Annotated in this window: 49 protein-coding genes, 2 tRNA genes and 1 riboswitch (1 of these 52 running past the window's edge); of the genes, 3 read left to right on the forward strand and 48 right to left on the reverse strand. The window is 27.7% G+C overall.

The window, feature by feature from the left end; genetic code table 11:
• Nucleotides 1-22 precede the first annotated feature (22 nt).
• The 7 genes from BN899_RS16820 to hcp form a co-directional block, all read right to left on the reverse strand.
• Complete coding sequence (locus BN899_RS16820; protein WP_042277879.1) at nt 23-520, reverse strand: PaaI family thioesterase; 498 nt, start codon at nt 518-520, stop codon at nt 23-25.
• Nucleotides 521-617: 97 nt separating this feature from the next.
• Nucleotides 618-1,334: a phosphatase gene (locus BN899_RS16825; RefSeq protein ID WP_042277881.1), complete on the reverse strand. Its 717-nt coding sequence runs from the start codon at nt 1,332-1,334 to the stop codon at nt 618-620.
• A 73-nt stretch (nt 1,335-1,407) separates the two neighbouring features.
• Nucleotides 1,408-2,703, reverse strand: a complete 1,296-nt coding sequence (locus BN899_RS16830; protein ID WP_242824223.1) for a 30S ribosomal protein S1 — start codon at nt 2,701-2,703, stop codon at nt 1,408-1,410.
• Between the two features lie 102 nt (nt 2,704-2,805).
• The gene (gene sfsA / locus BN899_RS16835) at nt 2,806-3,501 is read right to left on the reverse strand and encodes a DNA/RNA nuclease SfsA (protein WP_042277885.1); all 696 of its coding nucleotides are present in this window, start codon (nt 3,499-3,501) and stop codon (nt 2,806-2,808) included.
• A 245-nt stretch (nt 3,502-3,746) separates the two neighbouring features.
• Nucleotides 3,747-3,821, reverse strand: a tRNA-Thr gene (locus BN899_RS16840).
• 8 nt (nt 3,822-3,829) lie between these two features.
• Nucleotides 3,830-3,903 (reverse strand) — tRNA-Cys (locus BN899_RS16845).
• A gap of 203 nt (nt 3,904-4,106) precedes the next feature.
• Nucleotides 4,107-5,825: a hydroxylamine reductase gene (gene hcp / locus BN899_RS16850; protein WP_042277887.1), complete on the reverse strand. Its 1,719-nt coding sequence runs from the start codon at nt 5,823-5,825 to the stop codon at nt 4,107-4,109.
• A 122-nt stretch (nt 5,826-5,947) separates the two neighbouring features.
• Between hcp and BN899_RS16855 the strand changes: the two genes are divergently transcribed.
• Complete coding sequence (locus BN899_RS16855) at nt 5,948-6,592, forward strand: Crp/Fnr family transcriptional regulator (RefSeq protein ID WP_042277889.1); 645 nt, start codon at nt 5,948-5,950, stop codon at nt 6,590-6,592.
• 35 nt (nt 6,593-6,627) lie between these two features.
• Here the strand turns inward: BN899_RS16855 and BN899_RS16860 are convergent, their stop codons facing one another.
• The 13 genes from BN899_RS16860 to BN899_RS16915 all read right to left on the reverse strand — a co-directional run bounded on the left by BN899_RS16860 (nt 6,628) and on the right by BN899_RS16915 (nt 21,378).
• The gene (locus tag BN899_RS16860; protein ID WP_042277891.1) at nt 6,628-7,302 is read right to left on the reverse strand and encodes a copper homeostasis protein CutC; all 675 of its coding nucleotides are present in this window, start codon (nt 7,300-7,302) and stop codon (nt 6,628-6,630) included.
• 89 nt (nt 7,303-7,391) lie between these two features.
• Nucleotides 7,392-8,261, reverse strand: a complete 870-nt coding sequence (locus BN899_RS16865) for a cation diffusion facilitator family transporter (protein ID WP_147568600.1) — start codon at nt 8,259-8,261, stop codon at nt 7,392-7,394.
• 189 nt (nt 8,262-8,450) lie between these two features.
• Nucleotides 8,451-9,548: a DNA polymerase IV gene (dinB, locus tag BN899_RS16870; protein WP_042277896.1), complete on the reverse strand. Its 1,098-nt coding sequence runs from the start codon at nt 9,546-9,548 to the stop codon at nt 8,451-8,453.
• A 256-nt stretch (nt 9,549-9,804) separates the two neighbouring features.
• Entirely contained in the window at nt 9,805-11,313 is a 1,509-nt protein-coding gene (locus tag BN899_RS16875; protein WP_042277898.1) for a DUF1846 domain-containing protein, read from the reverse strand.
• Between the two features lie 335 nt (nt 11,314-11,648).
• Nucleotides 11,649-11,834, reverse strand: a complete 186-nt coding sequence (locus BN899_RS16880; RefSeq protein ID WP_042277900.1) for a hypothetical protein — start codon at nt 11,832-11,834, stop codon at nt 11,649-11,651.
• Nucleotides 11,835-11,944: 110 nt separating this feature from the next.
• Nucleotides 11,945-13,510 carry an ABC transporter permease gene (locus BN899_RS19975; protein WP_242824224.1) on the reverse strand — a complete coding sequence of 522 codons (1,566 nt, stop codon included), beginning with the start codon at nt 13,508-13,510 and terminating at the stop codon, nt 11,945-11,947.
• A gap of 278 nt (nt 13,511-13,788) precedes the next feature.
• Nucleotides 13,789-15,189 (reverse strand): ABC transporter permease, encoded by a 1,401-nt coding sequence (locus BN899_RS19980; protein ID WP_242824225.1) that lies wholly within the window; start codon nt 15,187-15,189, stop codon nt 13,789-13,791.
• Nucleotides 15,190-15,191: 2 nt separating this feature from the next.
• Nucleotides 15,192-15,851 (reverse strand): ABC transporter ATP-binding protein, encoded by a 660-nt coding sequence (locus tag BN899_RS16890; protein WP_173399950.1) that lies wholly within the window; start codon nt 15,849-15,851, stop codon nt 15,192-15,194.
• 177 nt (nt 15,852-16,028) lie between these two features.
• On the reverse strand, nt 16,029-17,690 hold the full coding sequence (locus BN899_RS16895; RefSeq protein ID WP_042277904.1) for a ribonuclease J: 1,662 nt from the start codon (nt 17,688-17,690) through the stop codon (nt 16,029-16,031).
• Nucleotides 17,691-17,922: 232 nt separating this feature from the next.
• Nucleotides 17,923-18,945, reverse strand: a complete 1,023-nt coding sequence (locus BN899_RS16900; protein WP_042277907.1) for a BMP family lipoprotein — start codon at nt 18,943-18,945, stop codon at nt 17,923-17,925.
• A 216-nt stretch (nt 18,946-19,161) separates the two neighbouring features.
• Nucleotides 19,162-20,349, reverse strand: coding sequence for a M20 metallopeptidase family protein (locus tag BN899_RS16905; RefSeq protein WP_042277908.1), 1,188 nt, complete (start codon nt 20,347-20,349; stop codon nt 19,162-19,164).
• A gap of 275 nt (nt 20,350-20,624) precedes the next feature.
• Nucleotides 20,625-20,996, reverse strand: a complete 372-nt coding sequence (locus BN899_RS16910) for a NifB/NifX family molybdenum-iron cluster-binding protein (RefSeq protein ID WP_042277910.1) — start codon at nt 20,994-20,996, stop codon at nt 20,625-20,627.
• Between the two features lies 1 nt (nt 20,997).
• Nucleotides 20,998-21,378, reverse strand: a complete 381-nt coding sequence (locus BN899_RS16915; RefSeq protein WP_042277912.1) for an ArsR/SmtB family transcription factor — start codon at nt 21,376-21,378, stop codon at nt 20,998-21,000.
• 264 nt (nt 21,379-21,642) lie between these two features.
• On the opposite strand from BN899_RS16915, the gene BN899_RS16920 reads away from it, so the two are divergent.
• Nucleotides 21,643-22,785, forward strand: coding sequence for a zinc dependent phospholipase C family protein (locus BN899_RS16920; RefSeq protein WP_052356895.1), 1,143 nt, complete (start codon nt 21,643-21,645; stop codon nt 22,783-22,785).
• Between the two features lie 61 nt (nt 22,786-22,846).
• Here the strand turns inward: BN899_RS16920 and BN899_RS16925 are convergent, their stop codons facing one another.
• The 26 genes from BN899_RS16925 to BN899_RS17035 all read right to left on the reverse strand — a co-directional run bounded on the left by BN899_RS16925 (nt 22,847) and on the right by BN899_RS17035 (nt 52,481).
• Nucleotides 22,847-23,716, reverse strand: a complete 870-nt coding sequence (locus BN899_RS16925; RefSeq protein WP_042277916.1) for a hypothetical protein — start codon at nt 23,714-23,716, stop codon at nt 22,847-22,849.
• A gap of 58 nt (nt 23,717-23,774) precedes the next feature.
• A complete protein-coding gene (locus BN899_RS16930; protein ID WP_042277918.1) occupies nt 23,775-24,887 on the reverse strand; it encodes a YkvI family membrane protein in 1,113 nt (370 codons plus the stop codon).
• Between the two features lie 151 nt (nt 24,888-25,038).
• The gene (locus BN899_RS16935; protein ID WP_042277920.1) at nt 25,039-26,343 is read right to left on the reverse strand and encodes an MATE family efflux transporter; all 1,305 of its coding nucleotides are present in this window, start codon (nt 26,341-26,343) and stop codon (nt 25,039-25,041) included.
• A gap of 87 nt (nt 26,344-26,430) precedes the next feature.
• Complete coding sequence (locus BN899_RS16940; protein ID WP_042277922.1) at nt 26,431-27,240, reverse strand: MerR family transcriptional regulator; 810 nt, start codon at nt 27,238-27,240, stop codon at nt 26,431-26,433.
• Between the two features lie 142 nt (nt 27,241-27,382).
• Complete coding sequence (locus tag BN899_RS16945) at nt 27,383-28,687, reverse strand: dicarboxylate/amino acid:cation symporter (RefSeq protein WP_081712306.1); 1,305 nt, start codon at nt 28,685-28,687, stop codon at nt 27,383-27,385.
• 255 nt (nt 28,688-28,942) lie between these two features.
• Nucleotides 28,943-29,368, reverse strand: coding sequence for a single-stranded DNA-binding protein (locus tag BN899_RS16950; RefSeq protein WP_052356896.1), 426 nt, complete (start codon nt 29,366-29,368; stop codon nt 28,943-28,945).
• Between the two features lie 151 nt (nt 29,369-29,519).
• Entirely contained in the window at nt 29,520-29,846 is a 327-nt protein-coding gene (locus BN899_RS20875) for an alpha-glucosidase C-terminal domain-containing protein (RefSeq protein ID WP_334291376.1), read from the reverse strand.
• Nucleotides 29,810-31,372 (reverse strand): glycoside hydrolase family 13 protein, encoded by a 1,563-nt coding sequence (locus BN899_RS16955; protein ID WP_042277959.1) that lies wholly within the window; start codon nt 31,370-31,372, stop codon nt 29,810-29,812. Before BN899_RS16955 ends, BN899_RS20875 begins: the two co-directional genes overlap by 37 nt.
• The gene (locus BN899_RS16960; RefSeq protein WP_081712308.1) at nt 31,350-33,800 is read right to left on the reverse strand and encodes a glycogen/starch/alpha-glucan phosphorylase; all 2,451 of its coding nucleotides are present in this window, start codon (nt 33,798-33,800) and stop codon (nt 31,350-31,352) included. The genes BN899_RS16955 and BN899_RS16960 overlap by 23 nt, the downstream gene beginning before the upstream one ends.
• Nucleotides 33,801-33,815: 15 nt before the next feature.
• Nucleotides 33,816-35,258, reverse strand: a complete 1,443-nt coding sequence (gene glgA, locus BN899_RS16965; protein ID WP_042277928.1) for a glycogen synthase GlgA — start codon at nt 35,256-35,258, stop codon at nt 33,816-33,818.
• Between the two features lie 15 nt (nt 35,259-35,273).
• On the reverse strand, nt 35,274-36,401 hold the full coding sequence (glgD, locus tag BN899_RS16970; protein WP_042277930.1) for a glucose-1-phosphate adenylyltransferase subunit GlgD: 1,128 nt from the start codon (nt 36,399-36,401) through the stop codon (nt 35,274-35,276).
• A gap of 1 nt (nt 36,402) precedes the next feature.
• The gene (locus BN899_RS16975; RefSeq protein WP_147568599.1) at nt 36,403-37,557 is read right to left on the reverse strand and encodes a glucose-1-phosphate adenylyltransferase; all 1,155 of its coding nucleotides are present in this window, start codon (nt 37,555-37,557) and stop codon (nt 36,403-36,405) included.
• Between the two features lie 56 nt (nt 37,558-37,613).
• The gene (gene glgB, locus BN899_RS16980) at nt 37,614-39,170 is read right to left on the reverse strand and encodes a 1,4-alpha-glucan branching protein GlgB (RefSeq protein WP_242824226.1); all 1,557 of its coding nucleotides are present in this window, start codon (nt 39,168-39,170) and stop codon (nt 37,614-37,616) included.
• A complete protein-coding gene (locus tag BN899_RS20690) occupies nt 39,167-39,631 on the reverse strand; it encodes a GlgB N-terminal domain-containing protein (RefSeq protein ID WP_242824227.1) in 465 nt (154 codons plus the stop codon). The genes glgB and BN899_RS20690 overlap by 4 nt, the downstream gene beginning before the upstream one ends.
• Before the next feature lie 278 nt (nt 39,632-39,909).
• Nucleotides 39,910-40,908, reverse strand: a complete 999-nt coding sequence (locus BN899_RS16985; protein WP_042277932.1) for an SPFH domain-containing protein — start codon at nt 40,906-40,908, stop codon at nt 39,910-39,912.
• A 30-nt stretch (nt 40,909-40,938) separates the two neighbouring features.
• Nucleotides 40,939-41,355: an NfeD family protein gene (locus BN899_RS16990; protein ID WP_042277934.1), complete on the reverse strand. Its 417-nt coding sequence runs from the start codon at nt 41,353-41,355 to the stop codon at nt 40,939-40,941.
• Between the two features lie 301 nt (nt 41,356-41,656).
• On the reverse strand, nt 41,657-42,694 hold the full coding sequence (locus tag BN899_RS16995) for a sulfate/molybdate ABC transporter ATP-binding protein (RefSeq protein ID WP_042277936.1): 1,038 nt from the start codon (nt 42,692-42,694) through the stop codon (nt 41,657-41,659).
• Nucleotides 42,695-43,372 carry a molybdate ABC transporter permease subunit gene (modB, locus tag BN899_RS17000; protein WP_042277938.1) on the reverse strand — a complete coding sequence of 226 codons (678 nt, stop codon included), beginning with the start codon at nt 43,370-43,372 and terminating at the stop codon, nt 42,695-42,697.
• A gap of 29 nt (nt 43,373-43,401) precedes the next feature.
• On the reverse strand, nt 43,402-44,160 hold the full coding sequence (gene modA / locus BN899_RS17005) for a molybdate ABC transporter substrate-binding protein (protein ID WP_042277940.1): 759 nt from the start codon (nt 44,158-44,160) through the stop codon (nt 43,402-43,404).
• A gap of 110 nt (nt 44,161-44,270) precedes the next feature.
• Nucleotides 44,271-44,807, reverse strand: coding sequence for an ABC transporter ATP-binding protein (locus BN899_RS17010; RefSeq protein WP_330362593.1), 537 nt, complete (start codon nt 44,805-44,807; stop codon nt 44,271-44,273).
• The gene (locus BN899_RS20695; RefSeq protein ID WP_330362594.1) at nt 44,785-45,039 is read right to left on the reverse strand and encodes an ABC transporter ATP-binding protein; all 255 of its coding nucleotides are present in this window, start codon (nt 45,037-45,039) and stop codon (nt 44,785-44,787) included. The genes BN899_RS17010 and BN899_RS20695 overlap by 23 nt, the downstream gene beginning before the upstream one ends.
• A complete protein-coding gene (locus tag BN899_RS17015) occupies nt 45,039-46,130 on the reverse strand; it encodes a FecCD family ABC transporter permease (protein WP_173399949.1) in 1,092 nt (363 codons plus the stop codon). Before BN899_RS17015 ends, BN899_RS20695 begins: the two co-directional genes overlap by 1 nt.
• Before the next feature lie 10 nt (nt 46,131-46,140).
• Nucleotides 46,141-47,166: an ABC transporter substrate-binding protein gene (locus BN899_RS17020; RefSeq protein ID WP_042277944.1), complete on the reverse strand. Its 1,026-nt coding sequence runs from the start codon at nt 47,164-47,166 to the stop codon at nt 46,141-46,143.
• 138 nt (nt 47,167-47,304) lie between these two features.
• Nucleotides 47,305-47,486, reverse strand: a riboswitch (cobalamin riboswitch).
• Nucleotides 47,487-47,815: 329 nt separating this feature from the next.
• Entirely contained in the window at nt 47,816-48,685 is an 870-nt protein-coding gene (locus BN899_RS17025; RefSeq protein WP_042277946.1) for a YitT family protein, read from the reverse strand.
• A 254-nt stretch (nt 48,686-48,939) separates the two neighbouring features.
• A complete protein-coding gene (locus tag BN899_RS17030; RefSeq protein WP_042277948.1) occupies nt 48,940-52,131 on the reverse strand; it encodes a sensor histidine kinase in 3,192 nt (1,063 codons plus the stop codon).
• Nucleotides 52,132-52,271: 140 nt separating this feature from the next.
• Nucleotides 52,272-52,481, reverse strand: coding sequence for a NifU family protein (locus BN899_RS17035; protein WP_042277950.1), 210 nt, complete (start codon nt 52,479-52,481; stop codon nt 52,272-52,274).
• A 234-nt stretch (nt 52,482-52,715) separates the two neighbouring features.
• On the opposite strand from BN899_RS17035, the gene BN899_RS19145 reads away from it, so the two are divergent.
• Nucleotides 52,716-52,889: a hypothetical protein gene (locus BN899_RS19145; protein WP_154658908.1), complete on the forward strand. Its 174-nt coding sequence runs from the start codon at nt 52,716-52,718 to the stop codon at nt 52,887-52,889.
• Between the two features lie 45 nt (nt 52,890-52,934).
• Here the strand turns inward: BN899_RS19145 and murJ are convergent, their stop codons facing one another.
• Nucleotides 52,935-54,500, reverse strand: coding sequence for a murein biosynthesis integral membrane protein MurJ (gene murJ / locus BN899_RS17040; RefSeq protein WP_042277952.1), 1,566 nt, complete (start codon nt 54,498-54,500; stop codon nt 52,935-52,937).
• Between the two features lie 202 nt (nt 54,501-54,702).
• On the reverse strand, nt 54,703-57,671 hold the 3' portion of the coding sequence (nifJ, locus tag BN899_RS17045) for a pyruvate:ferredoxin (flavodoxin) oxidoreductase (protein ID WP_042277954.1). Its footprint extends 562 nt past the window's final position; only the last 2,969 of its 3,531 coding nucleotides appear in the window; the start codon falls outside the window, past its right edge; it ends in the stop codon at nt 54,703-54,705.

The raw sequence follows: 57,671 nt of genomic DNA on the forward strand, positions 1-57,671 counted from the left end.
AATATATTGGTATCTCATTTTTTTATATTTCTATGTATTCTAAATCAGGTTTTTCTTCAAACCATTCATCATCATTAAAACTATCATCTGCTATTTTTTCTATTGGCATCTTCATATACTTGCCTGTTGCAGTTACTGCAACTTCTCCATTTGGGAGAATTATCTCTCCGCTACCTTCAAATAACTTTCTATTTTCTTTAGTTATTCTACCAACTATTTTTATTTCAGTATCTGTTGGAACTGGCTTTTTATATTTAAGTTCTAATGATACAGTAACGCCCCAAATAGTATCATCGCTTATACTTACTGCTCTTCCTATAGTTTCATCAAGTAATGCTGCTGACATACCTCCATGTACTCTACCAGGATAACTTTGATGCCAATCTTTTGTATTACATATCGCTACTAGTTCATTATTTTCTAATTCATAAAAAGATGTTTTAAGCCCAAGTTCATTTTCTACACCACATACTATACATCTTTTACTATTATTTTGTTTTTTAACTACTTTATATTTCAACGTTAGTACTCCCTATATATTTTAAAGTTATTTAATATTAATGATAAACTTTACATTAACTATAAAAGGCGATAAGTTTAAATTTATCACTTTTTAATTAAAAATTAATTCCGAAAAATTCTACTATCTCTTCATCATTGTAATTTATAACTAATTCATTTGGAAAATCTAAATCAGATATAATTTTTTGTGAATAAGGAAATTTCCCTACATCATAAGATATATGTGCATCACTTCCAAGCACGATTCTTACACCATATTTTTTACAAAGTCCAAGCATAATAGTTATATTTTCCCATGCACCTTGTCTAAAAGTATTTGGTTTTAATGATGAATTATTAATTTCTAGTAAAATATTTTTTTCTTTAGCTTTTTTTACTATAATTTCATAATCAACTTTATATCTATTATCATCTAAATGGCCTATTATTTTAATCTTTGGATGGTCCATTACTTTTAGTATCGTATTAGTATTTTCTTCTTTCGATCCTGCTACTAAGCATGGATTATGTAAACTAGCTATCATATAATCTATATGAGTTAATAAATCTTCTTCAACATCTGTGTTTCCATTATAATCGATAATATTTGCCTCAATACCCCTAAGTATTTTAACTCCATCTACTTCTCTCGGTATAACATGCATATTGTGAAAATAAAACGGATGAGGTCCCCCTGGCATAGTAGGTGCATGTTCTGAAAGTCCTAAATATTTTAATCCTACTTTTTTAGCCTCTGCTATATTCTCTTGTACTGTGCTATAAGCATGACCGCTAACTATAGTATGTGTATGTAAATCAATTAAAGCTTTCATATATATATCTCCTCTAAATTATCATTTTAAAAATAAGCCATATTTTTAAAACATGGCTTACTTATATTTACTATTAAAATTTTAAATCTTTAAATTTATCTTTGAATAAATCCCCAAGACTTCCTAAAGAATCCTCTACTTCTAAGTATTCACTTATATCTTCTTCAGGCTCTCTTGTAACTTCCTTTATTGATACTACCATTCTCTTATTCTTTGGCTTAAAGTCAATTACCATAACGTTAACTTCATCTGAAACATTAACAATATTAGTAACTTTCATAACCCTTTCTTCACTTAATTCAGATATAGGTAAGAATGCTTCTACACCTTCTCTTATTTGTACAAAGGCACCTTTTTCAATTATTCTAACTACTGTACCTGTAACTATATCATCTAATTGCACTTCTTCTTTTATTAAATCCCATGGATCATTATTTATGTCTTTTAAAGCTAATGCAATCTTTTTAGTTTCAGCATCAACATCTAATACATAAACTTCTACTTCTTGTCCTTCGCTTAACATATCTTCTACTGACTCAACTCTTGTCCAAGATAAGTTATTTAGATGAACTAAACCTTCAAGACCACCGATATCAACAAACGCTCCATAAGGCATTAGTTTTGTAACTTTACCTTCTCTTTTTTGTCCTACTTCTAAAGAATTAAATAATGCTTCTTTCTCAGCTTTAACTTTAGCTCTGTAAGCTTCTCTATCTGCCTTAGCTTTCGCTTTTGCTTCTTCTTTTTCAGCTTGTATTCTAACTCTTCTTTCTTCTCTTTCTATATCTATACGTTCTTGTAATACTTCTCTATGAGAAGCTACTAGCCTATTTTTCTTAGTATCCATTTCTTTTATGTAAACTTCTAAATTAAGACCTACATAGCTAGATGTATCATTAACAAATTTTGTATCTAATTGAGATATTGGTATGAATAATGATTGTGTATTATATGTAGCAAATACACCTCTTTCAATGTTCTTTTCTACATTTACAGTTATTATTCTATGTTCTTTGTAAGCCTTTTCTAAACTTTCTAAATCTGCTCTTTTATCTAATTGTAATTTAGATAAATGTATTACTCCATCTTTATGATAAACTTTGCTTATTATAGCAATTATTTCATCTCCTACGTTATATACGTCACTAGCATATTGCCCTTTTAAAAGGTTTAATTCTTCAGTTGATATAACTCCGTCAAATCCGTAGTTTAATTCTAAAACAACACCTTCATTAGTTATTTTAGATATTTTTCCAGTTATAGTTTGTCCAACTTTAACGTTGCTAAATTCTTGTTCTTGTTGGTCTAATAATTCTTGCATAGATAAGTTATTCGTCATGACTTTCAATCCTTTCATTCTAATTATCATACATATAAGTATTATACCATTAATATTTCAAATACTTAAATTTTTCTTGTAATATTTTATATCATTACTATGACTTAAATCAAACTTTTTATCCTTTATATTTTATAATATAACTTTTACATCGTCCTTTATAATTATTGAATCTGGATTTACTGTACAATCGTATGCTAATACATCTACACCCTTCGTATTTGCTATCTTTAAAGCATCTGCTAATTCTATATGCATTTTTTTATTAGGTGTAAAATAAAGTACATCCTCCATTTGAACTACAAATATAACATAGCATTTATATCCTCCTTCGCTTGCTTTTATAAGTTCGTTGATATGTTTTACTCCTCTTTCTGTTTTAGCGTCCGGAAACATTACTACATTTTCTTCTTCTAAAGTAGCTCCTTTTATTTCTATAAATACTTTCTTATTTTCAGTTTCTAGGTATATATCAAATCTTGAATTTCCATATGTTTTTTCTGCTTTTATTAATTTAATTTCTTCCTCTAAATTTGGTAATATTATTGATTTATTAACTAATGCTTCATATACTACTTTGTTAGGAGCTTGAGAGTCCATATTTATTAATCTATCCCCTTTTTGTACTGCTATTAATGAGTATTTTGTTTTTCTATTTGGGTTGTCACTTTCCTCTAGGTATACCGTACAATTTGGAGTAAGTAGTTCTCTACATCTTCCAGTATTTTTAACATGTACTTTTTCTGTATTACCGCATACATTACAATAGGCTATAAATCTATTGGGCCTTTCTATAAATTCTGCTTTTATTGTATTGTTATATTTCATTTTAACTCCTTTAGTTTATCTTTATATTACTATGTTATTCCATATATATTTTTAAATTTATACCTGTTTTATATGATAATCAATCTACAAATTACTAATATTTAAAATGCCTCTTCTTTTATAATATACTCTATTTTTTTCTGCATATAAGCGTTTAAGATTAAAATTATATTTACTTAATGTAATTTTTTATTTTTTAATATATAAAAATAACCTTAATCAATATTGATTAAGGTTATTATAATTGGAGCTGGTGATAGGAATCGAACCTACAACCTGCTGATTACAAGTCAGCTGCTCTACCGTTGAGCCACACCAGCAAATTTATTGGAGGCGACACCCAGATTCGAACTGGGGATCAAGGAGTTGCAGTCCACTGCCTTACCACTTGGCTATGTCGCCTTGTTTACTACACTATAATTATATGATTTTTACCATCATTTGGCAACCATTAATTTAAAATATTTTTTTATATTAAGTAGCTTTTATATTATCTTTAAATCTATATAATTTTATTCATGTATTTGCAAACTATTTTATTTTTATTTATATAATTGAATATAAAAATAGTAGGATAATATATATTATCCTACTATTTACTTATATTATTCTAAGAACATTTTTATATCATCTTCTACAGTGCTTATTCCACCTATTCCGAAGTTTTCAACTAATACTTTAGCTACATTTGGAGATAAAAATGCTGGTAATGTTGGCCCTAAATGTATATTTTTAACTCCTAAGTATAGTAATGATAATAATACTATTACAGCTTTTTGCTCATACCATGCTATATTAAATGCTATTGGAAGCTCGTTTATATCTTGTAATTCAAATACTTCTTTAAGCTTTAATGCTATAAGAGCTAATGAGTATGAATCATTACATTGTCCTGCATCTAATACTCTAGGTATACCATTTATGTCACCTAAAGGTAATTTATTATATTTGTATTTAGCACATCCTGCAGTAAGTATTACTGTATCTTTTGGTAATGCTTTTGCAAAATCAGTGTAGTAGTTTCTTGATTTAGCTCTTCCATCACAACCTGCCATAACAAAGAATTTCTTTATAGCACCAGTTTTAACTGCATCTACAACTTGGTCAGCTAATGCAAATACTTGGTTATGAGCAAATCCACCTATTATTTCTCCTGTTTCTATTTCTGTAGGCGCTTGGCATTTTTTAGCTTGCTCTATTATAGCAGAGAAATCTTTATTATCTTCACTTTCACCTTTTATATGTTTAACTCCTACAAATCCAGCAGCTCCTGTAGTATATATTCTATCTTTGTAGCTATCTTTTGGAGGAACTATACAGTTTGTAGTCATTAATATTGGTCCATTGAAGCTTTCAAACTCTTCTTTTTGTTTCCACCATGCATTTCCGTAGTTTCCTGCAAAATGAGTATATTTCTTAAATGCTGGATAGTAATGCGCTGGTAACATTTCAGAGTGAGTATATACGTCTACTCCAGTTCCTTCTGTTTGTTTTAATAATAATTCTAAATCTTTTAAGTCATGTCCTGATACTAATATACCTGGGTTATTTCTAACACCTATGTTAACCTTAGTTATTTCTGGGTTTCCATAAGTTCCTGTGTTAGCTGAATCAAGTAAAGCCATACCATCCACTCCAACTTTACCTGTTTCTAAAGTTAAAGCTATTAATTCATCTATAGTTAGGTTATCATCTAGAGTCTTAGCTAAAGTACTTTGCATGAATGCATTTATTGCTTCATCATCATATCCTAAAGCATTTGCATGTTTCATATAAGCTGACATACCTTTTAATCCGTATATTATAAGTTCTCTTAAACTTCTTACATCTTCATCTTTAGTAGCTAAAACTCCTACTTTTGTTGATTTTTCATCTAATATTGAATCTATTGAAACTGATTCACCGCTTCCTAATACTGCATTCTTTAATTTAGCTAAAACCCCTACTTTAACATCCATCTCAGCATTTGAAGATGCATTCCATAAAGCAGCTTCTGATAAGTTTTCTTTATTATTTAATTTAGCTAATAATTCTTCTTTAGTAGATAATGTCATCTTAACTCTTTCGTAGAATATTGCATCATCAAAGTTTGCATTTGTTATAGTTGTAAATAAGTTTATTGTTATTAAATGATTTACTTCATGATTAATTAATTTACCTTCTGATCTAAGTCTTGTAGTAACCTCTGATAATCCTTTTGTTGTATATATTAATAGGTCTTGCATTCTAGCTAAATCTGGTGATTTTCCACATACTCCAAATTTAGTACATCCTGTGCAACCTGCTGTTTCTTGACATTGAAAACAAAACATTTTATTTTCCATATTTTCATCCTCCATTTTTTAATGTGTATTTCATATACTTATTATAGTTTTAAATGCTATATATTTTCCGTAACCTATGTTACAATATCAAAATATAATAAATTTTTTTAATAGGTGATTTTATGTTTAAAAATAAAACCAGAAATGAAATAATGGATTTTTTTAAAGATTATAACTGTAAAATAGTTAAATTTTCAAAAAATGATATAATCGCTTTAGAAAGTTCTCCATGTGAAAAAGTCGGACTAGTTTTAGAAGGCAATGTTGATATTAAAAGAATTTTAACAAGCAATACTGTAATTCATTTATCTTCATTTGGACCTGGGCGTTTATTCGGAGAAGTAATTGCTTTTTCAGATACAAATAGATACCCTGCTACCGTTATCTCTGCTAGTAATAGCGAGGTTATGTTTATTGGTAAAAATGATTTTATAAAGTTTTGTACTCACCATCCTGATTTTTTAAGTATGTTCTTAAATGAATTAACTAATAAAATAATTACTCTTAACAAATCAATAGCTGGTTTATCTTTTAGTAGTATTCGCCAGAAACTAAGTAATTTTTTACTTACTGAATATAATATTCAAAATAGCTTATTTATTGAACTAAATATGACTAAGCAAAAGTTATCTGAAATATTAGGAGTACCTAGGCCATCATTATCTAGAGAACTTATTAATATGAAAAATTCAGGTCTTATTGACTATTCTAAAGATTTTATTAAAATACTAGATAAAGATGCACTAGAAGACATATTAATGGAATAAGAGGCATATATATGCCTCTTATTTTATTTTCTATATTAGATTTTTATTATTTTTACTAGTTCTTTTAATTTAACTTCATCTATTTTTCCGAATGGATTTTTATCGACTCTTACAGCCGTACCGAAGTGATAATCTTTAGCATTAGTTTTTTCTTTAATTTCATTAATATTGTTAAAGTTTAACCCTCCACCTAAAAGTATATTTATATTATTTGATTTATATATCATCTCTTTTATTATATCTATATTATTAAGTATGTTTCCTTTTCCTCCAGATGTTAATATATTTGTTATTTGGCTATGATTATTTAATGTATCTATGCTTTTTATACAATCAGTATCATCTATTGCCTTATGAAAGGTTACATCCAAATTCCCACACTCTCTTAGTAATAATTTTAAGTTATTTTCATCTATATTATTATAGTTATCTAATAAACCTAGTACAACTCCATTTGCACCAATATTTTTAACTATATCAATATCTTTTAACATTATATTAATATCTTCATTACTATAAACAAAGCTATTTGCATGATGTCTTATCATAATATTCACAGGTATCTCTACGCTATTTACAACTGCTTCTATAAGCCCAAAACTAGGTGTTACTCCACCTTCTGTCAATGCACTTACAAGTTCTATTCTATCTGCCCCACAATACTCTATCATCTTAGCATCTTCTACTGTCATCCCTATTATCTCTAACATATTTCCTCCTAATACATCTTCTTTTGTATTTATCTAGATTATATATTATAATATATTAATATATCTATAGAGTTTATATATTAAATAATTTAATTTTTTTTGTAAAAAGGCTCTATGTGAAGTATAACTTGAGCACTTTCATTTATTCTTTCTTGTATTTTCCCTTCTATTTCATGAGATAGTATATGAGATTGTTCTACACTTATATCAGGTTCTATCATTACGTGCATATCTATATGAATATCATTTTCGCTTCCCCTACTTCTTATGTTATGGATTCCTTTTACTTCACTGAATTCTTCTACAATATTTTTTATATATTCTTCTTCTACTATCGCTTGGTCTACTAGTACTCCTGTTGAAGATTTAAATATTTCATATGCTGAATAAATTATAATTCCTGAAACTATTAAAGATGCTACTGGGTCAATCCATGCTGGTAATCCTAACTTAACTCCTATCAAAGTAAATAAAACTCCTACGGATACTAATATATCACTTCTTGTATGCAATGAATCAGATACTAATATATAGCTATTTAACTTTTTACCTACCTTATTTTCATAAGTACATACAAATATATTTATTAAAAGTGTTAAAATTAACACTAGCAAACTTTCTGTTGTTATATATGGTTTTACTACATTTTGAAATCTTGAAAATGCATCAAAAATAATTTTACCTGCCATAGTAACAAGCATCGCCCCTATAAATAAACTTGCCATTACTTCAAATTTTTTATGACCATATGGGTGTTCTTTATCATTTGGTTTTGATGCAATGCTTATTCCTATTATTCCAACTATATTAGATGCTCCATCTGAGAATGAGTGAAAACCATCAGCTGTCATACTCGTACTTCTAATAGATATTCCTATAATAATTTTTAATAAAGATACTGCAAAGTTAGCAAATAAAATAATCCATAAAACTTGCTTTACTTTTTTATAATTATTAATTACCATAAGTTTCCCCCCTAAAAATAATATCCACTTTCCTATAATAATAGATTTCATTTGCATATTATCTAAAAAATCCATGGAAGAGTTTTAAATTAAAACTATCCCATGGATTTAATTCCACTGCCATAAAAGCCCGGCTAAATAATAAATACTGCCTGTTTAGTAAAAGTGATTATATTTTTTATATTAATTTTTTATACTATCTATATATTCAAATATTGTTATATTTGTGCATTCATCTTTTTTATCAATTAAATTTGATACAGTCACTCCTAAAAGCCTTATTTGCTTATCACTAACTTCTATATTATTGAACAAATTATATACATTTGTTCTGATATCTTCATGATTAGATACTGGGTGTTCCAGACTTAAGCTTCTTGTTATTTGAGTAAAATCACTATACTTTATCTTTATAGTTATAGTTTTTCCAAGCTTATCACAATAGTCTAATCTGTGTGAAACTTCTTCACAAATTTCACTTAGTATATCTACAACTTCTTCTTCATCAATACTTAAATTACTTCCTAGTGTAGTTTCTGCCCCTACTGATTTTCTTTCTCTATGAGGCTCTACTGGCCTGTGGTCAATCCCTCTTGCAAACTGATAAAATATATAACCTCTATTTTTAAATATATTTTCTAATTGATTTAAATCCAGTTTCCTTAAATCATATCCATTATTTACACCTAAATTTCTAAGTGTCTTTTCAGTTACTTTTCCTACTCCAAAAAATTTATTTACAGGTAGATTATCAAGAAAATCTTGTTTATTTTCTGGAGTTATTACTGTTAGTCCATTAGGTTTTTTATAGTCAGATGCCAATTTAGCCAAAAACTTATTATATGAAACTCCTGCTGAAGATGTTAATCCAACTTCTTTTAAAATATCCTCTTTTATTCTTTTTGCAATCTCTGTAGCATATTTTATATCTAATTTATTATTTGTAACATCTAAATAAGCTTCATCCAATGAAAGTGGCTCTACTAAATCTGTATATCTATAAAATATTTCTCGTATTTGAGCTGATACTTGCTTGTATACATGAAATCTTGGCCTTACAAAGTAAGCATAAGGACATCTTTTATACGCTATTTTAGCTGGCATAGCTGAATGGATTCCATAACTTCTAGCTTCATATGAACATGTTGCAACTACACCTCTGCTTTGAGGATTTCCTCCAACTATTACAGGTTTCCCCTTAAGTTCTTTATTATCTCTTTGTTCAACAGATGCATAAAATGCGTCCATATCTATATGTATTATCTTTCTATTTTCCTCCATAATTATCACCTTATTATATATTTTTTACCAGTTTTAAAAAAATAACTTGCAAAATTTTCAAAAAACCTTTAAAATAGGTATTCCAAGGAACTAAGTTATCTTACGTACTTGTTAACCGTATATTTATATTTATTTTTAAGATTATATAATTTTATATAAGAAAGACCATACTACATCCGTTGTAATATGGTCTTATATTTTCTATTTTTTAGCAACGTACGAAGTCGTTGGCGATATTAGCTAAGCTAATTTTTGATTAATTAGCATAGTAAAGATTTCTTGATGGATATTCTGGATCACTTGTAACATCTATTCCAAGTTCTCTAAATGTTTGTTCATCATTCTTACTTAATATAGTTGTTGAATGAGCTTGTGCTCCTTTTAACATAGGTAATGTTTCAAGAACTGCATGAGCTGTTGGATTTGTAACTGCACATATACTTAATGTAGTTAAAACTTCTTCACAACTTAACTCTGGCGTTCTACTTGCTAATGTTTTAGTTTTTAAATTTACAATTGGTTCAACGACCGCTGGTGATAATAAATGTATATCATCAGATATATTTGCTAAGTATTTTATAGCATTTAATATAACTGCTGCTGTTGCATTCATTAAGTTTGAACCTTTACCTGTAAGTATTGTTCCATCATTTAATTCTAATGCTACTACTGGGCAAGTATTATCCTTACTAGCAGTTTCTTTTAACTTAGCGCTGTATTCTCTAGCAGGCTTAACTACATTTCTATCTTCTGGCTTTAATCCTACTTCACTCATTATTAATTGAATAGTATCAAAAGCACCTTTATCAAATTGACCTTTTTTGTATTCACAAGCAGTCTTAAAGTATCTTCTTATTATTTCTTGTCTAGAAGCTTCTTTAACTACTTCATCATCTATTATACCAAATCCTACTCTATTAACACCCATATCTGTTGGTGATTGGAATATTGATTCTTTTCCTGTTATTTTTTCTATTATTTTCTTAAGAACTGGGAATAATTCTAAATCTCTATTATAGTTTACTGACATTTCACCATATTTTTCTAAATGGAATGAATCTATCATGTTAACATCTTTTAAATCAACAGTTGCAGCTTCATAAGCTATGTTTACTGGATGCTTAAGTGGTAAATTCCATACTGGGAAAGTTTCAAACTTTGAGTACCCAACACTATTTCCTCTTTTATTTTCATGATATAACTGACTTAAACAAGTTCCAAGCTTTCCACTGTTTGGCCCTGGAGCTGTCATTACAACTATAGGCTTAGTAGTTTCTATATATGGATTAGCTCCATATCCTTCATCACTTACTATTGTATCAACATCACTTGGATATCCTTTAGTTGGAGCATGTTTATAAACTTTTATACCCATTCTCTCTAATTTATTTATAAATACTGTTGTAGCAGGTTGTCCTTCAAATCTAGTGATTACTACACTATTTACATCTAATTCATAAGCTCTTAAATCATCTATTAATCTTAGAACTTCCATGTCATAAGTTATTCCGTAATCTCCTCTTATTTTATTTCGTTCTATATCTCCTGCATAAACACATATAACAATTTCAACTGACTCTTTCATATGTTGTAAAACTTTTATTTTTGCATTTTCATCAAATCCTGGTAAAATTCTTTTCGCATGTAAGTCACCTATTAGTTTTCCACCGAATTCTAGATATAACTTGTCAAAGTTATTAACTCTTTCTAATATGTACTTAGATTGTTCTTCTAAATACTTCTTATGATCAAATCCTATTTTCATATTTCCACCTCACTAAATTATTTTGTTTTGTTAACCGTATATTTATATTTATTTTATTGGTTTAAAGTTAAAATTCCTATAATTTACTTAACACTCTACCGGTATTTTTTTCAATTATTTTTTCACTTTAAGACTCTATTATACATTTAAGCTAGTTATATTTCAAGACGATTTTGACTAAAAATCCGATATATTCATATGTAAAAACGCCTACAAACCAGGTCTATCACTAAAGTTTATTAATCGTAAGTTTTATTTATTTATAAATCATATAAAATCTAATTTCCTTATATAAAAAAGTAGACTGCTATTATGCAGTCTACTTCCTTTAATTATTAACAACAACCGTCGTCAAATATACCACCCATTCCACAAACTATTAATAATAATATTAAGAATGGTATCCAATCACATATATCAAATTCTGCCCATGTATCTTGGAATACTAAGAATAAGAAGAATAATACTATTATCCATATACCTCCTGCACAATCACATCCGCCAAATAATCTGTCTAACATTTTGCTACCCCCTGTTGTATTTAATTCTTTGGAGTTTTACTCCTGATTTATACTATGAGAGTTTTTTGATTTTTGACATTACTTTTTTAAAATATAAAAAATTTATAGTTTTAATCTACAGATTTTAATGACTCTACCATTTCTACATTCTTTAGTTTATAGTACATTGCAAGGTTAACTATCAATCCTAGCATAATTGTAAGCAGACCTGCAATTATATAACTACTACTTTCTATAATTCTACCAAACATCATACTTTCTATTTCTACAGTTACCATTATAAATTGGTGTAATAATTTTCCTATTCCTAATCCAACTATAGTACCGATTACAGTAAGTATTATATTTTCTCTATAAATATATGCTGAAACTTCATTATCATAAAATCCTAAAACTTTTATAGTTGCAATTTCTCTTATTCTCTCTGAAATATTTACATTTGTAAGATTATATAATACAACAAATGCTAATGCTCCTGCTGATACAGTCATTATTAAAACTACATAGTTTAGGTTTTTTATTGTATCTTCAAAATTTTCCTTAAGACCAGTATTAAAACTTACTCCATTTACACCAGGTTCACCTATAAGTCTTTTTGAAATACTATCTTCTACTGACTTTGATTTATTATTTAAAATTCCAAGCACTCTATTATAATCTATATCTCTTTTAAATACTTCTTTATAGTATTCTTTAGACATATAAGCATAATGTGATATGTAATTTTCAGTTATACCTGATACTTTAACTTCGGCTTTTTTATCTTTACTATTTAAAAGTTTTATACTATCCCCTGCTTTTATATTTAAATCTCTAGCTACTTTTTCACTTAGTACAATTCCTTTATTGTCTAGTTCTATTGGCTTTTGTGATTTTCTATCTTTAAGTCCTACAAAATTTTTAAATTCATCAGTATTTTTAGGTATGACTATATTTATAGATTTTTCTTCTTTACCTAAAGATATTTTACCATTTTGATTGTTTACAAATTGATAATCTGATATAGCATTTTCTTCTTTTATATATTTTTCTATATCTGTTAATTCGCTATTTTTTATATTATTATCTAATATTACACTCATATCATATTTAAATATGCTTCCATACTGGCCATCTACTATCATTTGTATAGAATCCTGTATTCCAAGACCTGTTAGTATTAAAGCACTGCATCCTGAAATACCAAGGACTGTCATTAAAAATCTCTTTTTATATCTAAATATATTTCTTATAGTTACTTTACCTATAAACCCTATTTTATTCCATATAAACGGAATTTTTTCTAACATTATTCTCTTTCCATTTTTAGGTGCTCTTGGTCTCATTAAAACTGATGGTGTTTCTCTAAGTTCTTTGAAACATGCTGAGTATGCAGCTACAGTAGTTATAAGTACTGCCGTTAAAGTTACTCCTACTGCTAATTTTACATCAAATACTAAATCTACAGGTGGCAATGTGTACATTATTCCATAAGAGTTAAATACTATTATAGGAAATACCGTATATCCTATCATCAGTCCTAAAATACTACCTAAAAGACTTGCAATTAATGCATATAATATATATTTTTTAGCTATTTGTCCTGTTGTATACCCTAAGCCCTTTAGCGTACCTATATTTATTCTTTGTTCATCTACCATTCTAGTCATAGTAGTTAAGCATACTAATGCTGCCACTGAAAAGAAAAATACCGGAAATATCTTTGCTAGAGCGTCTATACTATTCGCACATCCTGCATATTCTGCGTAAGAATAATGACTATTTCTATCTAGAATGTACCACTGAGGCTTTTCTATTTTTTTATTTCATCTTCTGAATCTTTTATCTTTTTCTCAGCCTTTGCTAATTCATCATTTGCTTTTATTTTAGATTCATTTAATTTTCTTTTGCTTCTTCTATCTTTTGCTTTTGTTTTTTTAATTCATCTTCAGCTTTATCAAATTCTAGTTTTGATTTAGATTCCATACTTATAAGTTTTCTTTTTCATTAGATAATTTTCTTTATTATTATCTAATGTAACTTTAGTACTTGAAAGTTTATTTTCTATACCTTTAAACTGTTGCTTTTTATTTTCTAATTCATTTATTCCACTTTTATATGAACTGCTTAAATTCTGTAATACTAAATTATTTTTATTTAATTCTTGAGTAAAATTATTTTTTTCTTCTTCACTTAAGTTTTCTTGATTTAATTTTTCCTCTAATGATGAATTTACATTGTTTAAATAATTTATTTGATTATTTAATTCTTCTAACTTATTCTGTGCATCTATGAAACCTTGTTGAGCTAAATTTTTGTTGTCGCTAAATTCCTTTAAATGATTTTCATATTGCTTGTATCCATCTTTAAGCTCTTTTTCTCCTAAACTTATTTGTTTCTTTCCATTTGATATTTGTAGAGCTACTTCATTCTTTTTATTTTTTAACTGATTTTCTCCACTTTCTATTTGTTTACTATATGTATTTATATCATTTTCAGCTTTTTTTAATTCATTGTTTACTTCATTTTTTTTATCTTCAAATTCTTTTTTACCTTTTTGAAGTTCTTCATTTGCTACATTAATTACTTCATTGTATCTTTTATCTATTCTAAATTTTGATATATTATCTAATTTATCAGTTACATTATTTACCTTATCAAAGTACTTATCGCTGTAAGAGTCTTCTTCTTTAGCACCATCTACTGTTAAAAAGGCTTCTGTATATGCATCCATCTTAAAATCTTCTTGTGGAATCATTACTACTTTGTTTATAGTTCCACTTCCTATACTACTACTTCCTTTTTCATAAGAAAGATAATACGGTGTTTCAATATATCCAACTACTGTATATTCTGATTTTTTTAGACTATCACTAAGATTTTCATCAGTTCCTGAACTTAAATTTATCTTTGTTCCTAGAGGTATTTTTAATTTTTCTATCTTACTTCTTTCTATTACACATTCTCCAGATTTTTGTGGCAATCTTCCTTCAACAAGTTTTACTCTATTTATATAATCATCATTATTATTTTTTATATTATTTAATTCTAATGAGTGTACTTTTAAAACTTGTTGATTAGATTTATACTCTGTCAAAACATCAATAGAGTATGTAGGAAAAATTCCTTTAACACCTTTAATCTTTTTTATCTCAGATACATCATCATCAGTAAGCCCTAATGTAGATATAAGTTTTATATCCATAAGATTATAATCATCATAATACTTATCTGATGTATTTTTCATAACTGTTGGAGAAACTTTTATTCCTGAGAAGAATGCAACTCCCAATGCTACTATAAATAATATGGATAAAAATCTACCTTTAGATTTTTTTATATCCATTATAATGTCTTTATTTAAAATACTTTTCATTACTACCACTCAATCCTTTCTACTTCAACCGGATTTTCATTAATAGTAACGCTTTCTATCTTACCATTTTTAACTTTTATTACTTTATCACCCATAGGAGTTAAAGCTAAATTATGTGTAATTATTATAACTGTCATCCCCATCTTTCTACATGTATCTTGTAGTAATTTAAGAATTGATTTTCCTGTATTATAGTCTAGTGCTCCTGTTGGCTCATCACATAATAATAATTTTGGATTTTTAGCAAGTGCCCTTGCTATTGCAACTCTTTGCTGTTCTCCTCCAGATAATTGAGCTGGAAAATTTACTTTTCTATTTTCTAGACCAACAGCCTTCATAATTTCATCTATATCAAGTGGATCTTTACAAATCTGCGTTGCTAGTTCAACGTTTTCACGTGCAGTTAAATTTTGAACTAAATTATAAAATTGAAAAACAAATCCTATATCAAATCTTCTATATGTTATTAAATCTTTATTTGAAAAATTATTTATTTTTTTACTATTTACTATTACTTCTCCACTACTAGAACTATCCATTCCACCTAAAATATTTAAAATTGTACTTTTACCAGCACCACTAGCACCCGCAACTACTACAAACTCACCTTTATCTATAGAAAAATCTACTCCACTTAATGCGCTTATTTCAACTTCTCCCATTTTATATATCTTCTTAACATTTTTAAATTCAATAAATTTGCTCACTTGTTCCCCTCTATTCTTATTTAAATTTAATTTAGTATATTATATCATAAGTAAATCATTCTATTTCTTTTCTGATTATTTTATTAGAAAAATATTAAAGGAGATAATTTTTATAATTATCTCCCTTAATATTTATACTTCCATTATTATAGTAAATACACTTGGTCTTCTTTTTGTTTTATCATATAGAAGATGTTCTACTGATTTTTTTACATGAATTTTTAATACTTGCCACTCTAAAATCTGTTTTTCTAAACATTCTTCTATTTCACTTTTAGCTACTTCTTTTATTTTATTTATTAAATCTTCTGACTCTCTTGCATATATAAAACCTCTAGTTATTATATCTGGACCAGAAACTATACTATAATCTTGTCTATTTATAGCTACAACAATAGTAACCATACCATCTCTTGCTAAATCTCTTCTATCTCTTAGTACAATATTCCCTACATCTCCGACTCCAAGTCCATCTACAAATACTACGCCTGTGTGAACTTTTTTAGCTTTATTTGCCCCTTCTTTTGATATTTCAAGAACTTGTCCTGTTTCTAATGTAAACACATTTGAGGGTTTCATTCCTAGCTTTATAGCTAAATCACTATGATGTTTTAGATGTCTATATTCACCATGAACAGGCATAAAATATTTTGGCTTAACTAATGTATGAATTAATTTTAATTCTTCTTGATAAGCATGTCCTGATACATGTATTTCTTCTAAGTCTTCATATATAACCTCTACACCTTTTCTAAATAATTGATTTATAACTCTAGACACCAATTTATCATTTCCAGGTATTGGGGATGCTGATATAATAAATAAATCATCTCTTTCTATTAATATTTTTCTATGAGATCCATATGCTATTCTAGAAAGTCCAGCCATAGGTTCTCCTTGACTTCCCGTTGTTATTATAGTTATATTTTCATGTGGATAATTATTGATTTCATCTATATCTATTATATTTTCTGGTGGTATATGAAGGTATCCTAAATCTATAGCAACTTGAGATATATTTTCCATACTTCTTCCGCTAAAAGCTACTTTTCTATTATGTGTAACTGAAGCATTTGCAATTTGCTGCATTCTATGAATATTTGATGCAAAAGTAGCGACTATAACTCTACCTTTTGCATTTGAAAATAATCTAGTCAAAGCTTCACCTATAGTTTTTTCTGATAGCGAATGGCCTTTTCTTTCAACATTCGTACTATCTGCCATTAACAGTAGTACTCCTTTTTTACCTAAAGTAGCCATTCTACTTAAATCAGTAACTCTTCCATCTATTGGTGTATAATCTATCTTAAAATCTCCTGTATGTAATATAACACCTATTGGAGTATGTATAGCTAAGGCGCATGCATCTGCAATACTATGAGTTACTTTTATAAATTCAATTTTTAAGTTTTCTAATTTAATTTTTTCTCCTGATTTTACAGATTTCAAATCACATATATCTAAGATATTATGTTCTTTTAATTTATTTTCTACTAGACCTAATGTAAGCTTTGTTCCATATACAGGCATATTTATTTGCTTTAATATATATGGAATTGCACCTATATGATCTTCGTGACCATGTGTTAAAAATAAACCTTTTATTTTATCTTTTTTATCCAGTAAATATTTTACATCAGGTATTACTAAATCTACTCCATACATATCTTCATCTGGAAATGATATTCCACAATCAATTACTATAATTTCATCATCATATTCTATAGCAGTAATATTTTTTCCTATTTCTCCAAGGCCTCCTAGAGGAATTATCCTTAGCTTACTATTTTCCATATAAATACCTCTCCTTTATGATTATTTTATTTATATAAACTATTATCATATTTCAAATTTAAATAGATCTTTGTTATCTATTTTATTTATAACTAATCATTATTAGTTTTCTCTAAATACGTATAATAATTCCATTTTTAATATAATCTTTTGAGAAATTTTTATATTTAAATAAAAAAAGCTATAGACACTCCAATTGAGTATCTTATAGCTTTCTTTTGTTATGTTTATATTATTTTACAAGAGCATCATACTCGGCTTTAGTTTTAGGAGCTTTTAATTCTCCTGCTTTGAATTTAGCAGCTTGCTCGTTTACGAAATCTATTATATCTTGAGGAACTAAGTTTTTAGTAGTTTCAGGTATTCCAACTGCATTTTCATCAAGTCCGTATACAGTAGTCTTTCCACCTTCGAATTTTCCTTCTTTTATATCTTTAGCTAATTCAAATACTCCTACATCAACTCTTTTTATAGCTGAAGATAATACATTCTTTGGCGCTAAATTACTTTGATCTCTATCAACACCTATAGCAAATTTATTATTTTCTTTAGCTGCTTCTATTGCACCTGTTCCAACATCTCCACCTGCTATAAATAATATATCTGCATCTTTTGAGTACATTTGATTAGCTATTGCTTTACCTTTTGCTTGATCTGTAAATGAGTTAGCATATTGTGTTTGTATTTCTGCATTTGGGTTAGCAGCTTTTACTCCTGCCATAAATCCATATTGGAAAGTTTCTATAACTGGTAATTCTATACCACCTATAAATCCTACATTATTAGTTTTTGTCATCTTACCTGCTACTAATCCTACTAAGTATGCAGATTGTTCAGCATTAAATTGTATAGTTTCTACATTTTCAGGTATTGTTTTGTAAGTTTCATCTACTAGAGCAAATTTTTGTTCTGGATATAATTTAGCACCTTCTTCTATAGCTCCTGATAACTTCATTCCAACTCCTAGTATTAAATCTACACCTTCATCTGCTAAAGTTTCTATATTACTAGCATAATCAGAATCTTGTTTAGACTCTAAGTATTTTACTTTTATTCCTAATTCTTTTTCTGCTTTTTTAAGACCTTCCCATGCACTTTGGTTAAATGATTGGTCGTTTACACCAGCTACGTCTGTTACCATACCTATCGTTATTTGATTATCATCTTTTTCTTTAGTTTTTCCTGAACATCCAACTAACATAGATGCTGATAATATTGTTGTCATTGCTAATACAGCTAATTTTTTTAATTTCATATCTTGACCTCCTGATGTTTTTCTAAAAAAAAATCCTTTTATCATCATGATAAAAGGATAGTTAGCTTTTTCTATATTTTAACTATTCAAATATCTTTTTAGTCTCTCTGGACCAAATTAAAGTTTATTTTTGTAATTTGTTATAATTTTTCTTTAAGTATTATCACATTTTATGTCGGATTTGTCAATGATTATTATTTTATTTTAATTATTATTTTATTTGTTATTAAAATATAATACATTAGCTACATGCATCATAACACCAATTGGTAAACACTCTTCATCAATATTAAATTTTGATGTATGCAATTGTTCTATTATACCTTTTTCCTTGTTTCTACACCCTAAGTTAAAGAACACTCCTTCACACTCTCTAGTGTAAAAAGAAAAATCTTCTCCCCCTAAAGATGGCTTTTCCTTCATACTAAACTTATTTTTTCCTAGCAATTTTTCACTATTTTTCTTTACTACGTCCACTAAAAATTTATTATTTATAACTGCTGGATATCCGTACTCATCTATATCTAATTCTCCACTACACCCAAAAGCTAATGAAACATTTTCTATTATTGTCTTTATTTTATTTAGCATAAAGTTTCTAGTTTCTTGATTTAATGTCCTTAATGTTGCCTTCATATTTATCTCATCACATATAATGTTTTGTGCTTCTCCTCCATATATTTTTCCTATTGTTAACACAGCCGAATTAAGCGGAGATATATTCCTACTTATTATACTTTGTAATGCTGTTATTACATGAGCTGATGCTACTAATGCATCAGCTCCATTTTCTGGGTATGCACCATGTGCTTTCTTTCCTTTTATAGAAATCTTTAATGTATCAGTGCTTGCATTTAATGTATCATATTTAGTTTCTATAGTTCCTGTATTCACGGTTGGCATTACATGAAGACCAAATATATAATCAACTTTTGGATTTTCTAGACACTTATCTTTTATCAAAAATCTAGCTCCACCTATAGTTTCTTCTGCAGGTTGGAATAAAAATTTAACATTAACATTTAATTTATCTTTTATTGAATAAAGTATTTTACATGCACCTAGTAATATAGATGTATGAGCATCATGTCCACATGCATGCATCACTCCTTCATTTATTGATTTGTATGAAGAATCTATTTCTTCTTTTATTGGAAGTGCATCTATATCTGCTCTTATTGCTATTGTTTGTTTTGCATTTTTATTAATTATATATGCTATTACTCCATTATGATTTTTAAAATCTATATAATCTATTCCTATATTCTTTAGATATTTTATTATTTTTCTCTTAGTTTCATATTCTTTTTCTGACAACTCTGGTGTCTTATGAAGGTCTCTTCTTATATCAATAAGCCATGGTTTTATATTTTCACACTCTTTAATTAATTTATCTTTATCCATAGTAGTCTCTCCTTATATTATTTTAGTTAAAAGTAATATAATATTTATGCATAGCTAGCTTTTATATTACAATTTATACAATAAAAGTAGCTGTCTCAAAATAGAATAAAAGATTGCACAACAAAAAATGAACTCTAGTTACTAAAGTTCATTTTTTATTAATAATTAGCAAGAGTCTGTAAATTTTGGAATGCAAAATATAGAAATATGGATATTTTGATAATTCCAATTTAAATCCTTATATCATCTAAAATACTCTTCATACCTTATGTATTTTAGTGATGTGAACATCCATCATGGTTGCATGAATGATTTGCTGGGAATTCATTAAGCTTATTGTCTTTTAACATTTGTAAATTTGTAGCTACATCACCTTCACAAGCTCTATAAACTTTTACTCCCATAGAGTTTAATTTCATTATAGCCCCTTGACCTATTCCTCCAACTATAACTGCATCTACAGTTTCACCTGATAAAGCTTTTATTGGTTGACACTTTCCATGCTCATGTCCTAAGTCCCCATTTCCTATTGATCTAACTTCATTGTTGTTTAAATTACATATAACAAACATTGGAGCTGATCCAAAGTGATTAAATGGTACACTTTCCATTCCTTTATTTTCTTTTACTGGCACACATACTTTCATCTTAGTTTTCCTCCTCTAATCTTTTTTTGCAACATTTTTTCATCGATTTACAATTTGTCTTGCAATCTAATATGTTAAATTCTTGTATTTCAAACTTTTCTTTATAACTCTCTAGGTCTTCATTAATTAAAGAACCTAAAAAATCCTTAGACTTTTGAAATAACTTTTTGTTTATATGATATATAACATAATAACCTTCTTTATATCCAGTTATTAGATTATTCTGCTTTAGAATTTTTATATGTTGAGAAACTGCAGCTTCTGAAATATTAACATGCTTTGCTATTCCTTTTGCACATACGTCTTTGTGGGCTAAAAGTAAAAGAATTTTCACTCTAGTTTCATCTCCCATTGCTTTAAATACGTTTACTATGTCTTTCATATTCACCTCTTAATTAGTTAAGTAATCACTTAATTAAAGTGTAGTCCTATTATTTTTATATGTCAATGATAGTTTTATAAATTTAAGTCCATAATATGACTATTTTAGTCCAATAGTATTATTTTTTTTTAATAAATGATAATATCATAGTCAAAAGAGGGTTTTCAAAATTTCATTAGATAATTTAGATGGAGGGGTATTTATGAAAAATAGGTTTTAAAAAAATCAATTAATACATTTTGTGTAGTAGGGTTATGTGCTCTTATGGGAGGTACATCTTATGCATGGGATGGTAAAAAAGATGGGACAGGAACACATGCATTAATAGCAGAACAAGGATTAACTATGCTAAATAATGATTTAAGTAAAAACGAATCACCAATAGTCAAACAAAATATAGAAATATTAAATAAATACATGAAGGATTTAAAAGTAGGGTCAACTTACCCTGATTATGATCAAAACGCATATGATTTGTATCAAGATCATTTCTTTGATCCTGATACAGGTAATAACTTTACACTAGATAATAAGTGGTATGTAGCATCACCTATATATGATACAGCAGAAACACAAGTAAGAAAATTTACAGCTCTAGCTCAAGATGAGTGGAATAAAGGTAATTATCAAGAGGCTACTTTCTTATTAGGTCAAGGTCTACACTATTTAGGTGATTTAAACACTCCATATCATGCATCTAATGTAACTGCTGTAGACAGTCCAGGTCATGTTAAGTATGAAACTTTCGTAGATGAAAGAAAAGAAAATTATGCATTAAATACAACTGGAACAGATACTACTTCAGGCGTATATAAAGAGGCAGTTAAAAATAAAAATTATGATGAATGGATGACTCAAAATTCCATTTCATATGCTAAAAAAGCTAAAGATTTATATTATAGTCATTCAACTATGAGTCATAGTTGGGAAGATTGGGATTACTCAGGAAGAGAAGCTATAAAAAATTCTCAAGTGTGTACAGCAGGTTTCTTATATAGATTTATGGATGAGGTATCTCAAGATGAAACTACAAATTCAAATAGCAATATGGCTAGTGAGTTTAATGTAATATTAAAAACTGCTGATAATAAATATGCAGGAACAGATGATCATGTGTATTTTGGTTTCGAGACAAAAGATGGAGTAAAGAATGAATGGCTATTAGATAATGCAGGTAATGATTTTGAAAGAAATCAATTAGATAACTATTTATTAAAAACAAAAGATAATTCAAAATTTGATACAAATAATATAACTAAGTTTTGGATTAGAAAAAATAATATGACTGTTGTAAGCGATGATTGGGAGCTAAGTAATTTAAAATTAATAGCAAATGGAAAAGTAATACTTCAAAAAGATATAAATAAAGTATTTTCAGGAAATGAAACTTACGATATAAATAAATAAAAAGTAAAGGGGTTGCCTATTTTTAGACAGCCCCTTTTATATAAACTACTACTATCTTTTTTTACTTAACAAATTGATTAACAAAGTTTATCATCATAGACTTAAATATTCCACTATAGTCAACTATTTGTGCTACTTGGTTTTTATTTTCTGTTTGTGAGTTGAAGTTTGCTATTTTAAAAGTAAGATAACCATCTACTTCATTAATTAAGTACCCTGCATCTTTAGTATTAGATATTTCTAAATCACCCATATCTAAGTTTAAATCCTCTACTATTTCTTTGTTTCCACATAAAATACCTTTTGAGTATGTACTTATATCTGTAGCAAATACTACATATTTAGATTTAGTATCTTTTTCATCTGATTTTACAAATAATCGGTCTGTTAAACTACTTTTTACCATATTAACAGGTATTAAACTTTCATCTACTGCTTCATCTAAGTTTTCTTTTATAGTTTTTGTAAAGCTTTCCATATCAAACTTTTCTGATTCTACTTTTAATATATTTAATGTTTCTATATTTTCTTTAGGTATGTAGTTTGCTACATTTTGAAAAACATGGTATATATCTTTTATTTCGTATCCTTTATTTATGTAATTTTCTTTTATTTCATATTCTTCATCAAATTCCTTAACTAATTTAGGCAGCTCAGCCTTTGTATTTGCATCTTTTATATTAGTTACAAATGGTATTATTTTATTAGGTTTCATTAAGAACATTTCTAATGGTTTTATAGTTGCATTTGCTTCTTTTATGTCACTTTCTTCAAAAGCTTCTTCTATACCATCTTCTAAAAATGCTACTTCAACTTCCATTTCATAATCTTCTTCATCTATTACATTTGATCCAACTGGATACATTACTATTAATTTACTTTTATCAAAAACATATCCAAATGAATAATCTATCTCTAACTGTTTTTTCATATTTTTTCTCCTTTGTTTTAATTATGTAATTATATTATCATAGTTTGACCTAGTCATTCTAATCTTTTTTATAAGTTAGTTGCCTATTTATTTTAGTCCTTTGCCTATTAAATATTCCTGATCTTTTTAAAAGTATGGATATTAATATAACTACTCCAAATAAACCTGATAGTGGATATATAAGGTTTACTAACATTGCAAAAGGCAATCTTCCTCCTATAAATCCTGCTATAGTACATAAAATAGCTATCATTGTAAATTTAACTGTTTTCTCTTTTGAAAAACTGCTACATACACTCCAAAGTAATGGAACTGCAGTAGTATAAATTCCAGCTATAAGCATTAAAGAAAACATAACTCCAACTATTGGCCCTATTTTATCTGCCATGTATAATGTTGGTATTTCTGTCATATATGTATTATTTATATCTGCCATTATACCTAAATTTAAAGTTATAGCCGCGATCATGAACGCTATACCGCCTAAAATTCCACCCCATATGCAATTTTTTCTATTTCTGGCTGTAGCACCTACTCCTGCTAAAAAAGGTGTTGCTATAATTAAATTTAATCCACTATAAATAATAGCTGTCATAACCCAGCTATCAACTGCTTTAGTAACATTTATTGTAGGTATTATTTCATTTATAGCAAGAAATGATTCATAATTTCTTGCTATTGTAACAATACCTACACCAACTGATATTATTACAATCATAGGTCCTATGTTACCTAGTATGTCTATTAGCTTATTCATTCCCATTAGCACTGATCCAAGGGCCAATAGCGCGAGAATTAATGATCCTATATCTTTATCTATTCCATAGTATTGATTAATAGATGCTCCTGCACCAGATATCATAACTACAAAACTTAAAAAGAAAAATATGGGCATAAAAGTTTTAAAAAATCCTCCTATTAAGTTTCCGCATAAATATGTAAAAATATCATTACTTGATCTTAACTTTGCGCTCTTTCCTATTTCCAATAAACTAGCCCCACAATAAGCTAAAACTACCATACATATTATATTCGATAATATGCTTATCATTCCATGTGCTGAAAAAAATTGCATAATTTCTTGTCCTGTTGCAAATCCTGAGCCTATACAAACAGATATATAGGTTCCTGCAAATTTCATAATTTCCTTGAAGTTGCTCCCCCTATTCATTTAAACTCCCTCCTATAGTAATAGTTTTCCCCTTTATCTATCTATATGCTTGTTCAATATTATTAGTATCATTTTATATAAAAATAAAAACTCTACTTTAAATAACCTTATGTTATTTAAAGTAGAGTCCTATATTTATTATTTATATCATTTAATCCGCCACTGCTTTATAAGCATATTTTTGTATATTTGCTATTTTAGCTATAATAAACATTGTTATTAATTCTGTTACAAACATACTAACCCATATACCATTTGCACCAAATACTTTAGAAAAGACAATCAGTATAATAGGAAGTACTAATATTGAACGTAGAGCTCCTATTAAATTTGAGTACTTAGTAAATTCTATTGCTTGATAGTATACTGTTGTCGTTAAGTTTTTTCCTATTAGGAAATATGCTAGATTAGTCATATTCAGAGCTATATAAGACATATCAATTATTGTTTTATCTGATGTAAATATTCCTATTATAGGCTTTCCAAAGAATAAACATATAACGAAAAATCCCGCAGAAATAATCATACTAGTTTTAACTGCTAATCCATATACATTTATTATTTTATCTGCATCTTTAGCTCCAAAATTGTAACTCATAAGAGGCTGTGCTCCTAAAGTTACCCCTAATAATATTAAATATATATTAGTAGTGATATAGTTTACTACTGCATAAGCAGAAAGTCCCATTTCTCCAATCGTAAATGTTATAACTATATTGTGTATAAGTATCATTACTGAAAAAGCTGCCTCTGCAACAAATGATGGAAAACCAACCTTTATTGCTTCCGTTATAATATCTTTTTCCATTTTAGATTTTCCAAATGTTAGCTTTCCTTTTTTACTTATAAAATGAGATGTAATTATTAAAACTGTAACTATTTGACCTAATCCAGTAGCTATTGCTGCACTTTTTACACCTAACTTTAACTCAAATATAAATATATAGTTTAATGCTACATTACATATAGTTCCAGCTATAGTAGCTATCATTGCAAGGTTTGGTCTATTATCATTTCTTACAAAGCTTCCAAGCGCGATTCCTAATAAGTTTGGAATACAAAACATTGCATAGTATCTTAAATATTCAGCAGATAAATCTTGAAGATTTTCTGTTGCTCCCATTAATTTAACTATTGGAGATGCAAAAATAACACATATGACACTAAGAATTAAACTTATAACAACTAGAAATTTCATTACCTGTCTAAATACATTTACAGCTCTTTCATCATTTTTAGCTCCAAAATTCTTTGAAACTATAGCTCCACCACCGACTGCAACCATTGTAGCAAGCCCGAAAAATACTATAGTAAGCGGCATAACAATATTTACAGCTGCAAGAGCTAAATCCCCTATACCTCTACCCAAAAATACTCCATCTAATACTGTATTAAATGAAGCTATACACATAGCTAAGGCTGATGGTATAGCATATTCTAAAAATTGTTTTTTCATATATCTCAACCTCCTAAAAAATTATTACTTTTTAGATTTTAAAGTGTACAGTTAGTGGAGGGTCAATACTTTTTTATTATTTTTTTATTATTTTTTTAATATTTCTATTTGTACTAAAGTTTTTTCCTTTGTATCTTTATCTATTCTTGGCATTATCCATCTTTCATTAAAATCTCCAACTACACTTATGTTGTTTTCCTTTATGTATTCAATTATCTTTTCATAATACTTTATATAATTTTTATAGTTATCATCAAATAATATAGTTACATATTCTCCTTCTGGTAAAATGCCCTCTTTTTTATACTTTTCTCTTTGAGAGAAACTTTTTATTCCCGTATACACTAACTTTCCTTCATTAACTAATTTATCATAGGATGCACTAGCTCCAAGTTGAGGATATGTTTCATTATACTTATTTTCAATATCAATAATAACTTTTCTTAGATGCATCTCAAACTCTTCTAATTCACTTGCTATGCAATCGTACTTTATAAATTTACGCTCTTTATTATATTTTATAACCACCGTATCCATTTCAGTATCTATGGTTTCTTCTATATTTGCTTCTAACTCATCTAGATATGATTTAATATCTGATAATTCTTTAATTTTTTTCTCTAATAAACTACTTTGCCTTTTTAATGTATTTAACATAGATTCTACTGTTCCATCAGAGTTTATAAGCATTTTTATTTCTTCTAAAGACATTCCTATTAACTTACAATATTTTATTATATCTATATGCATAAATTGCTCTATTGAATAATACCTATAATTATTTTCTTTATTTATATATGCAGGTTTTAATATTCCTATTTGATCATAATATCTAAGTGTCTTTATAGGTAAATTAGAAAGCTTAGATATCTCTCCTATTGTAAAGTATGTTCTCATTTTACCACCTTCTTAAAAATTATTATATTTAATAATACACTAATAATACCTTAATTTTTTCTAAAACTATATATTATTATAATTTTTTAGTATATAAAAAATGAGTACTAAGCCTTACACTTAGTACTCATTTTTATATTAATTATGCTAACTGAGATTTAGCGTCTTTATTATATTGTTCTAAATCTAAATCTTTTTCACTATTTGCTATAACTAAAGTACAAACATTATCTCCCATAACGTTAACTGTAGTTCTAAACATATCTATAATTCTCTCAACACCCATTATAAGACCTATACCTTCAAGTGGAAGTCCTACTGACTGAAGAACCATCGATAACATTATCATACCTACACCAGGAACTCCCGCTGTTCCTATAGATGCTAATGTTGCAGTAAGTACTATTGTCATCATATCATTTAATCCTAAATCTACTCCATATATTTGTGCTATAAATAATGCTGCTACTCCTTGCATTATAGCCGTACCGTCCATATTTATAGTTGCACCCATTGGTATTGTAAATGATCTTGTTGCTTTCCCAACACCTAATTCTTCCATTATCTCTAAGCTTACTGGTACTGAAGCATTACTTGATGCAGTAGAAAAAGTTACTGCTGCTACTTGTGTAAACTTTTTTAAGAAAGGCTTTATTTTTTGCTTTGTAAATATTTTAAATAATCCACCATAAACTACACTTACATGTATTAATAGTCCTAGTAATACAACTCCTACATACTTTAATAATGCGAATACTGCATCTGTTCCAACTGTAGCAAATGTATTCGAAACTAATGCAAATACTCCATATGGAGCAAATAGCATTATTATATTTACCATTTTCATACAAACTTCATTTGCACTTTCAAATAATACTTTAATAGGTTCTGCCTTTTGTCCAACAACATTTATAGCTATTCCTATAAGTAATGCAAAGAATATAACTTGTAACATATCTCCATTTGCTAATGATTGTATTGGGTTGCTTGGTATAATATTTAATATTATTTCAACTAACGATTTTGACTCTCCAATTGCAACATCTCCTGAAACTAAGTTACTCATATCAAGACCTAAGCCTGGTTTTAATATACTACCTAAGAATAAAGATATTATTATTGCTATTGCAGTAGTTCCTAGATAAAATAACATAGTTTTTCCGCCTATTCTACCTAACTTATTAACATCTCCCATAGAAGCCGAACCGCAAATTAATGAAACAAATACTAATGGAACAACCATCATCTTTATAGCAGAAGTAAATCCATTTCCAAAAATTTTAAATACTCCTCCTAAAATTACTGTATCTTTTATATAACTCGATGGCATCTGCTTTAATAGTAATCCAAATAAGAATCCTAACAGAAGACCTAGTAATATTTTACTCGTTAACGTGATCTTTTTTTCATAATAATTCTCCTTCCTTCGAACTTTTTTTCGTTTTATATATTATATTATACACTACCATCTTTATTTTTTCATTAAAAAAATAAAGTCTGTCTATATTTCAGGTGTCGAATTTTTAATTTTATAAAGTTATTAGTATTTATAGTTTAATTTAATTAGTATTTTGACATTTGACCAACTTTCATTAAATAATATCTTCGAAAATTCATTAATTATATATAAATAAGGAGTATAAGTTAGATTTCTTAATATTTTCTAACTTATACTCCTTTTATTTTCTTAGTTATATTCTTGTTAAAATGGTAGTTCCTCTTCTACTGAACCAATATCTACTCCTACATTTTCAAATAATTTACTTCCGTCATACTGCTTACTTTCTTCTTTTATATCATTACTTTTTTCTCTTATTTCTATATACCTAAAGCTATTTACATAAATCTTTGTTATAGATCTATTCTCATCATCTGCTGTCTTGTATCGATCTACCACAACACTTCCGTCTATTAATGTGAATGCTCCTTTTTTCAACCTTGGAGCAAAAGCCTGAGCTTTATTCCCCCACGCCTCTAAATTTATAAAATCTGTGCTTCTATTACCATACTTATCTTTATAATCTCTATCTACTGCTAATGTAAATCTTGCTCTTGCAACTTGAGAGTCTCCTACAAAATCTATATCTGCATCTCTAGTAAGTCGTCCTGCTAAAATAACATTATTCATAAATATCATCCTTTTTTAATTTATTTTTATTTGAAGTATAAACAATGATCTAATCTATAATACATATTTTTCCAAAATTCAGTTTTTTTATTTAATGAACTAAAAAAAGAATGCAATTTTGCATTCTTTTCCTAAGTTTTATTACATTATATTAGTTTTCCATTATTTTTCTTATATTGAATATTCTAAATGATTTTTTACTTAACTCTATATTAAAATTATCATTTTCTTTAAATATACTTTCTACATATTTTTTAACACCATGGTTTATATCTATTTCTTCTAAAATATCTTCCTCTAAGTTTATATTTATATCTTGAACGTTATCTTTTCTATTTACTAATATTAGGATTCTTTCACTATCTTCAGTAAATCTTATAAATCCAAATACATCATCATTTTTAGTATCTATAAACTTAGTATCACCATGAACTAATGGATTTAATTTTTTCTTGTAGATATAGTATTTTTGTAGAATTCTATCATATCCTCATCTTCATTGTTCCAAGGATATGTTCTTCTATTATCTGGATCTTTTTCACCTATAAGACCTGCTTCATCTCCATAGTAAATATATGGAACTCCTTCAAATGTCATTTGTATAGATACTGCTAATTTTACCATCTCTTTATCTTCATTTAACTCAGTTTTTATCCTATTAACATCATGGCTACCTATTAGGTTTAAATTTGATTTAAATGCTTCCTTAGGATAGTTTTCTTTAATTTCCATAAACTTATTTCTAAGATCTTTAGATGTTATTTCTCCTTTTAGAAATGAAACTACATTGCTTCTAAAAGGATATCCCATAACTGAATCTAACTGATTTCCAAGAAGATAACTTCTTCTTTCATCATAACTTACTTTATTAGATGCATCTTCCCAAACTTCACCTGATAAAACAGCTTCATTATCTATATCTTTTAATTCTTCTTTTAATAATTTTATAAATTTAGTTGGAAGTTCATCAGCTACATCTAGTCTCCAACCTTTTACACCTTTACTTGTCCATTTTCTAATTATACTATCTTTACTTTTTATAATATAGTCTATATAACCTGGATCTAATTCATTAACATTTGGTAATTCTTTTACGCCCCACCAACATTTATATTCCAAAGGAAAATTTTTAAAATTGTACCAAGAACTATATTTAGATTCTTGTGACTGGAAAGCTCCTACTTCATCGTATGTTCCATATTTGTTAAAGTATTTACTATCTGCACCAGTATGACTAAATACTCCATCTAATACTATATTTATACCTTTTTTTTCTGCTTTTTTTATTAAATCTTCAAATATTTCTTCATCTCCAAACATTGGATCTATATTTTCATAATTTCCTGTATCGTATTTATGATTACTTGAAGATTCAAATATTGGGCTTAAGTATATAATACTTACACCTAGCCTTTTTAAATATGTAAGTTTATCTATTATACCTTTTAAATTTCCACCATGAAAATCCCATCTTATTACTTCATCTTCCTTATTCTTTATATACATAGGAATATCACTCCAAGTTCCATATATAAAGCTATTTTCTTTAGGATTACTAGGCTTTTTAGTTTTATTACCATTGTTAAATCTATCTACAAATATTTGATACACTATACCTTCTTTATACCAAGTGGGAACTTCGTATTCTTCATATACCGTTACTTGATATTTATTTATATCATAATAAGAATATTCACAGGCTTGCCCATCTTCTCTACTTCTTCCATAGAATACTTTTTGATTATTATTAAGTTCTACTTCAAAGTAGTAAAAATAAATACCAACTTCTTCAAATAGACTACATTCTCCTTTGTAGCAATTTTCACTTTCCTTTACTAAATTAATTCTACTTAATTCTACATCTTCTCTTAATATTACCCAGGCAATATTTGATATATTAGAATCTTCATTTACATTTATTGATATTTTCATACCTTGGTTGATTTTCAAGGCTCCAAAAGGAGCCTTGTTTTCCCAAGAATTATAGTTTATTATATTCCCCATTTATCTCACACCCTTTAAACCAAATATCTTTTGCATATTCTGATATAGTTCTATCTGAAGAAAATATTCCTGAGTTAGCTATATTAACTAAAGATATACTATTCCACTTTTCTTTTTCCTTATATAATTTATTTATTTTTTGCTGTGCCTCTATATAATTTTCCATATCTCTTAATACAAAATATTCATCATTATACGTTATTAGTGAATCATAAATTTCTCTACCTTCTTTTTCTATATTAGGTATAAATCCATTTATTAAATCATCTACAACTCTTTTTATATACATATTAGACTTATATAAATCTAGAGCTGAGTATCCACCATATTTATTATAATCTAGTACTTGTTTAGCACTTAATCCGAATAATATAATATTTTCATTTCCAACTTGCTCATGTATTTCAACATTTGCTCCATCCAATGTTGCTATAGTTATTGCACCATTCATCATAAATTTCATATTACTTGTTCCTGATGCTTCTTTTGTCGTTGTTGAAATTTGTTCACTTACATCAGCTGCTGGTATTATTATTTCAGCTAAAGACACACTATAGTTCTCAACAAAAACAACTTTTAGTTTATCTTTAACTCTTTCATCATTATTAATTTTATATGCTACTGAATTTATAAACTTAATTATCGATTTTGCTAAGTGATACCCAGGTGCAGCTTTTGCACCAAATATGAATGTTCTAGGCTCTATATCAAAGTTTGGATTTTCCAATAATTCATGATACAAATGAAGTATATGAAAAACATTTAAAAGTTGCCTTTTATATGCATGTAGCCTCTTAATTTGAACATCGTATATAGAGTTTGGGTTTATATCTATATCATATTTTTCTTTTATATGGTTAGCTAGTATTTTTTTATTATCTGTTTTTATTTCATCTAGCTTTCTTAATACATCTATGTCGTCTTTATACTTTTCTAACTCTTCCAATTTTAATGTATCTCTTTTCCATTCGCTTCCTATAAGTTCTGTTATAAGGTCTGCTAGTTTTGGATTACAGCTTAGTAACCATCTTCTATGAGCTATACCATTTGTCTTATTATTAAACTTTTCAGGCTCATCATCATAGAAATCCTTTAATACTTCATTTTTTAATATTTCAGTATGAAGATTTGCTACACCATTTACACTGTGGCTTCCCATTATACATAAATGAGCCATACTTATATTTTCACAATTTATAATACTCATATGATTGACCTTATTAATATCTCCAGAATACTTTTCATTTAAATAATTCTTATATCTTCTATCTATCTCTTCTACTATCATGTATATTCTAGGAAGTAATTTTTTCATCATTTCTGCTGGCCATTTTTCCATAGCTTCAGCCATTATTGTATGATTTGTATAAGATATTGTATTTTTAGTTATATCCCATGCTTCATCCCAAGATAGTCCCTCTTCATCTAATAATATTCTCATCAATTCTGGAATACAAAGTGTTGGATGTGTATCATTTATATGAATAGCTACACTTTTAGGTAGGTCTAATATATTAGATTTGTGCTTTTTAAATTTTCTTATTATATCTTGAATCCCCGCACTAACAAAGAAATATTCTTGCTTTAATCTAAGTAACCTTCCTGCATAGTTTGAATCATTTGGATATAAAACTTGTGATATTTCTTCTGCATAGTACTTATATTTTAGTGCATCATCATAACTTCCTGAATAATTTTTGGCATTAGAAGATGTAGGACCAAAATCTCTTCTTACAATATCACTTTTAAATAATCTTAATGTATTTATAGAGTCATTTTCATATCCTATAATAGGGATATCATAAGGCATAGCCATAACTGGAATGTAGTTTTTATGAACTACTCTTAATCTTTTATTATCATCTATTAACTCTACATCCCCTTCAAATTTAACTACAACAGCCTTATTAGGTCTTACTGTTTCCCATATATAATTTCCTTGTGTAAGCCAGTTATCAGGCACTTCTACCTGATAACCGTTAACAAATTTTTGTTCAAAAAGGCCATACTTATATCTAATCCCGTATCCATGGCCACTTATATCTAATGATGCCATAGAGTCTAAGAAACATGCTGCTAGTCGCCCTAAGCCGCCATTTCCTAATGCTGGGTCTACTTCTTCTTCTATTAGGTCATCTAAACTAATACCTAAATCTTTTAAACCTTCTCTTATAGTTTTTTCTAGGTCTAGATTTAATAAATTAGATTTTAGCTGTCTTCCCATTAGAAACTCTATACAAAAATAGTATACTTCCTTTTGACAGCTTATTTTAGTTTCAATCCATCTCTTTGCAATTATATCTTTTATAACACTGCATAGAACGTTTAATAATTGTTCATTACTAGCTTCATTTATCGACTGAGCATATAGACTATACATCTTAGTTTCAAATTGCTGTTTAAATTTCTTTTTACTAATTGTGACCAAAATCAAATCACCCCTTTAATCTAGCATATCTTGATAGGTCTTTATATAATCTTGAGCTGATTTCTTCCAGCTACTATCAGTTTTCATAGCATTAAACATTAATTCTTTCCAAGTATCTTTATCATGATAAAGCCCTATCGCCATCTGTATGCAATAAAGCATCTCATGAGCATTGTAATTTGCAAATGTAAATCCATTTCCTTCCCCAGTATATTTGTTGTATGGCTTAACTGTATCTTTTAAACCGCCGGTTTCTCTAACAATTGGAAGTGTTCCATATCTCATCGCTAACATTTGTCCAATTCCGCATGGCTCAAATAATGATGGCATTAAGAATATATCGCTTGCTGCATATATTTGTTGTGCTAGTGCACTATCAAATGTTATTCTTGCTGACACTTTCTTAGGGAAATGTGAATCATAATAATTAAACATTGATTGATATTGATGCTCTCCAGTACCTAGAACTACTATTTGTAAATTTTCTCTCATAAGTTCTGGCATAATATAAGATATTAAATCAAAGCCTTTTTGTGATACTAATCTCGAAACGATTCCTATTAATGGTATATCAGAGTTTACTTCAAGACCTAAAATTTCTTGTAATTTAAGTTTGTTTTCAACTTTTTTGTCAATACTATTAATATCAAAATTAACAAATATATCTTTATCTGTTTTAGGATTATTTAAATCATAATCTATTCCATTTAATATTCCTATTAATTTAGATGAATTATGCCTTAACAATCCATCTAAACTTTCTCCATAAAATTTAGTTTGTATTTCATTTGTATAAGTAGGGCTTACAGTACTTACCTTATCACTAAATACTATGCCTGATTTCATAAAGCTAACTCCGCCATAGTATTCAACATTTCCATTTTCAAGGTACTTATAAGGAAGATCTAATACATCCCCTAGAACCAAGTTAGAAAATACACCTTGATATTGTAGATTATGGATAGTGTATATAGTTTTTATATCTTTATATCCTGGTAAATTCCTATACTTCTCATTTAAAGTTAATGGTATCATACCTGTATGCCAATCATTTAGATGAATTATATGTGGATAAAAATCAAGTATTGATATAGCTTTTAATACTGCATTGCTAAAGAAAGTATATCTTTCTGCATCATCATCATATCCATAAAGATATGCAATTTCTCCTTCTCTTTTGAAGTAATATTCATTATCTATAAAATAAAACTTAACTCCATCTAATTCCATTTCTAAAAGCCCGCAGTATTGATTTCTCCATCCAACCTTAACATTAAATATAGTTACTTCGTTTAATTTTTCTTTTAAATAATTTGGCATATTTGAATACTTTGGAAGTATTACTCTAATATCAACGCCTTCTTTTTTTAATGCTTTAGGTAATGCATAAGCTACATCACCTAATCCCCCTGTCTTTGCAAATGGCCAACATTCTGATGTTGCATAAAGAACTTTCACTAAAAATTTCCCCCTTTAAATACTTATATCTTTTTCTATGACAATAGGATAATTTTCATCTCCTCTTAATTCTTTTCCTTCTCCGATATTTATATTTTTATCGAATATAACATTTTGTAAATATGCATCTTTATCTATAGTGCAATTTTGCATTACTACGCAGTTTTCTATATTTGCACCTTCTTTTATACGTACCTTTCTAAATATAATACTGTTTTTTACATTTCCTTCTATTACACACCCTGTTGCTATAAATGAATTTTCTATGTTTGCCTTATCTGAATATATTGTAGGAGATTCATTTTTTTCTTTAGTTAATATTCTCCTATCTGAATATAATAGCTCCTTAGCCACATCTATATTTAACAAGTCTTTGCTCATTTCAAAGTATGATTTAGTTGTTTTTATACATTTTAAATATCCATTATGCTCATACGCTCCAACTCTTAGATTATTTACATTTTCAGATATGTAGTCTTCTAAATATAAATATTCTCCAGTATTACTTAACATATATATAGTTTTTATGAAATCTTCTCTTTTCATTATATATGTTTCCATCCATATATTTGCTTTAGAAAACACCCCTAAATTACTACCTATATTTACAACCTTATTATTGTCTAGCACCAGAGTTAAATTTCCATCAAAGTCTTCATTAGCGTTATCAACTTGTTTATATATCATTGTTATATCATTTTTAGATCTTATATGGTATTTAATAGCTTCGCTATAATCCATATTACATATCATATAGCTTGGTGAAATTAATATATATTCTTCTTCACTTTTTTCTATATATCCAATATTACATAGTATGTTATATATATCTCCTTTTCTATACGGATACTTATTTTGTACTTCAGTATCTTCTGGACTAAATATAGATAATCCACCTTTTTTTCTACTTAAGTCCCAATCTTTCCCGCTTCCTATATGATCTGTTAAAGATCTATATTTTTCTTTTGCATATATTCCTATATTAGTTATTCCTGAGTTAACCATATTAGATAAAGTAAAGTCTATAACTCTATATCTACCTGCTATTGGTGTTGATGCTATTGGTCTACCATAATTTAGTTTACTTATATTTGGTTCTCCCTTTTTATTTAAATTTATTAATCCCATGCATTTATTTACCATTTTACAGACCTCCTTCTAATATAGCTTCAGCTTTTATAACTTCATACTCAGAAACTACATTTATTTCATCTATATCATTTTTTATATAGCAATTATCTTCTATTATTGCTCCTTCTCCGATCATAGCCTTCTCTATAACCACATTTTTACCTATTTTAACATTAGGCATTATTACAGAATCTTTTATAATACTACCTTCTCCAACTTCTACTCCATGAGATAATACAGAGTGATCTACTTTACCTAATACCATACAACCATCTGCTATCATTGAGTTACTTAAACTTGCCTTTAATCCAACATATTGAGGAGGCATAGCTTTTGTATTTGTATATATTCTCCACTTATTATCATTTATTTTTAATACTTCTTCTGAGTTTATAAGATCCATATTAGCTTCCCACAAGCTTTGTATAGTACCTACGTCTCTCCAGTATCCAGTAAACGGATATGCAAACATTTCAACATTATCTTCTAGCATTTTAGGTAATAAATTTTTCCCAAAATCATCATAATTTACATTTTCTGTTTCGATTTGTTTAAAGTAACTTTTTAATACTTTCCAATCAAATATATAAACACCCATAGAGGCTAAGTTGTTTTTAGGATTTTCAGGTTTTTCATCAAATTCATAAATACTTCCATCATTATTTGTATTCATTATTCCAAATCTTGAAGCTTCATCCCATGGAACTTCAATTACAGCTATAGTAGCTTTTGCATTTCTTTCTTTATGGTATGATAGCATTTTATTGTAATCCATTTTATATATATGGTCTCCTGATAATACTAATACGTACTCAGGATTATAATTATCTATAAAGTCCATATTTTTATATATAGCATCTGCAGTACCTTTATACCAATTCCCTTCTGTCTCATTCATATATGGTTGAAGTACATATACTCCTCCATTTATTCTATCTAAATCCCAATGACTTCCCATGCCTATATGAGTATTTAAAATTAATGGTCTATATTGTGTCAATACACCTACTGTATCTATACCTGAATTAGAACAATTGCTTAATACAAAATCTATTATTCTATACTTTCCACCGAATGATACTGCTGGCTTAGCAATTCTTTTTGTAAAAACTCCTAGTCTTGAACCTTGACCTCCTGCTAAAATCATAGCTAACATTTCTTTTTTCACTAGTTATCCCCCTTATTACTAATCACTAATTTATTATTAAAATATCTTTTATATTTTTATAACTCTTGAACTTTGATTATATTTTTTTTATTTATAATTTCATTTTTATCATTTTTCCCGCCAATAAGTATCTTATCTTCTTTATTTATATCTAACTTATCTAAAAATATATCTTTTCCCTTAATAAAACTTACTCCTAAAGGAGGAACTTTAATTTTTATATAATGTTCTTTATTATGCCATTTTTCATTTATAGAAGTTAACTGTGCACCTTCCATAGTTTGATTTGATCCAAAATATCTATCATTATCAGAATTTAATACTTCTTCATATATTCCCTCATAAGGCACTCCTACTTTATAGTCATAGTAAACAACAGGAGTGAAGTTTATTACTGCTATCATAAAGTCTTTTGGGTTTTTCCCTTTTCTCATAAGCACTACTACACTTTGTTCACTATTGTGAGGATCTATAAAATCAAAGCCTTCATAGGAATTATCTATTTCATATAAGGCTTTTTCATTTTTATATAAGTTATTTAAATCCTTTATATAATTTTTCATTTTAATATTAGGCTCTTTTTCTAAAAGCTCCCATTCTAATCCATAAGCATATCTCCACTCTAATCCTTGAGCAAATTCACAACCCATAAATAAAAGCTTTTTACCTGGATGTATCATATAGTATGCATATAAAGCTCTAAGGTTTGCAAATTTTTGCCATGTGTCCCCTGGCATCTTATCTAATAATGATTTTTTACCATGTACAACTTCATCGTGAGATAGTGGTAGTATGAAATTTTCTGAAAATGCATACATAAAAGAAAAAGTTATTAGTTCATGATGATACTTTCTATATATAGGATCCATTTCCATATATCGTAATGTATCATTCATCCATCCCATATTCCATTTATATGTAAAACCTAATGCTCCTTTATATGTTGGTCCTGTTACCATTGGCCATGCTGTAGATTCTTCAGCTACTATTATAGGATTGTCAACGTATTTATATATAGTTTCATTAAATCTTCTTAAAAAATCTATAGCTTCTAAATTTTCTCTTCCTCCATATTTATTTGGCTTCCACTGGCCTATATCATAGTCTAGATACAACATACTGGATACTGCATCTACTCTCATTCCATCTATATGAAACTCATTAAACCAATAAAGAGCATTTGATAATAAAAAGCTATTAACTTCTGGTTTTCCTAAATCAAAATGAGCAGTTCCCCAACCTATATTTTCAGCCTTTAGTGGATCACTATATTCAAATTGATTAGTCCCATCAAATTTATATAGTCCATGTTCATCTTTACAAAAATGACTATATGCAAAATCTACTATTATTCCGATTTCATTTTCATGACACGTATCTATAAATGCTTTAAATTCATCTGGTTTTCCATATCTACTAGTGCTACTATAATAGCCTATAGTTTGATATCCCCAAGATTCATCTAGCGGATGCTCTGTTATAGGAAGCATTTCTATATGTGTATATCCCATATCTTTTACATAATCTATCATTTCATATAGCTCATTATAAGAAAAAAACTCCCCATCCCATTTTCTTTTCCATGAACTTAAATGAACCTCATAAATATTCATCGGCTCATTATCATACTTTTTATTTCTCTATTTTTTAACCATTTTTGATCATTCCACTTATAATTATCATGATTATATACTATAGATGCAGTGTCTGGCCTTTTTTGAGAATATACTGCATATGGATCTGATTTCATTCTACTGATACCATCATAACCTATTACATTATATTTATATGATTGACCTATTATTACATTTGTTAGAAAAATACTCCATATTCCACTATCATTAATATTCTCCATAGGATGTGATTCTTTGTCCCAATCATTGAAATCTCCTACTAAATACACATTTTTCGCATTTGGTGCCCATAAGTTAAAACATATCCCCTTTTTACCTTTGTACGTAGCTATATGGCTTCCCATAAATTTGTAGCTATCATATGACTGTCCCATTTTAAACATATCAATATTTTCTTGGCAAATGAGATATTCATACTTTATATTTTTTTTGTACGCCATATGTAAAATTTCCTCCCCCTATTGATCTCTCACATAGTAATTAATTATATAGTAAAATGTTCTATGCTTTAATTAATTATATAGTAAAACATTCTATACTTTACAAATAAGTTTTAGAAAAATTCAGACATTTTATTGTATTTTATTTCATATTAATAAACCTATTTTCATATATCGAGTTCATTCGTGTAAAATATGTAATTAATACTGAATTAAAAAAAAGAAGTCTTATAAAATTATAAGACTTCTTTAAAATAATTTGCTATATAGTATAAATACTACTTATCATCACCTAAAACCTCTTTTATTCCTTTAAATGTTCCTAAAAAGTTTACAGTGTCTGAAGGTAGTACAAGCTTAGTTGCATTTCCATCTGCCATTTTTTCAAGAGCTTCTATTGATTTTAAAGCTAGCATATTATCATCAATATTAGATTCTTTCATAGCTAAAAATACGGCTCTTAAACCTTTAGCATTTGCTTCTTGAACTCTAAGTATTACCTCTGCATCCCCTTGAGCTTTTGCTATTGCAATTTGTCTTATTGCTTCAGCCTCTCCTTGTGCTTTAAGTATATCTGCTTCTTTTTGACCTTCTGCCTCACGAATCGTAGATTCTTTTTTAGCTTCTGCTCTAAGTATTGCAGATTGTTTTTCACCTTCCGCTTGAAGTATTGATGCAGATTTATTACCTTCTGCTTGAAGTATTGACTCTCTTCTTTCTCTTTCTGCTCTCATTTGCTTTTCCATAGTTACTTGTATATCATGTGGAGGCATTATGTTTTTAAGTTCTACTCTATTTACTTTTATTCCCCACTTATCTGTTGCTTCATCTAATATTACTCTCATTTTTGTATTTATTATATCTCTAGAAGTTAATGTTTCATCTAAATCTAATTCACCTATTATGTTTCTAAGAGTTGTAGCTGTTAAATTTTCTATTGCTGTTATTGGATTTGCTATTTCAAATACATATCTAGCTGGATCTGTAACTCTATAATAAACTACAGTATCTATTTGCATAGTTACGTTATCCTTAGTTATAACTGGTTGTGGTGGAAAATCTACTACATTTTCTCTTAAATCAATTACATAACTCATAGTATCTATAAATGGTACTAAAAAGTGAACTCCTGTATCTGCTACTTTCAAAAACTTCCCAAGTCTCATTACTATTCCTACTTTAGACTGCTTTATTACCCTAACACATGATAAACCTAATATTACAACAACAGCTATTAACACTATTGGTAATATTATAGGCATTACTGATTCTACCATTTAAATCATACCCCCATTATATTTATTTTTTTATTTTTTGACAACTAATTTAACTCCCTCAATTTTAACTACTTCTACAATATCGCCTTTTTCTAATTTTCTTCCATCAATAGATATAGCACTCCACTTTTCACTATCAACTACTACTAATCCAGTTTGACCTGGAAGTATCTCTGACTCCACTATTCCTCTCTTTGAAATAATAGCCTGTAAATTTGTATTGTACTTGTAGCCTTCATCTTTTTTTACTATTTTTTTAGTAGCAATAAATAAAAAAGCTGTAGATATTATTGCAAATAGAACTATTTGTATAAATATACTTTCTATAAAGCTACTTAAAAATAGTACAACTAATGCACCTATACTAAACCATATTAATGTTAAGCTAGGTGTCATAGCTTCTGCTATACCAAATGCAATAGCTACTATTAACCATATTAATTTCATATCAATCCCTCATTTAATATTATATTTTTAATTTATTAAGCATTTAAATCTTCTATTATTAAATATATGTGTATAAAGAAAATTATTAACTAAAAAATAAGATTCCCCCTCTTATTTAAATACAGTTTACCATAATTTAAAGCTGTATATATTACAAAAAGATTACGACTATATATAAACATCAAGTTTAAATGTATTATAGTTATATATTTAAGTGATAATAAAAAGATAACACCTTATAAATGCAGGAGTTATCTAATGAATATTATATATCTTAATTAATTTTTCTAAAACTTAAAGCTTATTTTAAGTACATTATTTTATCTTCATTTATATCTAAATTTAAACTATCATTAATATTAAACTCTATACTATCTTTGTATAAGTCTACTTGAATAAATTTACATTCTCTATTTTCTTTATTTTTAATAAAAATTGTATATCCAAAAGGATTTTTTACTATATTTTTTATTTCAAATAATCCTTTTATATCTTTTTTCAAATTAATGTGTTCTTGGCGAATTCCTATATAATTAGTATTGTCATTTAAAATTTTATTAGTATTAATTAAAAAGCTTAAGTCTTTAGCATAAAAATTATTACCTTTAGTCTTTTCTATTTTTAATATATTTTTACAACCTGTCATTTTAGCTTCTACAATTGAATTCGGATTTTTAAATAACTCTTCTATACTTTTTTTATCTTTAGATATCCCTTTATCATATACTACTATATCATCGCAAACTCTGTATGCTTCTTTTATATCATGAGTTACAAATATTACTTCACCGTTATACTCATTTAATATATTTACTAATTCTATTTCCATATCACTTCTAAGATGATAATCTAGTGCTGAGAATGGTTCATCTAAAAGTAATATCTGTGGTTCTGTAGCTAAAACTCTAGCCAATGCGACTCTTTGAGATTGTCCTCCTGATAGTTGGTGAGGATATCTATTTTCTAATCCTTCTAATTTAAATTGTTTAATATATTTATTTGATATATCTTTTACCTTACTTTTTTCTAGGTTAAATAATCCAATTTCTATATTCTCCCTTACAGTCATATGTGGAAAAAGTGCATAGTTTTGAAATAGAAATCCAATTTTTCTTTCCTGTACTGATAAATTTATTTTTTTTTCTGAATCAAATAATATTCTATTATTTAGTATAATTTTTCCATTTGTCGGAGTTTCAATCCCGGCTATACATTTTAAAGTCATACTTTTACCACAACCAGATTCACCTAAAAAACCAAGAACATTACCTTCTTGTTCAAATTTAACTTTTAAATTAAAAGATTCTAGTTTCTTTTCTATATCAATATAAAATGACATTTACTTTAGCCTCTTTCCTATTATTTTTTGTTGTTTATCAGACCAGTAATTTAGCATTATAATCATAAAAAATGATATCAAAATAATCATAATTACCCAAGTCATAGCCTTATTCATGTCTCCACTTTCAACAGCAAAAAAAATAGCTACTGGCATGGTTTGAGTTTTTCCTGGAATATTACCTGCTATCATCAAAGTTGCTCCAAATTCACCCAATGCTCTAGCAAATGATAATACTGTGCCTCCAATAATTCCAGGATAAGCTAGTGGAATAGCAATCTTAGTGAAAATCTTTAACTCACTAAGACCTAATGTTCTTGCTGATAAAATGATATTATCATCAATTTGCTCAAATGCTGATCTACTCGTTCTATACATCATAGGAAATGAAACAACAACTGCTGATATAACCGTTGCTGACCAAGTAAATATTATATTTTTATCAAATGAAAAAAGTACCTTTCCTAATATCGAATTTTTTCCTAAAATAAGTAGTAGAAAAAAACCTATTACTGTTGGTGGTAATATTAAGGATATAGTTAATAGTCCATCAATTAGGCCCTTAAATTTACCTTTATACATTGCCATTTTGTAAGACACCAATATCCCTATAAAAAAGGTAATAATAGTAGCTAGAATAGAAGTTTTTATAGATATATATAGTGGTGACCAATCCATAACTAATTCCTTTCTATACTTTATAATCTTTAATTGTATCCATATTTATTTAATATTTTTTTAACATCTTCACTAAGTAAAAACTCCTCAAGCTTCTTACTCTGTTCATATTTTTTACTACTTTTTGTAATTGCTACTGGATAAATTATTGGTGAATGATTTTTTTCATCTATAATTTCAACTACTTTCACACTATCATTATTTACAGTGTCACTTATATAAACAAATCCTGCATCAGCATTTCCTGAGCTTGTCCAAGCTAATACTTCTTTTACATCTTTTCCAAATGTTAATTTTTCTTTTACTTTATCTTTTAAATTTAAACTATTTAATACTTCATCTGCGTATTTACCTGCTGGTACACTATCAGGATATCCAACACCTATATGCTTTATTTTATCTGTAGTCAAATCATCTATATTTTCTAAATTTCCATCCTTTGGAGCTATTAAAACTAGCTTATTTCTTGTAAGCTCTTTAACTGTGTCAGATACTAAAAATCCACCTTTATCTAAATCATCTACTTGTTTTTTTCCTGCTGATATAAAAATATCACATGGAGCTCCTTGTTCAATTTGTTGCTTTAAAGAGCCTGAACTTCCATAATTTATAGTAAGTTTTGCATCTTTATTTTTACTTTCATATTCCGTTTTTATTTCAGCCATAACTTCTTTTAAACTAGCTGCAGCTGATATATTAATTTCTTCAACAGTGTTTTTAGACTCACACCCAACCATTAATAAAATAAATGGAATAATAAAACATAACCTTTTAATTATATTTTTCATTTTTCTATCCCTCCCTTAATATAATAGTACATTATATTGTATATTTTTTCATTATATTATATATTTTTACATAAAAAGAACACCTAATAACTTAGGTGCTATAAATTTTATTATAAATTTCTTTTGAAAAGTATATTAATTAATCCAGTCTCGCTATCCTCATTGACTATTGCATCAACTTCATATACTTTTTTTATTAATTTCTTAGTTAATACTTCTTTTGGAGTTCCATATTTAACTATTTCTCCATTTTTTAATACATATATCTTATCACAATACATAGCTGCAATATTTAAATCATGTATTGCTGCTATTACTTCTATATTTAAATTTTTAACTATATCCATTAATTGTAATTGATATTTTATATCTAAATGGTTCGTTGGTTCATCTAATATTAAACATGAAGTTTTTTGAGCCAATGCCCTTGCTAGTATTATACGTTGTTGTTCTCCTCCAGATAGTGTTGAAAATATTCTATCCTTAAAATCTAGCATATTTACTTTATCTAAAGATTCATACATAATTTTGTAATCATTTTCGCTATCTCTTTCCATCATTTTTTTATGAGGAGACCTTCCCATTAATACAATTTCTTTAACACTAAAATCAAAATCATAATAATTATGCTGAGATACAACAGCCATTTTTTTTAGCAGTTTCTTTTATAGATAACTTATCTATATTTACTTCATCTAATTTTATAGTTCCATCATGTGGTTTTAATGTTCTATAAATACATTTTAAAAATGTAGACTTTCCACTTCCATTTGGACCTATTATTCCTACGAACTCTTTATTATCAACATCTATATTTATATCTTTTAGTATATCTATATCACCTATCTTAGCATTTACTTTGTCTGTTTTTATATGCATTAGTTTTTGCCTCCAAATCCATAAGTATTTTTTATCATTAACCAGATAAAGCATGGAGACCCTATTATAGATGTTAATATACCTATTGGAATTTCTGTTCCTTTTATTATTATTCTAGATAATACATCTGCCCATATTAAAAATATTGCTCCTAATATTGCAGCTATCGGTATTATCTTTTTGTGGTCTGTTCCGAATATCATTCTTACGATATGAGGTATAATAAGCCCTACAAATCCTATCATACCAGACGCATACACTAAAACTCCTATCATTAATGATGTTATTATCAAATAAACATGTCTATACTTATGTAAATCAGTTCCTAAAGTAATTGAAACTTCATCTCCTAATAACATTAAATTTAATGTTCTATATTGGGTTATAAAAAATATAGTTCCAATTATTATTATAGGTAGTATAAAAATTATCTCTTCCCATTTAGCTCCTGCCAAACTACCCATAAGCCAAAATGTTATAGTTTTCATTTTACTTGCATCATCTACTATATATACTATAAAACTTGAAAATGCACTACATACTGAACTTAGTGCAGTTCCTGCCAATAAAAGTTTTATTGAGTTTGCTCTGCCTCCAATATTTGATATAACAAGAACTAATATAGATACTATAAACGCTCCTATAAAACCGGTAATACCTATTGCGTTACTTCCTAATATTGAACCTACACCAAACATAACAGCTATTGTAGCTCCTAATGATGCTCCTGATGATACACCTAATATATATGGATCAGCTAGTGGATTTTTTACAATAGCTTGCATTACTATTCCTACTACTGATAATCCTACACCTACCGCTATCGCTAATATAATCCTTGGAAGTCTTATTAGCCATACAACATCATGAATAGCTCCATTACCTAGAGTTTCAGTTTGTCCAATATTAAATAATTTATAAAAAATAATACTATATACTTCTTTTATGCTTATATCTACAGAACCAAGTGTAACTGCAAGTCCTATTGATAAAAATAATAGTATTAATAAAAATATAGAAACACCTATATATATAGGTGCTCCTTTAAATATATTTGATTTTTTATCTTCAATATAAATTTCTTTTTCCATTATGACTCTCCTAGTTTTTTAAGTCCGGATATAATCCTTTTGCAAAAGTATTTATACCATCAATAGTTCTTATACCACTAGAATACATATCTCCTAAAGGTACCCCATATACTCTTTTATTTTTAACTGCATCTAAACTTTTTAGTGCTTTATTTTCTAATATTTTATTTACCTCTTGCTTAGGAACATTTTCATCTGATCTATCCATATATACAACGAATATGGAATCTGGATTTAAGTTTATTAAATCTTCTTCACTAATTTTTTTACCTTGAGGATTTAATAAATCTGCACCTAATTTTTTAACCATATCTCCACCTAATGTATTAGCTCCATAAGTAGTTATTTGGTCATCTAAAAATTCTACAATTAAAGTACTTTGATTTTCTTTACCTTGTACCGATTTAGATACTTCTTCAACCTTTTTATTTATTTTATCTACTAGCTCTTTAGCTTTATCTTCTACATTAAATATTTTACCTAAGTTTAATATATCAGTTATTTCATTTTCTATTGTTCTTTCATCTTTTACACCACTATTTAAAGACATATATGTATTTATATTATTGTCATGCCAGTAATTTACTTCACCTAATCTTTTTTCATCAAATAATGAATACCAACTTAATATAAAGTCTGGTCTTTCCATTATTATACTTTCTTTTGATGGTGTAAATTCTTCTAAATATCTCACTTTTTTAAATGCTTCTTTATATTCATCTTTTACATCATGGTCAAGACCTGCTGCTGCAACTATTTTATCTTCTAATCCTAATGCTAACATAGTTTCAATTGAGTTTTGATATATAGCTACAACTTTTTCAGGAGCTTTATCAAAAGTTATTTCAACTGGTTCTTTTTTATAATTATAAGTTGTAATAGTTACTGGATAGTGAGAATCTTTATTTTCTGACTCTTCCACCTTTGAATTACTTTTACCTTCATCCTTTTTTTCATTTGTTGAACTACATCCAACAGCTCCAATTATAAATATGAAGCTTAATAAAAATACCATAATCTGCTTAATTTTTTTCATGCTTATCCTCCATTTTACATCTAAATTATAATTTGTAAAAAATCATAACTGCCTATAGATATAATATAAGGACACTCTCAGTAATAACACTTTGTTCATGTTTATTTGTGTTTTATATCTCTCTTTGTACCGAAGAGTATCGATATTTTAATACTGGCAAGTCTCCTGACTTATAAATCATCGCACTAACTAGCCTTCCCAAATTATAAATTCAGTGGCATAGTAAGTTAGCACTCCTTAATTACAGTAGCGGCACTGTGTGGAAATTTCATCCATCTTCCTTTTTAATTTCATATAAAACCAGCATTATCCATATATAGCAATAATTTTATTACTTTATCTCTAATTATATAAGAATTTATGTTTTTTTCTATATTATTGGGTATTTTATTTAATTAATGTATTTTTTATTAAAAACGTTATCAGATTTCTTTTATCCCTCTTGTAAGATACGCTTTATTATCTTTTTCATTTATATAACCATTCCATTAACTATTTTATATATAATTATTTTTTCCTTTATTGATTGGTTAAGTTATTTTAAAATATATAGTTTTTTCTTTATATGTAAACTTAAAAAGTCCATGAACACTAACTATTGCTTTAAATAGTGTAGAAACCCATAGACTCTTTATAATGTATTTTTAATTTATAAGAATTTTTCTCTAAACCCAGCACCTCTTACTTCTTCTACATGATTTACAGATATAAAGGCACTTTCATCTTTTTTATATATTAATTCTGTAAGTTTTGCAACTTGACCTGCTGCAACAATACAATATACTATTTTCTTTTTATTATTAGTGTATGCTCCTTCAGCTTCTAGGAATGTTACACCCGTTCCCATTTCAGTCATTATAGCTTTAGCTATTTCTTCATACTTTTCTGATATAAGAAGTATTGATTTATTTTTATCTAATATATCTTTTGCCATATCCATTGTTATTGATGTTAAATACATAGCTATTAAAGTATACATTACTGGTTTTGCTCCAAATAAGAATCCTCCAGCAAATATAATAAAGAAATTTACTATCAAATATGTATTCTTTAAAGGTATACCAAATTTTCTTTTCATTATAGCTGCTATTATATCAAGCCCTCCTGCCGATGCTCTAGCTTTGAATACTAATCCCATACCAATCCCATTTAATACTCCACCAAATATACACTGTAACATAATATCATCCATATAAAGCCCTTGGAATAAATCTTGTGTAGCACCTAAAGAAGCTGAGAATAAAATCATATTAAAAAAACTAATTACTAAAAATTTCCTATCTAAAAATCTGCTACCTAATATAAATATAGGTATATTTATTAAGAAACTCATCATACCTTGGTTAAGACCTAATGTCTGATTTAAAATTATACATATACCGGCTAATCCACCACTTAGCATCTTAGCTGGTGCTAAAAAAGCATTGATTCCCACAGCTTGAAGTATAGTACCAATAATTATTAATCCAAATTGTAAAAATTTATTCTCTTCAATATTTAAAGATTTAGCTGTTGTCATTTGTGCTCCTCCTTTTCAATAAATACATGCATATTTGCAACATCTTATTGTAACTCTATCGTTTAATTTTGACAATACTTTCAATAATATTCGTATTTATTCATACTTTATTTTTCATTTAGATTTTATTGTATGTCACTATCCCATTTATATACTATCAAGTTTTATAAATATCCCCCCCGTATAGTATATTCTTTTTATTTATATAAATAAAAATGCGGATATTTATAAAATAAATATCCGCATTTTTACTTTTATAATATAATTGTAAACTTAGTTCCTTCCCCTAAATTGCCCTCAACGTAAATTTCTCCATTATGCATATCTATAATATGCTTGGTAATAGTTAAACCTAAACCACTTCCACCCTTTACCTCCGAGTTAACATCTACTATTTGATTAAATCTATCAAATATTAATTTATGATATTTAGGATCTATGCCTATACCATTATCTTTTATAGTTATAACTACCCTATTGTTTAGCTCTTTTATCTTAACTTCAATAGTACCCCCACTTGGTGTGAATTTTGCTGCATTTCCTACTAAATTTACTATACATCTTTCTATCTCATATGCATCGCACTTTATATCTTTTTCCTCAATCTCTGGATCAATTATTAACTGAATTCCTTTACTTTCTACGTATTCTTTTAATGATAATGTCGCTTCCTCTACTATGTATACTATATTTTCTTCTTTTAAATTAATCTTATACTTTCCATGATCTATTTTAGTTGTATCTATTAAATTGTTTATTAAATTAAGTAAACGTTTTGTATTTCTGTTCATTACCTTCATATAGTCACTCAGTTTTTCTCTATCCACACCTTTCTCAGATTTATTAAACTCAGTTATAAGTTGTTCTGTTGTATATATTACATTTAAAGGTGTTCTAAGTTCATGAGATAAATTTATTAAATAGCTATTCTTATTTCTTTCTAATTGAATAACTTTATTTAATAGTTCCTTACTTTTTTCCATTTCATCACTTAGTTGCTCTGTCTTTTTTGTTACTAATTTATCTAGATATTTCATTCTGTTTATATATGAATATATTATTAATATAAGAAGTAAAAAGTATATGAATATAGCTATATCACTTTTTAATGGATGCGGTAATATGGTAAAACTTACCTTATTTTCATTAGTTATTTCTCCATTATGACTTCTTGCTTTTACTTTAAGAGTATAATTACCTGAAGGTAAATTACTATAATTTATATTATTTGTATCTATTGTATGCCACTCAGAGTCTGTACCTTCTAATGTATATTTATATTGTACATTTTCTATATTCCTATAATCTGAAATAAACAACTTTATATTTATAAAATTTTCATTGTATTTAAATTTCAACCCATCTATTCTATTATATCTTTTTCCATTAACTTCGAATTTATCAAAAACAACATTTGGAATATAAGCATTTTTCTTCACATTTTTCGGATTGAATATATTAAGTCCATTAGTTCCTCCAAAGAAGAACTCACCTTTTTTATTTTCATAGGATGCGCTTCCATTAAATTCATTTCCTTGAAGCCCATCCGTTGATCCGAATTTTTCAAATTTATTATTTTCAGAATCTAGCTTTGAAATACCTTCATTAGTACTAATCCAAAGATTATCATCTTCATCAATTAATATTCCATATACAGTATCATTAGATAACCCATCGTGTACCGTATACCTTGTAAATGTTTCTGACTTTTTATTGAATTTGTTCAACCCATAACTAGTACCTACCCATAAATTTCCTTTACTATCTTCGGCTATTGACCTTACTGTATCACTACTTATAGTTCTTTTATCATTGTCTTTTCTTTTATAGTTTTTTATAGTCTTTTTAACTGAATCTATCCTTATTAACCCACCATCTACAAAACTCCCAATCCAATAAATACCTTCTTTGTCTTCATATATTACTCTAGCATATAAATCTTCTATGCCATTATCCTTCAATATCTTAGTAATATCTTTTATTTCATTATTTTTTGTATTTAATATGCTTACCCCATCCGTAGTTCCAATCCATAAATATCCTTTGCTATCTAAATATAGGCACCTTACATTGTCTTCACATATTCCATTAGATTTATCATATGTATCTATAGTATTTTTATCTTTATTAATTTTTACTAGTCCATTATCAGTTCCAATGTATATTATATTATCTTTACCTGTTATATCATTTATAGAATCATTAATAAAAAGTCTATTGGTGTTATCCTTATTTATATGAGTCACTTCGTCAGTATTTCTATCTATTACATTTACACCTTTAGAATTTGTCCCTACCCATAATAATCCATCCTTATCTTCATATATACCATGTATTAAATTATCACTTAAAGAATTTTTATTAGTTGGATCTTTTTTATAGTGTTCCATTTTGTTATTAGCATCAAAAACACTTATTCCATTATAAGTACCTACCCAAATTAATCCACTTTTATCTTCTATAATTGTAAATAAATCATCATTAATTAAGCTGTCGTCATCATACATTTTATTTTTATATGCTATAAAGTTATCATCTTTATCATTATATTTTGCTAATCCTCTATCTGTAGCTATCCATAATACATTATTACTATCTTTATATACATCCTTGACATAATTTCCAGGAAGCGAATTTATATCTTTAGGGTTATTTTTATACTTTTTTATTTCATGAGTATTTATATCTATTCTATTTAATCCTTCTTTAAATGTTCCAATCCATATATAACCATCATCATCATATGAAAGTCCATATATATTATTTTCGCTTATACTATTTTCTGTTTTATCGCTATAAAATTTATAAACTTTTTCATTCTTAACATCTAACTTATTTAATCCATTTTTAGTGCCTATCCATATATCACCATTTCCATCTTGTTTTAGCGTATGGATAAACTGGCTAGTTATATCATTTTTACCCTTCAAAATTCGCTTGAATTCATCCTTTTCTTTATCGTAAATATTAAGACCATTTGATGTGGCAATAATAACGTCTTCTTTATTAGTTACTAGAATATCACCTATATTATTATTAGATAGGTTCCCATTATCTTTTTCTGCGAAGTAATTAGTTATTTTCCCATGAGCATTTATTTTATTTAATCCATTAGCCGTTCCTACCCATATATTACCTTCTTTATCCTCTTGTAAATCAACAATATAATTATTTGTTATACTATTTTCAGAATCTTGATGATGCCTATATACATCAAATTCGTATCCATTATATTTATTAAGACCATCATTTGTACCTATCCAAATGTATCCTTGCTTATCTTGAATTATCGTCTCTACTGTTGCTTGAGATAATCCATCTTCATGCTTAATATTTCTAAACTTTATATCATGTGCATATGCATTTACATTAAAGAAACTCATAACAAAAAATATAAAGCTTAAAATATTAATCGTTAAAATATTTACTAAGCTTATTTTTTTCATCTCTTCCCCTTATGATATCCCTATATTTTTACATTTTTTTTAAATTATACTACATTTTTACATCTTTTTCCATATTTAGAGATTTGGGTTAATATACAGAAATAAAAAATCACTCATACATGAGTGATTTTATATACCTATTACTTTTTTATACCTTCAATTTCTTTAGTCAATAAATTTTCTACCACTAACTTTAAGGTAGCTGCTGAAACTGGACAATTTTTACAATCTCCCTCTAATCTTACCAATACAACCCCCTGATCATTTACATCTACTAGCTTTAAATCTTTACCTTCTTTCTGTAATAATGGCCTTATTCTTTCAATAACAGCTGACACCTTATCTGTCATAAACTTCCCCCTAAAATAATAATTTATAATTGCATATATTCATAAGTTTCTATGCTCTATTTATATATCCTTTTCTTATTTTTCACTTTTATAATTTGTTTTTAATTAACTTCTTTTTATAATATTTTTAATTATATTTTTAAAATATATTAAACCCTTCCAGGAAAATGTTTGCATAGATAATGAAAATAATTTATAATTAAAGTATAAATTATTATAAGGAGATGAGTATATATGAAGTATATAAATAAATTAATTATATATTTAGTTGTGTATATACTTTTTGTGGCTTTATATAGTTTAAATTTTAAAGGAGACATAAGCTTCATAGATATGAAACTATGCTTATTATCATCAATTATACCTGCTTTAGTAGGTGGTACTGCTACAAATCTATTATTTAAATAAAATTTTATACATAATTAAAATAAAAAAAATAAGGTCCTTAAGACTTTATTTTTTTTTATATTTCTTTATTCTATTTACTACAATTTCGGATATTTCTTTTACTTCTTTAATATTAAATAGTAATATTAATACTATATAAATGATTAATCCTACAGATACAGAAATTATAGTATCCACTCCTATAAATTTTCTATTTTCTATAGTAAACCCATTTCCTAATCCTAGTATATCATTATACATAAACTTCATTGCTATTCCCATAATAACTGAAGCTATTGATACTTTTATAAATGTTATGAATATATTTTTAAATCCTAGCTTTCCAATTTTTTTCCTTAAAGATATGAAAAGTAACATGGTAGTTAATATAGCAGATATAGAGCTTGCTAAAGCTAGTCCACCAATCCCCATATACTTTACTAAAACTATAGAAAATACAACATTTATAACTACAGATATAGTAGCATTTTTTACTGGTGTTTTAGTATCTTGCAATGAATAAAACCCTTTAGCCAAGATTTCTCTAAGTCCATATGCTACTATACCTACAGAATAACAAGATAACGCTGTTGATGTTAAATATGTAGCATGTGAATCGAATGATCCTTCTTCAAATAAAATTCTTACTATAGGAGTTGAAAAATCCATAATCATTATCATTATAGGTACCATTAATATTACTATAATATTTATAGATTTTGATAAATTAGCTTTAAATCCTTTTATATTGTTTTCGCTAGCTAATTTTGATAGAACTGGATATATCACTGTAGATAATGCTACGACTATTACACCTACAGCAAACATACTTAGCTTATTTGCATAGTTTAATGCAGTTATACTTCCCTTCTCTAAGGTAGATGCTAAAGTTCTATTGACTATTGAGTTTATCTGCCCTACATATGAACCAAAAAATACTGGTATAACAAGATACACTACTTGCTTTATATTTTCATCTTTAAAATTTATTTTTAATCTATGTTTATATCCTTTTTTAAATAAAAACGGTAGCTGGAATAAAAGTTGAGCTATATATGCAATTAAAGTACCAAATACCATAACATAAGAATTTGTTATAGATCCTAATATTATTGCTCCTATAACAAATATGTTAAATGGAATACTTATAAGACCTGATATATAAACGTCCCCTGATGCTACTAAATATGAAGATATAAGCCCATTAGCTGCTATAAATATCATTGAGAATAATAATATTTTTAAATATTCTACAGTAAGATTTAATACATCTCCACTAAATCCCATGGCAAATAATTTCACTATGTATGGTGCAAATATCATACCTACAATAATAAATAATACACTTAGTATCATAACTATATTCAATACATTGCTAGTAAATTTATTTACTCCTTCTTCTCCGTCACTATCTTTAACTTTAAAAAACATAGGTATAAATGTTGTTCCAAGCGCTGCACTTATTCCATCAAATAAAACTACAGGTATATTTAACGCTGTAAGGTATGCATCTGTTATATCTCCAGCTCCAAATGTCTGTGCTAATACTATATCTCTTAGAAATCCTGTTATTTTTGATATTAATATTATAGTCATAAGAATAACTGCTGCCTTTTTAGTTCTCTTTGCCATATATAATCCTCTTCTCTACTAAACTATTATATTCTATATTATTTTAATATTTTTATATAATATTGTACAACTATATTCTAATTATATCAAATTTTAATTATATAAATAATATCTTACTAATTGCGCTTATTTATATAAATTTTCATATTTATAAATATATAAAAAGAGTGCATAGTTTTATAAGCTATGCACCCTTTTGTAACTACATTTGTTCTGCTAATCTTTTATAGCTTTCATATCTTTCTTTTGCGTATTTTTCAGCTAATGTAAATAATTCTTCAGATATGTCTGGGAACTGTTTAGCAATTGCTGAATATCTTACTTGACCCATTAAGAAATCTCTAAAACTTTCTTTAGGCTCTTTAGAATCTAATATAAATGGATTTTTTCCTTGTTCTTTTAACTCTGGATTATATCTATATAAATGCCAATATCCACATGAAACTGCTTGAGCTTCATTAGCTATACTTCTTCCCATACCTTCTTTTAAACCATGACTTATACATGGTGCGTAAGCTATTATTAATGATGGGCCATCATAATTTTCAGCTTCTATTATAGCCTTCATTAATTGGTTCTTATCTGCACCCATAGATACTTGTGCTACATATACATTTGAGTATGTTATTGCCATCATACCTAAATCTTTCTTTCTAGATCTTTTTCCTGATGCTGCAAATTTAGCCATTGCAGCTACTGGTGTAGCCTTAGATGATTGTCCTCCAGTATTAGAATATATTTCTGTATCATATACTAATATATTTACATCTTCTCCAGATGCAATTACATGATCTAGGCCTCCATATCCTATATCGTATGCCCAACCATCTCCACCTATAATCCATTGAGATCTCTTAACTAGATAGTCTTTTCTATCCTTTATCTCATTGACTAAAGATTGTACCTCTGGACTAAATGAAGTTCCTTCTATAGCTTGTAGTACTTTTTTACTACTTTCTTTAGACTCTTCACCTTTTTCCTTATTAGCTATCCATGCTTCAAAAGATTCTTTTAAACTTTCTGTGCCTTCCATAGTTAATAACTCATTCATCACATCTTCTATTTTACTTCTCATTTGTTTAGATGCTAAATACATTCCATATCCAAACTCTGCATTATCTTCAAATAATGAGTTTGCCCAAGCAGGACCTTTACCTTCATGGTTTATTGTGTATGGACTAGTTGGAGATGATGCACTCCATATTGATGAACAACCTGTAGCATTTGCTATTATCATTCTTTCTCCAAATAGTTGAGTAACTAATTTAATATATGGTGTTTCTCCACATCCTGCACACGCACCTGAGAATTCAATTAAAGGAGTTTTAAATTGAGAATCTTTTACTGTTTTACCAGCTACTAAATCCCCTTTGTATGAAATTTCTGAAACAGCGAAGTCCCAATTTGGTATTTCTTTTTCTATTTGAGTATGAAGTGGTTTCATAACTAATGCCTTTTCTTTAGCTGGGCATACATCTGCACAATTTCCACAACCTGTACAGTCCATAGTATCTACTTGTATTTTATATTGTAATCCTTCAAATCCTTTACCTACAGCTTTTTTAGTTTCAAATCCTTCTGGTGCTTTCGCTAATTCTTCTTCATTCACAAGGAACGGTCTTATAGTAGCATGAGGACATATATATGAACATTGATTACATTGGATACAATTTTCTAATATCCATTCTGGTACATTAACTCCTATACCACGCTTTTCATATGCAGCTGTACCACAAGGAATTGTACCATCTTCTATTCCATTAAATGCACTTACAGGTAATCCATCTCCTTCTTGCGCATTCATAGGTCTTAATATATTCTTTATAAATTCAGGCTCATTGTTGCTTTCTTTTGCTTCGTCAGTTGCATTTGCCCAACTTTGAGGAATTTCAATTTTTGTTATTGAGTTTTTACCTTTTTCTACTGCTTCGTAGTTCATATTAACTACTTTTTCACCTTTTTTACCATAAGCTTTACTTATAGATGATTTTAAGTATTCAGTAGCCTCTTCCTCTGATATTATATTAGTTAGCTTAAAGAATGCAGATTGCATTATCATATTTATTCTATTTCCAAGACCTATTTCTTGAGCTAGTTTAGTAGCATTTACTGTATAGAATTTAATGTCATTATTAGCTATGTAGTTTTTCATTTTTGCCGGTAAATGAATATCTAATTCTTGATCATTCCATATAGTGTTTAAAACAAAAATACCACCTTTTTTAAGCCCTCTTAATAAGTCATATTGATTTACATAAGATTGATTGTGGCAAGCTATATAATCAGCGTTATCTATTAAGTAAGTTGATCTAATTGGTCTGTCTCCAAATCTTAAGTGAGACATAGTTATACCGCCTGATTTTTTAGAGTCATATGCAAAATATGCTTGTACATATTTTTTTGTATTATCTCCAATTATCTTTATTGCTTGCTTATTAGCTCCAACTGTACCATCTGAACCTAGTCCCCAGAACTTACAGTTTATAGTTCCCTCATGGCTTAATTTTAGCTCATCTTTAACTTCTATAGATGTGTTAGTTACATCATCATTTATACCAACTGTAAATTGATCTTTAGGTGATTCACTTACTAAGTTATCAAATATAGCTTTTATATCTGAAGGTGTAACATCCTTTGATGCAAGTCCGTATCTTCCACCTATTATCATAGGTGCATTTTCTCTATTATAAAATGCTGATCTAACATCTAAATATAGTGGCTCTCCTATTGAACCAGGTTCCTTAGTTCTATCTATTACACATATTTTCTCAACAGTTTTAGGTACTGCATTAAATAAATGTTCTTTAGAGAACGGTCTATATAAATGAACTTTAACTAATCCATATTTTGCTCCTTTAGAATTTAGTTCATCTATTGTCTCTTCTATAGTTTCAGTTACCGATCCCATGGCAACTAATATTTCTTTTGCATCTTCAGCTCCATAGTAATTGAATAAACTGTGATTTCTTCCTGTTAATTCACTCATTTGTTTCATATAGTCTTCTACTATTGGTATTATTTGATCATAATACTTATTGCTTGCTTCTCTAGTTTGGAAGTATATATCTGAGTTTTGAGCTGTACCACGAGTAACTGGATGATCTGGAGATAAAGCTCTATCTCTAAACTCTTGAAGTGCTTTTTTATCTACTAATTTTTCATAATCGCTAT

The organism is Faecalimicrobium dakarense, from assembly GCF_000499525.1.
GTDB classification, from domain to species: Bacteria; Bacillota; Clostridia; order Peptostreptococcales; family Peptostreptococcaceae; genus Faecalimicrobium; species Faecalimicrobium dakarense.

Coding starts and splice junctions, on each gene's coding strand:
- BN899_RS16825 (WP_042277881.1), bottom strand. CDS start 1,334: ATGAAAGCTTTAATTGATTTACATACACATACTATAGTTAGCGGTCAT.
- BN899_RS16830 (WP_242824223.1), bottom strand. CDS start 2,703: ATGATAATTAGAATGAAAGGATTGAAAGTCATGACGAATAACTTATCT.
- sfsA (WP_042277885.1), bottom strand. CDS start 3,501: ATGAAATATAACAATACAATAAAAGCAGAATTTATAGAAAGGCCCAAT.
- hcp (WP_042277887.1), bottom strand. CDS start 5,825: ATGGAAAATAAAATGTTTTGTTTTCAATGTCAAGAAACAGCAGGTTGC.
- BN899_RS16855 (WP_042277889.1), top strand. CDS start 5,948: ATGTTTAAAAATAAAACCAGAAATGAAATAATGGATTTTTTTAAAGAT.
- BN899_RS16860 (WP_042277891.1), bottom strand. CDS start 7,302: ATGTTAGAGATAATAGGGATGACAGTAGAAGATGCTAAGATGATAGAG.
- dinB (WP_042277896.1), bottom strand. CDS start 9,548: ATGGAGGAAAATAGAAAGATAATACATATAGATATGGACGCATTTTAT.
- BN899_RS16875 (WP_042277898.1), bottom strand. CDS start 11,313: ATGAAAATAGGATTTGATCATAAGAAGTATTTAGAAGAACAATCTAAG.
- BN899_RS16880 (WP_042277900.1), bottom strand. CDS start 11,834: ATGTTAGACAGATTATTTGGCGGATGTGATTGTGCAGGAGGTATATGG.
- BN899_RS19980 (WP_242824225.1), bottom strand. CDS start 15,189: ATGAAAAGTATTTTAAATAAAGACATTATAATGGATATAAAAAAATCT.
- BN899_RS16890 (WP_173399950.1), bottom strand. CDS start 15,851: ATGGGAGAAGTTGAAATAAGCGCATTAAGTGGAGTAGATTTTTCTATA.
- BN899_RS16895 (WP_042277904.1), bottom strand. CDS start 17,690: ATGGAAAATAGTAAGCTAAGGATAATTCCTCTAGGAGGCCTTGGAGAA.
- BN899_RS16900 (WP_042277907.1), bottom strand. CDS start 18,945: ATGAAATTAAAAAAATTAGCTGTATTAGCAATGACAACAATATTATCA.
- BN899_RS16905 (WP_042277908.1), bottom strand. CDS start 20,349: ATGGATAAAGATAAATTAATTAAAGAGTGTGAAAATATAAAACCATGG.
- BN899_RS16910 (WP_042277910.1), bottom strand. CDS start 20,996: ATGAAAGTATGTGTGCCAGTAAAAGAAAATAAAGGAATGGAAAGTGTA.
- BN899_RS16915 (WP_042277912.1), bottom strand. CDS start 21,378: ATGAAAGACATAGTAAACGTATTTAAAGCAATGGGAGATGAAACTAGA.
- BN899_RS16920 (WP_052356895.1), top strand. CDS start 21,643: ATGGGAGGTACATCTTATGCATGGGATGGTAAAAAAGATGGGACAGGA.
- BN899_RS16925 (WP_042277916.1), bottom strand. CDS start 23,716: ATGAAAAAACAGTTAGAGATAGATTATTCATTTGGATATGTTTTTGAT.
- BN899_RS16930 (WP_042277918.1), bottom strand. CDS start 24,887: ATGAATAGGGGGAGCAACTTCAAGGAAATTATGAAATTTGCAGGAACC.
- BN899_RS16935 (WP_042277920.1), bottom strand. CDS start 26,343: ATGAAAAAACAATTTTTAGAATATGCTATACCATCAGCCTTAGCTATG.
- BN899_RS16940 (WP_042277922.1), bottom strand. CDS start 27,240: ATGAGAACATACTTTACAATAGGAGAGATATCTAAGCTTTCTAATTTA.
- BN899_RS16950 (WP_052356896.1), bottom strand. CDS start 29,368: ATGAATAATGTTATTTTAGCAGGACGACTTACTAGAGATGCAGATATA.
- BN899_RS16955 (WP_042277959.1), bottom strand. CDS start 31,372: ATGGGGAATATAATAAACTATAATTCTTGGGAAAACAAGGCTCCTTTT.
- glgD (WP_042277930.1), bottom strand. CDS start 36,401: ATGGTAAATAAATGCATGGGATTAATAAATTTAAATAAAAAGGGAGAA.
- glgB (WP_242824226.1), bottom strand. CDS start 39,170: ATGAATATTTATGAGGTTCATTTAAGTTCATGGAAAAGAAAATGGGAT.
- BN899_RS20690 (WP_242824227.1), bottom strand. CDS start 39,631: ATGGCGTACAAAAAAAATATAAAGTATGAATATCTCATTTGCCAAGAA.
- BN899_RS16985 (WP_042277932.1), bottom strand. CDS start 40,908: ATGGTAGAATCAGTAATGCCTATAATATTACCAATAGTGTTAATAGCT.
- BN899_RS16990 (WP_042277934.1), bottom strand. CDS start 41,355: ATGAAATTAATATGGTTAATAGTAGCTATTGCATTTGGTATAGCAGAA.
- BN899_RS16995 (WP_042277936.1), bottom strand. CDS start 42,694: ATGTCATTTTATATTGATATAGAAAAGAAACTAGAATCTTTTAATTTA.
- modB (WP_042277938.1), bottom strand. CDS start 43,372: ATGGATTGGTCACCACTATATATATCTATAAAAACTTCTATTCTAGCT.
- modA (WP_042277940.1), bottom strand. CDS start 44,160: ATGAAAAATATAATTAAAAGGTTATGTTTTATTATTCCATTTATTTTA.
- BN899_RS17010 (WP_330362593.1), bottom strand. CDS start 44,807: ATGGCTGTTGTATCTCAGCATAATTATTATGATTTTGATTTTAGTGTT.
- BN899_RS20695 (WP_330362594.1), bottom strand. CDS start 45,039: ATGCATATAAAAACAGACAAAGTAAATGCTAAGATAGGTGATATAGAT.
- BN899_RS17015 (WP_173399949.1), bottom strand. CDS start 46,130: ATGGAAAAAGAAATTTATATTGAAGATAAAAAATCAAATATATTTAAA.
- BN899_RS17020 (WP_042277944.1), bottom strand. CDS start 47,166: ATGAAAAAAATTAAGCAGATTATGGTATTTTTATTAAGCTTCATATTT.
- BN899_RS17025 (WP_042277946.1), bottom strand. CDS start 48,685: ATGACAACAGCTAAATCTTTAAATATTGAAGAGAATAAATTTTTACAA.
- BN899_RS17030 (WP_042277948.1), bottom strand. CDS start 52,131: ATGAAAAAAATAAGCTTAGTAAATATTTTAACGATTAATATTTTAAGC.
- BN899_RS17035 (WP_042277950.1), bottom strand. CDS start 52,481: ATGACAGATAAGGTGTCAGCTGTTATTGAAAGAATAAGGCCATTATTA.
- BN899_RS19145 (WP_154658908.1), top strand. CDS start 52,716: ATGAAGTATATAAATAAATTAATTATATATTTAGTTGTGTATATACTT.
- murJ (WP_042277952.1), bottom strand. CDS start 54,500: ATGGCAAAGAGAACTAAAAAGGCAGCAGTTATTCTTATGACTATAATA.